Source organism: Amycolatopsis thermalba, assembly GCF_003385215.1.
GTDB lineage: Bacteria > Actinomycetota > Actinomycetes > Mycobacteriales > Pseudonocardiaceae > Amycolatopsis_E > Amycolatopsis_E thermalba.
On the sequence record NZ_PQHW01000042.1, the window covers coordinates 1 to 54,374 of the forward strand.

The following is a 54,374-nucleotide window of genomic DNA, read 5'->3' on the forward strand; positions in this document are numbered from 1 at the left end:
GGCAGTTCCAGCCCTGGAACAGGTACTGCATCGTCACCGTCATCTCACCGTAGGCACCACCGATCAGCTCCTGCAGCTTCCGGGCGTAATACGGGTCCGGACGCTCCGGCTTCGCCTCGAACTGCAGGGCCTTGGTGTGACGGAACACGGGGTCCTCCCTCGCCGGTGATGATGTTGGCGAGGGAGGCTTTCCCGCTCCGAACGCGTTTTAACCGTCAGCCCAGCAGCTCCGGGCGCTGCCAGTCCTTGCCCAGCACGTGCTGGGCGAGGAACGCGAACACCGTGGCGTACCAGAGCTTCGCGTGGTGCGGGGTCAGGATCCAGTGGTTCTCGTCGGGGAAGTACAGGAACTTGTGCGGTGTCGAGCCGTCCTCGGCGGCCGAGCGGGACGCCAGGTCCCACCACAGCCGCAGCCCCTCGCCGATCGGGACGCGGTAGTCCTTGTCGCCGTGGATGACGAGCATCGGCGTGCTGATCTCGTCGGCGAAGCGGTGCGGGGAGTTCGCCTCCGCCATCTCGGGGGTCAGCTCGCGCTGCCAGTAGAAGGTCGCGTCGGTCGTCGGCCCGAACTGGTCGAGCGCCCACAGCGAGGCGTGCGTGACGATCGCCCGGAACCGGTCGGTGTGCCCGGCGACCCAGTTGGCCATGTAGCCGCCGAACGATCCGCCCATCGCGGCCGTGCGGGTTTCGTCGACGGCCGGGTGCCGCTCGGCGGCGTCGGTGGTGGCCATCAGGTCGGTGAACGGCGCCGCGCCCCACGCGCCCCAGCCGCGTTTGATGAACTCGTAGCCGTAGCCGGTGGAGATCGCCGGGTCGGGCAGCAGGACGGCGTAGCCCTGGGCGACGGCGAGCCACGGGTTCCACCGCCACTGCCAGGCGTTCCACGATCCGAGCGGGCCGCCGTGGATCCACAGCAGCAGCGGCGCGGGCGAGTCCGGGCCGGCGTCCCGCGGCAGCGCGAGCCACGCCCGCAGCGGCGTGCCGTCCTCGGCGGTGGCGGTGACCTCGTCGAGCCGGCCGGGAACGTCGGCGTCCAGTCCGAGCGCCTCGGCCGGGCCGGGCAGCGGTTCGATCGCACCGCCGTCGAGGGCGACGCGCACCGGCGCCGGCGGGTGGTCGACGGCGGAGCGCAGCGCGTAGACCCACCGGCCGTCCGGCGAGATCCGCGGATCGGTGTAGGCGCCGTCGTCGGCGGTCAGCCGCGTGACGTCACCGCTGGTGGCGTCGACCCGCCACAGCGGCGAACGGCCCTGGTCGTCCGCCGCGACGACCAGCGCCGAGCCGTCGGGCAGCCACCGCGGCGAGTGCGGCCAGCGGTCCCACTCGCGGGTCAGCGGCCGGATCTCCCCGCCGGTGAGCGGGACGAGGGCGAGCCAGTAGTCGCCCGGGGCGTGCGGGGTCGACCGGCGGTACACGGCGATCGCGACCTGGGTGCCGTCCGGCGAGATCCGGGGCGACTCGTACTCGTGGTCGGCGTCGTCGGCCAGGACGCGCCGCTCGCCGGTGGCCACGTCGATGGCGACGACGGTGGTGCGCTGCGACCCGCGCCCCTCGGGCACCACCCAGGTGGTGACGACGGTGCGGCCGTCGGGCGCGACGTCCCAGGACGCTTCGTCGCCCAGCGCGCGCCCGGCGTGCCCGGTGAGATCCCGCAGCTCGAGGCGGTCCTCCCCCGCCGGCACCCCGTCGGCGACGACCAGCCGGGTGCCGTCGGGGCCCAGGTCGTGGTCCCAGTACCGGATGGGGTACTCCTCGTGCAGGATCGCCGAGACCCCGGCGTCCTTGCGCGCCTTGCGGACCTCGGCGTCGTGGCCGGCGCTCGTGGCCGAGGGCATCATCGGCGCCCCGGCCAGCACGGTGCCGGCCTCGGCGGCCACGGTGACGCCGTGGATGCCGCCGGCGGGCGCGGCGACGACCCGGGCGTCCCCGCCGGACGCGGGCTGCAGCCACAACGCGCTCTTCGGGCCGTCCTCGCCCTCGGCCGCGGCGTCCGGCCGGGCCGAGACGAACAGCAGGTCACCGGAGGGGGTGAAGGCGGCGCCGGACTCGCCCTCGGCGCTGCGGGTCAGCCGCCGCGCCGGGCGCTCGCCCGCGGGATCCACCTCCCACAGCGCCGTGGTGTAGCGGTTCTTCTTCAGGTCGGGCGTCGCCACGCCGACGACGAGTCGGCGGCCGTCCGGGGAGAGCACCAGACCCGACAGCCGCGGCAGGCGGACGTAGGCGTCGAGGTCGGCGAAGGCATCGTCGGTCACTTCGCCTTCTTACCACCAAGCACCGACGGTTTTGCGGGTTTTCGATCAGCCGCCGAGCGCGCGGGCCAGCAGGGTCCGGCGGTTGCGCACGGCGGTCTTGGTGAAGATCGACTTCAGGTGGTCCTGGACGGTGTGCTCGGACAGGAACATCCGCCGCGCGAGGTCCCGCGTGTCGCTGCCGTGGGCGAGGTGCCCGAGGAGTTCCCGCTCGCGGGTGCTGAGCCCGAACGCCCGGCCGAACAACGCGACCCGCTCGGCGGGCGCGGACTCCTCGATGGTGACGGCGATGTCCCGGACGATCCGCGCCGCGCGCAGGGTCACCCACCGCCCGTCCGCGAGGTGCACGCGGGCCGCCGGGCGGTCGCCGTCGACGCCGGCCTCGTTGGCGAGCAGTTGCGCGGCCACGTTGTAAGCGCCGGCCGGGACCGGCGCGCGCCCGTCGTCCGGCGGGACGAGCACGCGCAGGTACTCGGCGGTGTCCGGGGTGTGGCCGAGGACGTCCAGTTCCGGGGAGAGCAGCAGCACGACCGGACCCGGCCGCGGCGAGTGGCCGTCCCGCGCGACGAAGGTCTCCGCCTGGGCCCGGCGCAGTTCGGTGGTGACCGGTTCGAGGATCCGGGTGAGCGTCGCGGTTTCCGGGCCGGTGAAGGGGCGGGACCGCCACAGGTCGAGGAAGGCCCAGACGCCGAACCGGTCGGCGAACACGGCGGACGCGACATCGGCGACGCCGTAGCCGTCCAGCATCTCGCGCCACAGCAGGCTCCGGGCAGGGTTGCCGCCGGTGGCCGCGCGAAGGGTCGTCACGGTGCCGGGGCGCAGCGTGGTCCAGCGGTTGGTCGGGGTGAGGTACTTGAGCCGGATCAGGCGGGGCAGCTCCGGCAGGCACGGAACGTCGGCGAGCGGGGCGGTGCCGACGGCGGTCTCCGGGTCGGTGAGCGGCCAGGCGTAGGCGTCGAAGCCGACCTTGCGCCGGATCTCGCCGAGCACGCGCAGCCGCACCGCCCTCGCGTCCACATGGTCGAGTCTAGAACCCCAGGAACCTGGGATGGGCCCGGCGAGGCGGAATTCCTACCGTCGGCAGCGAGGAGAAGGAGGAGTCATGGCCACCTTGCACATCGAACACTCGATTGTGGATTTCCCGCTGTGGCGGGCGGCGTTCGGCCGGTTCGCCGAGGCGCGCCGCCGGGCGGGCGTGCGGGCGCACCACGTGTCCCGCCCCGCCGGCGATCCGCACTACGTGGTGGTGGACCTGGAGTTCGGATCGGTGCCCGAGGCGGAGGCGTTCCGGACCTTCCTGGCACACGAGGTCTGGTCGACGCGCGAGAAGTCACCCGCGCTGGCCGGCAGCCCGCGAACGCTGATCCTGGAACCGGCGGATGAGGATCACTGATCAAAGAGGACGTCGTCACCCTGCAACTGCGGCGGCTGATAGGCGACGCCGTCGAGGGTCGCACCGCTGAAGCGGATGTCGCCGGTGAAGACGGCCAGGTCGAACGTGGTGTAGCTGCTGAAGGCGACCCGGCTGAACCACGCGTCACCAGCGAAGGTGGCCCGGTCGAAATAGGCGTCGCGGCTGAACTCCACTCCGGGCAGCCACGCGTCCGTGAAGCTCGCCCGCCGGAAGCTGGCGTTCCCGGTGAACGTGGCACCGCTGAAAACCACATTTCCGGACAAGGTCGCGTCGTCGAAACGGGCCTCCCCCAGGAACGTCGTGTCGCGAAACGCCGTCGCTCCGACGAAGGTGGCTTCGTCGAAGCGCGCATCACCGGCGAACTCGGCCCGGTCGAAGCGTGCATTGCCGTTGAAGGTCGCCTCCGCGAACCAGGCGTCCCCGCTGAAGGTGGCGTCGCCTGTCCGGCCAGAACCGGTGGCCGGCACCGCTGAGCGGGTCCAGGTGGTCGGTCAGGATCCGCTGCGCGGTGAGGCGTACTTCCCGTTCCTGCAGCTGTCCCCAGGTTGTCCTGAGCCAGCCTGTCGAGCGCGTGGAGGCCGGCGAGACGAACCGGCGCCTTCTCGGATCCGAGCTGCTCGACCGCCTTGAGGTAGAGGCCGGTGATCCGTCGTCCAACTGACAGGAGCAGCGACATCACTCAGCGCAACGACGTGGCGCGCCGTTCGAGGGAACCGGCCCGGCGGACCCGCCCGCCCGGCTTGTAGATCGACAACAGCACCGCCGCCAGCAGGCACGCCGGTGACACGATCGGCGGGAACACCAGGTCCGGCGGCACCCCGGGAATCCCCGCGAGCAGCGATTGGCCGTACACCGCGGCCTCGCCGACCGCCGGGCGCAACAGGATCAGCCCCAGCACCGTCAGCACCACGTTGAGCACCAGCTTGATCGCCACCCACCAGTACCGGACCACCCCGTACCGGCTGCCCAGCCCCAGCATCACCCCGCTGCCCAGGCACACCAGCCCGGCCACCAGCACCGGCCACACCGCGAACAGCCGCAGCGCCTGGTAGCACACCGCGGCCAGCGACGGATCGTCCGTCAGCATCGCGGTGAACACGAGCACCGCCAGCACCACGTCGATCCCGATCCACGCGCCGGCGGACACGATGTGCACCGCCAGCCACGCCTTCCGTCCCCGGGCTTTGAGTCTCATGCCGCCCACTGTCGCGAACCGCGCGGTCCGGGACATCCGGCGCGGAGCGCGACTTTCGCCTACGCCGCCACGCGTACGCGCCGCGGTTTGACGCGCGTCAGGCCCACCCCGGCCAGCACCACCACCATCCCGGCCACGACCCGCACCGTCACCCCCTCGCCCAGCACCACCGCCCCGAGCGCGACCGACACGACCGGCAGCAGGTACCCGACGACCGCCGCGCCGGTCGGGCCCTCGTCCTCGATGAGCCGGTAGTTGAGGTAGAAGGTGAACCCGGTGCCGAACACGCCGAGCAGCACGACCGCGAGCACGGCGAGGCCGTCGAACCCGGGACGGCCGCCGTCCACCGGCAGCGCCAGCGCCGCCAGCCCGGACGCGGCTCCCAGCTGCGCCGCCGACGTCCCGAGCGGCGCGCCGGTGCCGGCCAGTTTCCGCGCCATGTAGGCGAACGCGATCGCGTAGCTCGCCGCGGCCGCCACCAGCGCCAGCGCGCCCCAGCCGAACAACCCGGACCGCTCCCAGGGCGCGAAGATCAGCAGCACCCCGGCGAACCCGAGCAGCAGCCCGCCGAGCCGCGCCGGATGCGTCCCGCGTTCGGTGCCCAGCACCAGCCCGATGAGCAGTGACCACAGTGGAGTGGTCGCGTTGAGCACACCCGCGATGCCGGAGTCGACCGTCTGCTCACCGATGCTGAACAACGCGAACGGCACCGCGTTGCAGAAGAACGCGGCCACGGCCAGCCGCCCCCACACCACCCGCCCGCGCGGCATCCGCTGCCCGGCGATCCGCGCCAGGACGAACAGCACCGCGGCGCCCAGGACGCTGCGCAGCACCGCGACCTCGATCGGCGTGAACCCGCGCAACGCGAGCTTGATCCACAGGAACGCCGAACCCCACAGCAGGGCGAGCACACCCATCCGCACCCACGTCTTGATCACACCACCAGCGTGCGACCGAGGAAGCGGAAGAACAAGTGAAAGATTTTGACGTTTCGTTTAGCTCAGCTTACGACTGAACAGCAGCTTCCACGGCATCAGCGCGGACTCCAGCTGCACCGCGAGGCTCATCTTCGACACGCCGTCGGCGCGCTCCTCGAACCGGATCGGGATCTCCGCGATGCGCAGCCCCTGCTTCACGGTGCGGTAGTTCATCTCGACCTGGAACGCGTACCCGTTGCTGCGGATCGTGGCGATGTCGATGCGCCGCAACGTCTCCGCGCGCCACGCCTTGAACCCGGCGGTCGCGTCCTTGACCCGCAGCCGCAGGATGGCGTTGACGTAGAAGTTCGCCCACGCCGACAGCGCCTTGCGGTGCCAGCCCCACTCCCCGGCGAGCGAACCGCCTGCCACGTAACGGGATCCGAGCACGACGGCGGCGTCCGACGTGGCCAGCTTCTCGATCATCCGCGGGACCGCCTCGACCGGGTGGGACAGGTCGGCGTCCATCTGGATGACGATGTCCGCGCCCTCCTCCAGCGCCCGGGTGATGCCGGCGACGTAGGCGCGGCCGAGACCGTCCTTTTCGGTCCGGTGCAGCACGCCGATGCGGTCCGGGTCCTCGGCCGCCAGCTTGTCGGCCACGTCGCCGGTGCCGTCCGGCGAGTTGTCGTCCACCACGAGCACGTGCAGGCCGGGCAGCCCGAGGCCGGTGAGCTGGCCGACGAGGTTGGGCAGGTTGTCCCGCTCGTTGTAGGTCGGGACGACGACCGTGACCTTCGGGGAGCTCTCTCCCATGATCAAATCCTTCGTGCGCGGGTGGAGGTTCGGCACCGAACGGTATCGCACCCGGTTTCGCACCTCTTCCGGGTAACGCCGACGCCGTTTTCCGAGGTCGTCAGCGGGTACGACGAACCAGGAGCGTCCTCGCGCGTCTGAACTGGCGGGAGGTCCGGCGAGGGAGGGGGAGCATGCGCAGCGGTCGTGGGGCGCTCCTGGCCCTGTTCCTCGCCGTCGTGGTGGTCGGCGGGATCGTCACGTGGATCGTGCTGGCGGGGCGGCCGGCGCCCCGGCCGGGCTGCACGGCGACCGCGGCGGACGGCTCGTCCGTGGACCTGACCGTCGAGCAGGCACGCAACGCGGCCACGATCGCCGCCGTCGGGAAGCGCCTGGACCTGCCCGACCACGCCGTGACGGTGGCCCTGGCCACGGCGATCCAGGAGTCGCGGCTGCGGAACCTGCCCGCGGGCGACCGCGACTCGGCGGGGCTGTTCCAGCAGCGGCCGAGCCAGGGGTGGGGCAGCTACGCGGAGGTGACCGACCCGGTCTACGCGGCGACGGCGTTCTACGAGCGGCTGCGGGAGGTGCCGGACTGGGCGGACCTGCCGCTGACCCGGGCGGCGCAGCTGGTGCAACGGTCGGCGCTGCCGGAGGCCTACGCGCAGTGGGAGACGGAAGCCGCGACGATGGCGGCGGCGCTGACCGGGGCCCGGCCGACCGCGCTGACCTGCGCGAACATCTCACCGGGTGAGCCGGAGGCGGACATCGTGCCGGTCGCCAGGGCCGAGCTGGGCACCGCGGTGCTCAGCGGCCCGCACCCGGCGGCCGAGGGGTGGGCCTTCGCGAGCTGGCTGGTCGCGAACGCGACGCGGTTCGGTCTGGACGGCGTCACCTTCGACGGCGTGACCTGGACGGCGGACTCGGGCGCCTGGACGGCCACCGGTCCCCGGGACGGCGTGCTCAGCCTGCACCGCGTCCCGTGACCACGATCGCCCGAGGGCCGACGACGCCGCCTACCTGGTCGGCGACCGGCCGAGGTCGTCCTGGAGTCCTCGCCGGCTGGCGGGAGCTTCAGGCGCGCTGGGCGAGCACCCCGAACATCGTCACCGAGAGGTGGAAGTCCCCGCGCGCGGCGCCGTCGGCGACCTCGGCGAGCAGCCGCTCCCCCTGCTCGCGGGTGACCGCGCCGTTGCCGACGGCGTGCTGGACCATCATCGGCAGCAGCGTGTCCCGCACCGATTCGTGGTCGGAGATCAGGGCCTGCGAGCCGCGGTCGAGGATCGTCAGGCCGGCCGCGGTCAGCCAGCCCGCGAGCTTGCGGCCCGCGGCCGGTTCGGCGGTCTGCGAGAGCATCCCGGCCAGCACGCCCCGCGCGGTTTCCGGGTCGCCGGGGTGCAGGATCCCGGTCGCCCAGTCGGTGTCGATCAGCACCACGCGACCGCCCGGCCGCAGGACGCGGACGATCTCGGTGACGGCGGCCGCGGGCTCGGTCAGGTGCTGGAAGACGCGTTCGCACAGGACGACGTCGAAACTCGCGCCGGCGAAGGGCAGGGAGCAGACATCGCCGGGCACGAACCGCGCGGAGGATCCGGCCGCCCGCTCCCGGGCCAGCGCGAGCATGGCCTCGTTGGGGTCGAGGCCGATCGCCTCGCCGCCGGGCCCGGCCGCGGCCGCGAGCACCTGCACCTCGGACCCGGTGCCGCAGCCGATCTCCAGTGCCCGCTCCCCCGGCCGGACGGCCAGCGCTTCGTGCGCCCAGGCCCGCAACCGCCGCACGCCCGGGGTCGCGGCCTGCACGTCGAGGACCTCGGCCTGGCGCGCGACCACGGCCGGGTCGATCCGGTCGGCCCGGAAGGAGATGTCGGTGTCCGCCACGAGCGCGAATGCTAGTCCGGCGCGGAGGTCGTCACGACCAGATTCCGCAGTTCGTAGCTGTCGATCTCGGCTTTCCTGGTGACCCGCGGCGGGGTCGCCATGCGCAGGCCGGGCAGGGCGAACAGGCGGCTGAGGAAGACGTCGGCCTCCAGGATCGCGATGTGCGCGCCCGGGCACTTGTGCGCGCCGTCGCCGAAGGACAGGCCGGGCGGCTCGCACGGCTCGAGGTTGGCCGCGTCGATCCGCAGCTCGACCAGCTCACCGGCGGGGATCGTGTCGCCGTCGAGCCGGAGCGGCTCGGTGGTACGCCGTTTCAGCCCGCCGATGACGGGTTCGGTGCGCAGGATCTCGTGCAGCAGGGCGACCCGCTCGTCCTCGCCCGCGGCTCGGTAGCGCGTGCGCAGGTCGTCGTCGGTGAACAGGTGCCAGGCCGCGACGGAGACGAATTCGCGGGTGGTGACCATGCCGGCGGCGGCGAAGGTCAGGCACTCGCCGAGGATCTCGCCCGCCGAGCAGCCCTCGTCCAGCAGGTGCGAGATGAGGTCGTCCCGGCGGTCCCGGCGCCGGGCGCGGACGGCGGGGCGGACGTCGGCGACGTAGACGGCCAGCCAGTTGCGCATCTGCCGGAAGAACCAGTGGATCCCGGTCAGGCTGGTGAACCCGGGGCGGCCGAACTTCTCCGGGAAGAAGCGGTCCAGCCGCCGCTGGATGCCCGGCCTGCTCTCGGTGAGGCCGATGACCTCGGCGGCGACGCCGATCGCGAGGCCGAAGGCCAGGTCCGGCAGGTCGGCCCGCCCGGTCCGGGTGAGCCGCGCCAGTTGCTCGCCGGCGACGCGGACCATGATGTCGCGGTAGTGCTCGCTGACGCGCCGGGGCGTGAAGAACCGGGCGGTCTGGCGGCGGTGCTCGCGGTGTTCCGGGCCGTCGCGGTAGAGGACCGGGCGGCGGAACCGGGCCGGCAGCTTCTCGACGGTTTCGATGCCGAGCCCGGCCTGCACGGTGCCGCCGCTGCGCAGCACCGTGCGGGCCTGCTCGTAGCCCGTCACCCGCCAGGTCCCGTCCGGGCCGCGCCGCACGGGGCAGCCGTCCCCGGCCGGGCCGCGGTCGATCTTCCGCCCGCCCACGGGATCCAGCCAACACGACCGGACGGGCGGCCGACAGGGCCGCCCGGCGCAGTCAGTGGTGGTACTGGTGGACGACCGCGTGCCCCTTGCCGCGCCCGATCATCCACTTGTTCACCGGCCAGGTCAGCACGAACGCCACGGCCAGCGCGAACGCCAGCGCGCCCCAGAACAGCCAGCTGGCCAGGCCGGCGTCCATCGCGCCCGGCACGGCGACCATGATGCCGTTGTCCACGATCTCCATCACCGTGATGGAGATCGTGTCGGCGGCCAGCGCGACCTTCAGCGCCGCGCGGAAGGGCACACCCGCCTTCAGCACCCCGCGCATGGTGAGCGCGTAGCCGAACACGAACGCCAGCGCGACGGCCAGGGCGATCGTGGCGACGCCGTGCAGCCCGAGCGCGGTGCCGATGACCATGCCGAGCACCTCGCCGATGGCGCAGCCGGTGAGGCAGTGCAGGGTGGCCTGCGCGGCGGCGGCCCAGGTGGTGGGCGGCCGGTGCCCGGTGTGCGCCCCGTGCCCGGCGTGGGCGGCGTGCTCGTGCGTCGAGTGGTCCATCTCGTGCTCCTCCGTTCAATACCCCTAGGGGGTATGACTGGAGTGAAGATAGCCCTCTTGTCCGGATTGCGCAATCACCTTCGCGCGGCACGCACCGACTGGGCGATCACGGCGATCACGGCCAGCCCGGCGACGGCGAACCCGTAGACGATCGCGGTGGACCGCAACCCGGCCGATGTCGCCGCGAAGCCGGCGATCACCGCGGGAACGCTGAACGCGAGGTAGGCGATGACGTAGACCACGGCGAAGAGTTCCCCGCGTTCGCCGGGGGCGGCCAGCCGGGCCAGCGTGCCGAAGCTGGCCAGCGCCGACGCCCCGAACCCGACCCCGGACACGAGCGTCCCGGCCACCGCGAGCGTGACCGTGTCCGTCAGCACGCCGGCCAGGCTGGCGCCCAGCCCGGCCGCCAGCAGCACGGCGCCGGCCTGCAGCACCATGCCGACCGGTGCGGTGCGCAGCGCCAGCGAGGTCAGGGCGCCCGTGCCGCACAGCAGGGTCACGACGAGCCCGCCGACGAGGTGGTTGGTGAGCCCGAACAGCCCGGCCGCCACCGACGGCCCGAGCGAGAGGTAGAGGCCGCCGAGGGCCCAGCTGGAGAGCAGGATCGGGAGCAGCGCGAACAGGTCCGGCCGCAGGCGCGCCGGGACGCCGAGCCGCGGGGTGAGCGAGGCCAGCGCGCCCGGACGGCGGGCCGAGGTCTCCGGCAGGCCGGCGGTCAGCAGCAGCGCGACGACCATTCCGGCGAGCAGGAGCGCGTAGACCAGGTGGGTCGGGGCGGGCGCGAACTGGACGAGGGCGCCGCAGCCCAGTGCGCCGAGGGCGAGCCCGCTGGTTGGGGCGACGCTGCTGATCACGCCCGCGCGGCCGGGGGCGTGCGGCGGGTTCAGGTCGACGAGTGTCGCGCCGAGCACGGACATCGCGGCGCCGGTCGCGACACCCTGCACGACGCGTGCCGCGAACAGCGCGGAGACGTCACCGGCGACCAGGAACAGCACGAGCGAGACGGCTTCGCCCACGATGGCCGCGGCCAGCACCGGCCGCCGTCCGATGTGGTCCGACAGGGCGCCGACGACCAGCAGGGAGACGATCAGCCCCAGGACGTACACCGCGAAGACCGCGGTGAGCGTCATCGACGAGAAGCCCCATTCCTGCTGGTAGACGACGTAGAGCGGGGACGGGACACTGGAGGCCGCCATGAACAGCACGAAGATGACCGCGACCGCCGTGAACGCCACCGGGTGGGACAACCGGGCTCTCGGGCGGACCGCCACGGGGGCGACGGCGGGACAACTCGACATCAGCACTCCTCGGAAAAGCAAAGATCGATGCGTTAGGACGACCATAGCGCAAACGCAACGATCGATGCGATAATTTCTTCATGCCAGCCACCATCAGCACGACGCGCCCCGGCGGCCGGTCCGCGCGGGTGCGTGCCGCCGTGCACCGCGCCGTCGTGGAGTTCCTGGCCGAGAACCCGGCGGAGGCGCTGACCCTGCCACTGATCGCGAGCCGCGCGGGTGTCCACCCGACCACCCTGTACCGGCGGTGGGGGTCGGTCGCGGAGCTGATGGCGGACGTCGCGAGCAGCCGCTTCAGCGGCGACATCGTGGTGCCCGACACCGGTTCGCTGCGCGAGGACCTGCGGCGATGGGCGGCGGACGTGGCGACCGACCTGGCCGACCCGGACGTCCTGGCGCTCATGCGGGCCACGATCGGCTCCGGCCCCGGAGGTGGCTGCGCGTGCACGGCGGACCGGCACGCCCAGCTGACGGCGATCCTCGACCGGGAGCGTTCGCGCGGCGGGACGGCGCCGGAGACGCTGCACGCCGCGGACGTCCTGCTCGGCCCGCTGTACTACCGGGCGATCTTCGTCGGCCAGCCTGCCGATCCCGGCTGGACGGCGGAGCTGGTGGACACGCTGCTCAAGTAATCCGCTTGCGCGTCGTTACTCGCGCGAGTAACTTTTTACTCATGCAGGTAATCAGTGACGTGCAGCCGGACCTGGGCCTGAGCCCGGCTGAGGAGGCGCGCCGGTCGCAGATCATTGCGGCGACGCTCGCGACGATGGCGGAGCTGGGGTATCGCCGGACGTCGTTCGCGCGCATCAAGGAGCGCGCCGGGTTGAGCAGCACGCGGCTGATCGGCTACCACTTCGGCACGAAGGCGGGGCTGATCCAGGCGGTGGTGACGACGGCGCTGAGCATCCGGGACCGGTATCTGGAGGAGCGGGCCGGCGACACGACCGATCGGGCCACGATGCTGCGCGCGGTGATCGAAACGGAGGTCACGTTCGTCCGCGACCACCCCGAGTGCGTCCGCGTGCTGCGCGAGGTGGCCGCGAACGCCGACGACCCGGACGGCTGGCCGGTCGCGGGCCCGCTGCTGAGCGGTTTCCGAACCGCCCGCATCGAGCGGCTGCTGACGCAGGGCCAGAGGGAAGGCGCCTTCGGCGAGTTCTCCCCGGAGGTCGCGGCCCGCACGATCGCGCAGAGCATCGACGGAGCGATCCAGGCCTACACCGAGAACCCGTCCCTGGACCTCGAAGCCTACGGACGCCAGCTCGCGGACTTCTTCGAGCAGGCCGTGGCAGCGAAGGGCTGAGCCTGTTCTCTCCCGGTCCCCCGCTTCGCCAAGCGGGGGACCGGGACCGCCCCGGCGACCACCAACGAGCAGCCGACACGGGTCGGCGACCGCTCACCGACAGCCCATTCCCCACTGACGCCCAGCCCGACCAAACCCCGGCCGAGAAGCGCGACCCCCGAGGAGCACCGCACCACAGCCACCGGCCCGGCCTCCGTCATGGCGACGACGCGACCACACCGCTCCCCGCGCAAACCGGCGCGCCAACCCACGCCCTCGAAGCGACGCTCGCTGACCCACCGACCCCGGCCCGCTCCGCCACCGACCACACGGGCCTACTACCGGCCGCCTAGCGCATCCGCCTTCCACCAGGACTCAGCCGCATCCGGCGCACTACGCGCTCGCCTGCCGCATCCAGCCCACCACCGAGTGACCATCCGCATCCGGCCCCACCACCGAGTCACCAGCCGCACCCGGTCCCACCATCGAGTGACCATCCGCATCCGGCCCACTACCGAGTCACCACCCGCGCCCGGCCTACCACAGAGTCACTACTCGCGTCCGGCGCGCCACCGGGTTCGCCATCGGGTCACCCCTCGCATCCGGCCCGCCACCGAGCTACCAGCCGTGCCCAGCCCGCCACCGAGTCACCGCCCGCGCCCGGCCCACCACCGAGTCACCGCCCGCGTCCAGCCCGCCACCGCGCTACCGCCCGCATCCGGCCCGCCACCGAGTCACCGCCCGCGCCCGGCCCGCCGGCGGCGCGGAAACCTCGGCGCAGTCAGGGCCGCAACCCGGACAGCGCCGTCTCCACCACCCGGTCCGCGAACTCCTCCGTGAGCGGCCCGCGCTGCATCCAGCGCACCGTCACCGGCCCCCAGATCACGTCCACCGCCATGTCCAGGTCCACATCGGACAGCTGTCCCACTTCCACCGCCTTCCGCAGCCGCTCCTTCTTCAGCTCCCGCACAGGCTCGTCGAGCCGTTCCGCGTACATCCGCGCCAGCTCTGGGTCATGCATGATCTCCGAACTCAGCGCACGCATCGGCAGGTCGTAACGCGCGTCGCGCAACTCCTTGACCGTCGCGCGCAACACGGCCTTCAGGTCCGCCTCCAGGTCCCCGGTATCGGGCAGTCCGCCACCGTCCCCTTCGGACAGCATCAGGAACGCGTCCAGGAGCACCGCCCCCTTCGACGGCCACCAGCGGTAGATCGTCTGCTTCCCGACCCCGGCCCGCGCGGCAATCCCCTCGATGCTGAGCTTCGCGTATCCCACCTCCCCCGCCAACTCGAACGCCGCGGTCAAAATCGCGCGACGCGAGTTCTCGTTCCGACGACTCGAATCCGGCACGTCCCGACTCTACCACAAGATGAGACGAGACGGTCCGTCTTGACAGCCTCGAAACGAGACGCTACGGTTCGTCTCACAACGAGAGGAGCACACCATGACCACCGACCCCACGTCCCGCGTCTGGTTCATCACCGGAGCGAGCCGAGGCCTCGGCCGCGCGTTCACCGAAGCCGCCCTCGCCCGTGGCGACCGGGTCGTCGCGGCCGCCCGCACCATCACCACCGAAGAGACCAGCCAGTTGCTGCCCATCCAGCTCGACGTCACCCGGCGCGAGGACGTGTTCAAGGCCGTCGAGCAGGCCGTGGAGCACTTCGGCCGCCTCGACGTGGTGGTCAACAACGCGGGCACGCTGTCGATGGGCATGGTCGAGGAGTTCACCGAGGAGCAGGCCCGCGCCGCGATGGAGACGAACTTCTTCGGCGCCCTGTGGGTGAGCCAGGCCGTCCTGCCGGTGCTGCGGCGGCAGCGGTCCGGCCGCATCCTGCAGATCTCCAGCATCGCCGCGCTCGGCGGGTTCCCGATGACCGGCCTCTACAGCGCGAGCAAGTTCGCCCTGGAGGGCATGAGCGAGGCACTGGCCCGGGAAGCGGCCCCGTTCGGCGTCCAGGTGAGCATCGTCCAGCCGGGTGGCTACTGGACCGACCTCTACACCGCCCCCGCCAGGGCGAGCCCGATCGACGACTACGGGCCCCTGAGACTGGAGCTCGAACGACTGTGGTCCGAAGAGTCGGTCGACAGCGACCCGGCGCTGGCCGCCGAGGCAGTGCTGAAACTCGCCGACAGCGAGGACCCGCCGTTGCGCCTGCTGCTCGGCAGCATGGTCTACGACCTGGCGCACGACCTCACGCGTCAGCGCCTGGACGGCTGGTCGGACTGGGAGGAGGTGAGCCGCGCGGCCGAGCAGGCGATCCCGATGCCGGTCAAACGAGGAACGTGAACAGGGGGCTGTCGGGCGAGACGCGTTCGATGCGGTGCGGGCCGGCCATCATCCGCTTCATCATCGGTTCGAGGTTCTCCGGCGACCCGAGTTCGATGCCGACCAGCGCCGGGCCGGTCTCGCGGTTGTTGCGCTTGACGTACTCGAAGAGCGTGATGTCGTCGTCGGGTCCGAGCACGTCGTCGAGGAACCTGCGCAGCGCGCCGGGTTCCTGCGGGAACTCGACGAGGAAGTAGTGCTTGCGTCCCTCGAAGATCAGCGCCCGCTCGACGATCTCGGCGTAGCGGCTGACGTCGTTGTTGCCGCCGGAGACGATGCACAGCACCGTCGACCCCGGCTCCAGTCCGAGGTCCAGCCCGAGCGCGGCCGGGGAGAGCGCGCCCGCGGGCTCGGCGATGATGCCGTCGGACTGGTAGAGGTCGAGCATCTCGACGCAGATCTTGCCCTCGGGCACGGCGATCATGTCGGGACGGCGGTCGGCGGCGAGGGCGTAGGTGTGCTCACCGACGAGCCGCACCGCGGCGCCGTCGACGAACGGGTCGATGGCCTCCATGGCGACCGGGCCACCGTGCTCGAGGGCGAGCGCCATGCTGGCCGCGCCCTGCGGTTCGGCGCCGATGACGCGCACCTCGGGCTGGGTCTCGCGCAGCCAGGCGAGCGTTCCGGCGAGCAGGCCACCGCCGCCGACCGGCACGACGACGACGTCGGGCGCCTTGCCCAGCTGCTCGATGGCCTCCTTGACCACGGTGCCCTGCCCGGCGATCGTGCGCGGGTCGTCGAAGGCGGGGATCATCGTCGTGCCCGTGCTCGCGGCGTAGGCCTGCGCGGCGGCGGCCGCGTCGTCGTAGGTGTCGCCGTGCACCACGATCTGGACGTGCTCACCACCCAGGCGGGCGACGCGGTCCCGCTTCTGCCGGGGCGTGGTGCGCGGCAGGTAGACGCGGGCGAGGACGCCGAGCGCGGCTGAGGCGAACGCCACACCCTGGCCGTGGTTGCCGGCGCTCGCGCACACGACGCCCCGGGCACGTTCCTCGGGGGAGAGCTGGCTCACCAGGTTGTAGGCGCCACGCCCCTTGTAGGACCGGACGGCGGACAGGTCCTCGCGCTTGAGCCAGACGTCCACGCCGTGCTGCAGCGAAAGCCGTTCGTTGCGGTGCAGTGGCGTCGGCTGGATGACGCCGGCGAACCGGGCGGCCGCCATCGCCACGTCGGCTGCCCGCACCGCGTCGGGCCCGTTACCCACGACTTGGTTCCTCCTGTCGGCGTAGACGTCATTCGTACCAAAGTCGTGCCGGGCGCCCGCACCCGGAGCGGCCCGTGCCAGATAATGCGAGCCGTGGGTGCGGAGCGGGCCAGGGGGCAGTTGGTGGAGGAGTACGGCCCGGCGTGGTCGCCGGGACCGTTCGAACGAGGCACCGACGGTCCCCACATCGTTCTCGCGGGCGTCGACGGCTCCCCCACCGCGCTGCGGGCAGGTGCCTACGCGGCCGGGCTCGCCCGGCGGCAGCGGTCGCGGCTGGTGCTGGTCTACGTGCTGGCGCCGCCGGCGTGGACGGGCATGGCGACCGGCTACCTCACGGCCGCCCAGGAGCAGGCCTACGAGGCGACGATCGACGAGATGCGCAGGCCGATCCGCGACCTGGCCGACGAGGCGAACATGCCGATCACGTTCATCGTCCGCCGGGGCGACGCCTTCACCGAGCTGCGGCGCGCGGCCGTCGAGCTGCATGCCGACCTCGTGGTGGTGGGCGCGTCGGAGAGCCGGGGACACCGCATCGTCGGCTCCGTGGCGAACCGCCTCGTGCGGTCCGGCCTCTGGCCGGTGACGGTCGTGCCCTGACCAGTACCGGCCGCGCAACCTCGCCGGTGCCCGCTCGGCCGAGCTCACCACCGGCGGGCCTGCTCCGGCAGGCCCGATTTCTCAGTGAGAGGCAGGGCATCGAGGGTGGCTGTGGATCGGTTTGTGCGGGCGCGGCGCCAGATCGCGGGACAAGGCCCGTGGCGATTCAGGATGATCGGGGCGCAAGTCCACCGCCGCCGAGGGCAGCCAGCCCCCGGCGCCGGGCACCGCCGCTCAATCCGGCGCAACCGGAGCAGCGCGAGCCCGAGCAGGAGCAGCGCGAGCCCGAGCAGCTCAGCGTCGCCAGCTCCAGCCGGCCGCCGAGACCGCGCGGCCTCTGTCATGCAGCCAGCCGCAACCAGACCCAGCCGAGCAAGCCCGTGCGGGGTAACCGATGCCAGTGCCAGGCATTGCCTCTCCCCCAGCGCAATCACACCCACGCACACCCCAACGGGCCCGGCGGGACCACCTCCAGTCGGCCGCCGCTGCCGCACAGCCCGCAACCAGCACCCACGCCCTGCCCAGCAAGCCCCTGCGGGGCAGTCAATGCCGGTGCCGCCCATCGCCCCACCGCAACCACGCCAACGCGCACCCCGCAGGCCACGCACCACCGCCTTCAGCCGGGCACCGCTACCGCGCGGCCCGGGTCACGCCGCCGACGCCGCGCGGCCCGAGTCACGCGCGGGCGATTCGGTCCAGTGCTTGCTCGAACAGACTGACCGTGGCCGCGTGGAGGCGGTCGCCGGTGGAGCGGGGTGCCTTGCCCGCGCAGGCCCGCGCGTGGGTGCCCTCCAGCACGATGCCCAGTTTGAAGCACGCCAGCACCGCGTACCAGGCGATCGCGGACGTGTCCCGCCCCGAGTGGTCGGCGTAGCGGGCCACGATCTCCTCTTCGGTGGCGAGGTCGCCGGCCGTGGCGAGGCCGGTCCAGCCGAGCATCGGGCGGGTGCCCGGCCAGGTGGCCAGCAACCAGCCGAGGTCGAGGAGCGGGTCGCCGATCGTGCTCATCTCCCAGTCGACGATCGCCGCCACCGCGGCGTCCTCGCGGGAGAACAGCACGTTCGCCAGGTGGTAGTCGCCGTGCAGGATGCCTGGTGTCCACTGCCGCGGCACGTGGGACGCGAGCCACTCCGCCACCGCCGGCACGCCCGGGATGTCCGGTCCCGGGTAGCCCTCGTGGCCAGCGTAGGAGTCCAGCTCCGCGAGCCACCTCGGCACCTGGCGCTCGAGGAACCCGTGCGGCCGCCCGAAATCCGCGAGCCCCACCTCCTCGTGGCCGACCGACCCGAGCGCCGCCAGCGCGTCGGCCATCGCCAGGCCCATCTCGTGCCGCAGCGCGGGCCGGGTCGCGTGCGGCTCCGGCAGTTCGAGGGTCGCGTTGAAACCGTCGACCGGCTCCATGAGGTAGAAGACCGCGCCCGGCAGGACCGTCTCGTCCGGGCAGGCCGCGATCAGCTCCGGATGCGGCACCGCGGTGCCCGACAACGCGGCGAGCACCCGCATCGCGCGGCGCAGCACGTCGTTGCTGCGCGCCCGCCGGTGGCGTGGCCCGCTGCGCAGCACGTAGGCCCGGCCGCCGCGGCGGAAGGAGACCATCAGGTTCTGCGTGCCGCCGGCGATGGGCGCCAGATCCTCGACGGGGCCGCCCGGCAACCCCTGACGGTCCATCCACACGCCGACGGCCCGCAGCTCCCCCGGCGACAGGACGTCGGCCTCCGGCATCGGGCCCCTCCTTCGCTTCGGGTTGCAACATGGCAGACGGACTGGGGACAGCGGAAGCCCAGCGCGCCGACCAGCGCGCCACGGGATGCCACCGGTGCCCGCCACCGCATGCCGCCGGCGCTCGCCACCGCACGCCGCCCGCGCTCGCCACCGCACGCCGCCCGCGCTCGCCACCGCACGCCGCCCGCGCTCGCCACCGCACGCCGCCCGCGCTCGCCACCGCACGCCGCCCGCGCTCGCCACCGCACGCCGCCGGTGCTCGCCATGGCATGCAGCTGGTGCCTTCCAGCGTTGAGGGGCTCCGGTTGCTCGGAGCGGGCACCACACGTCCGGCGGCAACCGCGCCGCCGGTGGACAGCAGCCTGAGAGCAGGGTGGGTGGGCGGACGCCGAATTCGACAGTCCCGGCCTGTCGCCCTTCCGACGCCCGCGGACGGCAAACGTTAGGCCCGCCAACGTTGAACCGGCAAATGATTCGGCGTCCAAACGTTTCCGTTACACTCCGGCCATGGACACGACCGCCTCCGGACGGCTGCGCGCCCTGCCCAGCTGGCTGCTCACCCAGACTGCCCACCACGCGCACCGGCTCGTCACCGAGGGCCTGTCCGAGGCCGGCGCCCGCGGCTACCACTACCGCCTGCTGGCCGCTCTGGAGGAGTCCGGCCCGGCGAGCCAGGCCACGCTCGGCCGGCGCAGCGCCATCCACCTCTCCGACCTGGTGGCGACCATCAACGAACTGGCCGACCGCGGCCTGGTGAGCCGCGAGCCGGACCCGGCCGACCGGCGCCGCAACGTCATCACGATCACCGCGGACGGCCGCCGCCACCTCAAGCGCCTCGACAAGCAGATCGCCCGCATCCAGGACGACCTCCTCGCCCCGCTGAGCGACCAGGAGCGGGAACAGCTGACCGGCCTGCTGTCCAGACTGCTGCGCCACCACACGCCGGACGCCTGAGCACTGCGGCCACGGCAACAGGCGTTGGTGATGAAGCTGGGTGTGTTCGTGGTGCTACAACCGACGGGCTGAGCACTGCGACCACGGTCACACGACGCCCGGTTTCGGCAAGGCCCGGCTGGGTAGTCTCACCCGACCGTTGAGCAGCCAGCGGAGGGAGCCCGCGTGACCGACTTCTGGATCGACAACGCCCTGCAACGGGTACTGAGCCACCCCACCGACGTGCGCACCCTGCGGGAATCGGCCGCCGCCTTCCTCGACGGCTGCACGGTCGAGTCGGTCACGGACGCGCTGCTCGTCATCGACACCCTGGCCAGCGCCGCCTACGACCAGGGCCGCCTGCCCGCCACACTCCGCCTCGTGCGCGAGGGCACCCAGTCCGACTGGCTGCGGATCTCGCTGGCCGCGCCCGGCATCGAGCTGCCCTCCGCGGACAGCGGCTTCGGCACCGGCCTGCACGTCCTGACGACCTGCGCGGCCCTGTGGGGGCGCAGCGGCGAGGGGGACCATGCCGCTCTCTGGGCGCATCTGCCACTCGTGGCTGCCGTACCGGCCGCACTTCACGTAGCGTTTACACATGGAGTCGCCCCTGATCACCGACCGGCTGCTCATCCGTGACTGGACGGTCGACGACGCCGAAGCCGCACTCGCGATCTACGGCTCGGAAGAGGTCACGCACTGGCTGACCCCGGCGATGGACCGGGTCGGCGATGTCGCCGCGATGCGCGCGGTGCTGCACGCCTGGCGTGAGGCCCAGCCCAACCTGCCGCCGCCCCGCGGCCGGTGGGCGATGGAGCGCCGGGAGGACGGGCAGGTGATCGGCGGCCTGGGCATCCGCCTGCTGCCGCCCTACGACGAGGACCTCGAGCTCAGCTGGCAGCTGCATCCCGAGGCCTGGGGCCAGGGCTACGCCACCGAGGGCAGCCAGGCCCTGATCAGGTGGGCGTTCACGCAGGACACCGACGAGCTGTTCGCCGTCGCGCGTCCGAACAACATTCGGGCGATCGCCACCGCGAAGCGGCTCGGCATGCAGTGGGTCGGCGAGACCACCAAGTACTACGACCTGCGCCTGCAGGTCTACCGCATCCGGCCGGGCGACCTGGACGACGCGCCGGGGACTTGACCACCACACCGGCCGCGCGGTTCACTGACTGACGGGTCGACGTCGCCGCAAAACCGAACGGGATTCTGCCGGGTTCGGCAACCGACCCTGACGAGTACCGGGCGTCCAGGGCAATTCGGGCGCCGCGGAGGAGAACGACGTTCGGAAGGTGGGCAGGCCATGAGCTTCAACCTGGCGATCATGCTGCGGGAGTCGGCGACGGCCACGCCGGGCAAGGACTTCCTGCGGTTCCCGTCGGGTGCGATGACCTACGCCGAGGTCGACGAACGCTCCGGCCGGGTCGCCGTCGCCCTGCGGGAGCAGGGCCTGCGCCCCGGCGACAAGGTCGCCGTGCAGCTCGCCAACGTGCCCGAGTTCGTGATCGCCTACTTCGGGATCCTCAAGGCGGGCCTGACGATGGTGCCGCTCAACCCGTTGCTCAAGGCCGCCGAGATCGCCTACCACCTGGACGACTCCGACTCCCGGATGATCATCGCCCACGCCGCGGGCGCCGCCGAGGTGTCCACGGCGCTCAAGGAGGTGGCCGAGGTCCGCGCGGTGGTCGTCGGCGACCTCGACGCGGGTGCCTGGTCGGAGGGGACGCTGTCGTTCGCGACGCTGCTGGACCCCGCGGACGACGGCGACATCTTCCCCGGCGCGGCCGACGACACCGCGGTGCTGCTCTACACCAGCGGCACCACCGGCCGCCCCAAGGGCGCCGAGCTGTCCCACTTCCAGCTCTACATGACCTGCACGCTGGGCAGCGAGCGCTTCGGCGCCGAACCCGAGGACGTCGCGCTGGCGGTGCTGCCGTTCTTCCACGTCTACGGGCTGTCCAGCATCCTCAACGCCTCCGCGCGGCACGGCCGGACCATCTCCGTCGTGCCGCGCTTCGAGGTGCCCGCGGTGCTGGAGGCGATCCAGCGCGACCGGGTCACGATCATGGCCGGCGTCCCGACGATGTACCACGCGCTGGCGTACGCCGACACCACCGGCTACGACACCAGCAGCCTGCGGATCGGCAGCTCCGGCGGCGCCGCGATCCCGGAGGAGGTGCTGCGCCGCTTCGAGGAGAAGTACGGCATCCCGGTGCTGGAGGGCTACGGGCTGTCCGAGTCGGCGTCGACCACGACGGTCAACCCGGGCGCGGACAACCGGAAGATCCTCTCGATCGGCAAGCCGATCTGGGGCGTGCAGCTGCGCATCGTCGACGAGGCGGACCGACCACTGCCGGCCGGGCAGGTGGGCGAGATCGTGCTGCGCGGCCACAACATCACCAAGGGGTACTACAAGCGGCCGCAGGAGACCGCGGAGGCGTTCCGCGGGGGCTGGTTCCACACCGGCGACCTCGGCTACGTCGACGCCGACGGGTTCGTGTTCATCGTGGACCGCAAGAAGGACCTGATCATCCGCGGCGGGTTCAACGTCTACCCGCGCGAGGTGGAGGAGCTGCTGTACCGGCACCCGGCGATCGGTGAGGCGGCGGTGATCGGCGAGCCGGACGAGCGGCTCGGCGAGGAGGTCGTCGCGGTGGTCTCGCTCAAGCCGGGCGCGACCGCGGAGCCGGACGAGATCGTGGCGTGGGCCAGGGAACGCATCGCGGCGTACAAGTACCCGCGGCGCGTGCGGATCGTCGACGAGCTGCCGAAGGGCGCCACGGGCAAGATCGCGAAGCTGGAGCTGCGGGCGCGTCTGCGAGGATGACGTCATGCGGTACGACGTCAACACCTCGATCCTGTTCACCGAGCTGGCGCCGGAGCGACGCCCGGCCGCGGCGGCGGAGGCCGGGTTCGCGGGTGTGGAGTCGTGGTGGCCGTTCGCCGGTGTGCCCGGTGACCGCGAGGTCGAGCGGTTCGTGACGTCGATCGCCGACGCCGGGGTGGAACTGGTGTCGCTCAACGTGCCGCACGGCGACCTGGCGGCGGGCGAACGGGGGCTGGCCGCGTTCGCCGCGCGGACGGCCGAGTTCCGGGACGGCGTGGACATCGCGGCCGCGATCGGGCGGCGGCTCGGGTGCCGGTTGTTCAACGTGCTGCCGGGCAACCGGACCGGCGGTTCGCGCGAGGTGCTGCTGGACAACCTCGCCTACGCCGCCGAGCGGTTGCCGGGCACGGTGCTGCTGGAACCGCTGTCCGGCGCGCCGGACTACCCGCTGCTGCGCGCCGCCGACGCGCTGGCGCTGGCGGACAAGGCCGGCGCGGACAACATCGCGCTGCTGGCGGACGTCTACCACCTCGGCAGCAACGGCGACGACCTGGACGCGCTGCTCACACCGCCGCTGCTGGCGCGGACCGGGCACGTGCAGGTGGCCGACGCACCGGGCAGGCACGAGCCGGGCACCGGGACCCTCGGCGTGACGGCGTGGCTGGAGCGCCTGGCCGCGACCGGCTACGCGGGCTGGGTGGGGCTGGAGTACCTGCCGACCGGGTCCACTGTGGACAGCTTCGGCTGGCTCGCTGGTTAGGACACCTCGAACCGCGGCACGACCAGCAACTGCCCCGGCCACCCGCGGTCTTCGTCCGGCACGCCCCGTCAGTCCCCGGCCTTCCGGGCGGCCGCGTCGTCGGCCACGACCACGCGTCGCATCAGGTCGACGAGCGTCCGGCGTTCCGCTGTGGACAGCACGCCGAGCGACTCCTCCTGTGAGGCGTGCGCCACCTCCTGCAGGCGCCGCACCAGCCTCCGCCCCGAATCGGTCAGCGCGGCGCGCTGGCGGCGGCGGTCCTCCGGATCGCGTTCGCGCCGGACGAAACCGCGTCGCTCCAGCACGTCCAGGTACCCGACCAGGTGGCTGCGGTTGAGCCCGAGCCGGTCGGCCAGCGCGTGCTGCGCCAGCGGCCCGAAATCCGACAACCCCGTCAGCACGGCGAAGTGCGGCAGCCGCAGGTCGTGCTCGGCCAGTGCCGCGACCAGCCCGCGATGCCCGATCCGCGCCACGTGGCCGGCCAGGTACGAGGGCAGGGCGAGCAGGGTCGGCGGGCGCGTCTCGCGGTCGTCCATGACGGCGATCCTACCCCCTGGACGTAATAATGTCGTCGTGTAATCATTACGTCATGACACGAACTTCCGCTCCGTTCGCCGCGCTGCTGATCGCGGTGCTGTCCTTCTCGTTGCTGCAGACCATGCCGGTGCCCGCGCTGCCGGCCCTGCAGGCCGAGTTCGGCACGTCGACCACCACCGTGTCCTGGGTGCTCAGCGCGTTCCTGCTCACCGCGTCGGTGGCCACCGGGCTGCTCGGCCGCCTCGGCGACATGTTCGGCAAGCGCCGCGTGCTGCTGGCGTGCCTCGCGGTGTCCGCGGCGGGCACGCTGCTCGCCGCGGTGGCCCCGTCCATCGGCGTGCTGATCGCCGCCCGCGCGATCCAGGGAGCCGGGGCCGCGACGTTCCCGCTCGCGTTCGGCATCGTGCGCGACGAGTTCCCGCGTGAGCGGGTCCCGGTCGCGATCGGCTGGATCAGCTCGACCTTCGGCATCGGGTTCGGCGCCGGGCTCGTCATCCCCGGGGTGATCGTCGACGCGCTGGGCTGGGAGTGGATCTTCTGGCTGATGCTCGCGGTGATCGTCGCCGGCATCGCCGCGGTGACCGCGTTCGTGCGCGAGTCGCCGGTGCGCTCGCCGGGCCGGGTGGACTGGGCGGGCGCCCTGCTGCTCACCGGTGGCCTGGTCGCGCTGCTGCTGGCGATCAGCGAGGGCCGCGTGTGGGGCTGGGGCTCGGCGGCGATCGTCGGGCTGTTCGCGGCCGCCGCGGTCCTGCTGGCCGTGTTCGCGCTGGTGGAGAAGCGCCTGGCGCGGCCGCTGATCGACATCGGGCTGCTCGGCCGTCCCGCGGTGCTGACCTCCAACATCACCGCGCTGATCATCGGGTTCGGCATGTACGGCGCGTTCACGCTGGTGCCGCTGCTGGTCGAGACGCCGTCGCAGGCCGGGTACGGCTTCGGCGCGTCGGTCACCGAGGCCGGGCTGTTCATCATCCCGATGGCGGTGACCATGCTGTTCGCCAGCCCGCTCGCCGGGCGCATCGGCGCGAAGGCCGGGTTCAAGCTGCCGCTGGTGCTGGCGTGCGTGGTCGGCGCGGCCGGGTTCGTGGTGTTCGCCGTCGCGCACGGCACGCAGTGGCCGATCTACCTGGGCAACGGGATCCTCGGCATCGGCGTCGGGTTCGCCTTCGCGTCGCTGGCCAACCTCGTCGTGGGCGCGGTCGACCCGCGTCAGACCGGGGAGGCCACCGGCGTCAACACGATCATGCGCACCATCGGCGGCACCTTCGGCGCGCAGATCGCGTCGACCATCGTCACCGGCGAGGTCATCCCCGGCACGCGGTTCCCGGTGGAATCCGGCTACACCACGGCGTTCGTGCTGTCCGCGATCGCGATGGGCGTGGCGGCGCTGGTCGCGCTCGCCGGCCCGGGACGGCTCGTGCCCGCCGCCCGCCCCGCGGTGGCGAGCCGATGACGGACTACGGCCACGACCTGCTCTTCGGCGCCGTCCTGGTGCCGGTGACGGCGCGGCCGGGCGAGGCGCTGGAACTCGCGCGGGTCGCGGACCGCGCCGGACTGGACCTGGTGAGCGTGCCGGACCACCCGTACCGGCCGGAGTTCGCCGAGGCGTGGACGACGCTGTCGGTGATCGCCGCGCGGACCGAGCGGGTGCGGGTGTTCCCGAACGTCGCCAACCTGCCGCTGCGTCCCCCCGCGATGCTGGCCCGCGCCGTGGCGAGCCTGGACGCGCTCAGCGGCGGCCGGGCCGGCCCGGCGCTGGGCGCCGGGGCGTACTGGGACGTGATCGCGGCCGAAGGCGGGCCGTGGCACCCGCCCGCGGAAGCGGTTTCCGCCCTCGGCGAGGCGATCGCGGTGATCCGTGCACTGTGGACACCCGGCGGGCCGGTCCACCTGCCGGGCGAGCACTACGCGCTCGACGGCGCCGAACCCGGTCCCCCGCCGCGCGATCCGGGCATCTGGGTGGGCGCGCTCGGGCCGCGGATGCTGCGTCTGACCGGCACGCTGGCCGACGGGTGGCTGCCGAGCATGACCCGGATCCCGCCGGAGGATCTGCCGTCGGCCGGCGCGATCATCGACGCCGCCGCGGCGGACGCGGGCCGGGACCCCGCCGCGATCCGCCGTCTCTACAACCTGTCCCCGCCGGCGCTCGGTTCCCCTCGCGACTGGCCGCGACGACTCGCCGACCTGGCGCTCACCCACGGCGTCAGCGGGTTCCTGCTCCCGGCCGGCACGCCGGACCTGCTGCGGCTCTTCGCCACCGAGATCGCCCCGGCGGTCCGGGAACTCGTCGCCGCGGCCCGGGGCGGGCCGGGCACCGAGCGGGAAGCGGCCGCCGGGCGGCGGCTCGTCGAGGCACACGACCATCTGCGCGCGGAACTCGGCCGGTTGCGCGACCTGGTCGCCGAGGTCGCCGCCGGCACCCTCGACGCCGGCGCCGCGCGGTCCCACCTGCGCACCCTCGCGCTGCGTCAGAACAACTGGACGCTCGGCGCGTACTGCGCGTCCTTCTGCCGCGTGGTCAGCGTCCACCACCACCGCGAGGACGCCGGCATCTTCCCCGCCCTGCGGCGGTTCGAGCCCGGGCTCGCCCCCGTGCTGGACCGCCTCGAGGACGAGCACCGCGCCATCCAGGCCCTCGTCGAACGGGTCGACGCGGCGCTGGTCGCGTTCGCCGGCGGCGCCGGGGACATCACCGGCCTGCGGGAGGCGCTCGACTCGCTCACCGACGCGCTCCTGTCCCAACCTGTCGGACGAGGAACGTGAGCTGACCGGCCCGCTCGGCCGGCTGTGGGGTGGTGGCGCCGGGTAGCGACGCGACGACGACTTCCGCGCGAACGGGTGACGACATCCGCGCTGCGTATCTCCCTCGCGGGGAGGAAAGCGCTTTCGGGGGCCGGCACCTCGCCGCCACCGGGGACAACGGGGTTTGCGCACAGTAACCGGGGGGTCGCGGCTCAGGGGTGAACGCCGTACGACATGATTTCAGTCCGACCAGAGCATCTATCGAGTGATCGGTGACTGTGACGCAGAGTGAGAATGACCCCCGAGCCGCCGGGAAGGCGCTCGCCGGCAGCCCTGGCTTGACAGGGGTGGTTGCATACGACTCTGTCGTGACGTCGCCGTCTTCGTCCCGGTCCCCAGGATTTCGTGGAGCGTCGTGAAAAACACAGATGACAAGTCAGGCGAAGGCCACCACAAGTCGATTCGCAAACGCCTGACCGGAACCGTCCTGATCCCCAGTATCGCGCTGCTGGTGATGTGGATCGCGGGTTCCGGCTACTTCCTGGTGGACGCGATCTACGTGCGCACGGTGGCCTCCTCCGTGCAGGACGTGTCGATCCCCGCCGTCACCGCGCTCGGCGCCGTCCAGCAGGAACGCCAGCTGTCCCTGGTCTACCTGGAACGCCCCCAGGTCGGCCTGCGCGACCTGCAGGCGCAGCAGCAGTCCATCGACAAGTCGCTGACCAGCCTCCGGTCCGCGCTGGCCGAGGTGAAGAGCCTCGTGCCGGACGAGATCGGGCAGCGGATGAACCAGATGGAGTCCAGCCTCGACCAGCTCCCGGTCATCCGCGCGGAGATCAACCTGCGCACGATCTCCAAGGAGCAGGTCAACGACTTCTACAACCGCCTGCTGGACACCGCGACCGACCTGTTCGACTCGCAGGCCCGCCTGGTGCCCGACGCCGAGTCGACCCAGGGCGGTATGACGTCGGTGGACATCTTCCGCGCCTCCGACCAGATGTCGCGCGCCGCGTCGCTGGCCTCCAGCGCGTTCGCCGCCGGGCAGTTCGCCCCCGCCGACCACCTGCAGTTCGCCCAGCTCGTCGGCAGCTACCGCGCGCAGCTGACGAAGATCGCGAGCTACATGGCCCCCGAGGCCGGCCAGCGCTACCGCGAGCTGACCTCGAGCGACCAGTGGCAGCGCCTCACCGCCGCCGAGAACTCGATCATCACGCACGGACCGGGCCCGTTCCGCGAGAACGTCGGCGGCCTGACCCTGCGGGAGAACGACTGGCGCGACCTCACCACGCAGGTGTCGGGCCAGCTGATCGCCCTGACCGTCGAGCAGTCGGAGCTGGCCTCCGGCGCCGCGCTCGACAAGGGCAACGTCAACCTGTGGACCGTGATCATCGGCAGCATCGCCGCCCTGCTCGCGGCGGTCGCGTCGATCTGGGTCGCCATCCGGGTGTCCCGCACCCTGGTCGACCGGACCCTGATGACGCGCCTCGAGCGCCTGCGCAACGACTCGCTGGAGCTGGCCCGCACCCGCCTGCCGAGCATCGTGAACCGGCTCAAGGAGGGCGAGCCGGTCGACGTCAGCGCCGAGCTGCCCCGGCTGGACCACGGCAAGGACGAGATCGGGCAGGTGGCCGAGGCGTTCAACATCGCCCAGCTGACCGCCGTCCAGGCCGCGGCCAGCGAGGCCAAGGCCCGCAGCGGTGTCAACAACGTGTTCCTCGGCATCGCCCACCGCAACCAGGGCCTGGTGCACCGCCAGCTGCAGATCCTGGACCGGATGGAAAGCCGCGAGGAGAACCCGGAGCAGCTCAAGGGCCTGTTCCAGCTCGACCACCTGGCCACCCGCGCCCGGCGCACCACCGAGAACCTGATCATCCTCGGCGGCAAGCAGCCGGGCCGCCGCTGGCGCAAGCCGGTGTGGCTGATGGACGTGCTGCGCGCCGCGGTGTCGGAGACCGAGCACTACTCGCGGGTCGAGGTGGAGAACGTCCCGCAGGTCGCGATCATCGGCTCCGCGGTCGCCGACACCATCCACCTGGTCGCCGAGCTGGTCGACAACGCCACCACGTTCTCCCCGCCCGGATCGCAGGTCCACATGACCTCCACCCTGGTCGCGCGCGGCGTCGTGGTGGACGTGGCCGACCAGGGCCTGGGCATGAAGGACGACGTCCGGGAATGGGCCAACCGGATGATGTCGGAGCCGCCCGAGTTCGACGCAATGGCCCTGAAAGCCGACTCCAGCCTGGGCCTCTTCGTGGTCGCCCGGCTGGCGGCCCGGCTCGGCCTCAAGGTCATGTTCGATTCCTCGCGCTACGGTGGCACCCGCGCCACGATCCTGATCCCGTCGGCCCTGCTCGCCAACACCGACCAGGTCGCCGAGAACGCCGATCCGGAGTTCCGCGGCGCCCCGGCGACCGCCGGGCCCGACTCGTACGAGCAGGAGGAGACCGGCGTGCCGGCCGGAGCGAACGGTATGGGACGACACGAGAACAACGGCGCCCCCGAGCCCGCTCGGCGGGTCCCGGTGGAGCTCCCCGCGGGACGGCACGCCGAGCCGGAACCGGAACGGGCGAGCGAGACCACCGGTGTGCGGACGATCTCGGTGTTCGAGCCGGACCCCGCACCGTCGCCGACGCCCTCGCCGCGCCCCAAGCGGTCCCGGGCCCCGCTGCCGCAGCGCGAACCGCAGCAGAACCTCGTCGCCCAGCTCCGTGACGACCCGGACGCGGACGCCACCGATTACCACGAGTTCTCCGGTCGGACCCGCAACACGCTCTCGGCGTTCCACAAGGGGACCCGCCGCGGGCGCGACGCAGACGCACCGGAAGACCCCCGGGCCACCATTGACTGAGAGGGAAGTCGAACCTCATCGATGAACGAGAACGAGAACTCCAAGGTCGACCTGAACTGGCTGCTCGACGACATGGTCGACCGCGTCGTCGGGGCGCAGCACGCCGTGGTCCTCTCGGCCGACGGGCTGCTCATGGGCAAGTCCGCGAACCTGTCCAAGGACGACTCCGACCAGCTGTCGGCGATCGCGTCCAGCCTGCAGAGCCTCGCCAAGGGCGCCAGCAAGCACTTCCAGCGCGGCCCGGTGCTGCAGACCCTCATCGAGATGGCCGAGGGCTACCTGTTCGTGTGCGCGGCCGGTCAGGGCGCGTGCCTGGCGATCCTCGCCGAGGAGACGGTCGACGTCGAGATGATCGCCTACGAGATGAGCCGCCTCGTCAAGCGCGTCGGTGACTACATGACGTCGGCTCCCCGGGATGCCGCGAGGTTCGTAGCGGAGCACAACTGATGGCGGACGATCAGTGGTACGACGAAGCGGCCGGGCCGCTGATCCGGCCGTACGCCATCACCCGGGGCCGGATCCCGTCCGTCGACATCAAGCTCGACGTGGCGACTCAGGTGATGGCCATCCGGGGCAACCACGACCCGATCGGGTTGACCCCGGAACACCTGACGATCCTCGAGTTGTGCCAGCGGCCGTTGTCCGTCGCTGAAATTGCCGTGTACGTCAAGGTCCCCCTCGCCGTGGTCAAGGTGTTGTGCAGCGATCTGATCGAACGGGGCGCCGTGATCGTCCGTTCGCCGTCGCAGCCGGCCAAGGCCCCCGATCGCGAACTACTCCAGGCGGTGCTCGATGGCCTCAACAAGCTCTGAAGAAGGCGGCGTCATCCCGACGCCGGTCAAGATCGTCATCGCGGGCGGTTTCGGCGCCGGCAAGACCACCATGGTCGCGTCGGTGAGCGAGATCGTCCCGCTGTCCACCGAGGAGGTGATGACGGAGGCCAGCACGGGCGTCGACGACCTGACCGGTGTCGAACGCAAGACCACGACCACGGTCGCGCTGGACTTCGGCCGCATCACCATCTCCCCGCAGACGGTGCTGTACCTGTTCGGCACGCCCGGGCAGGACCGGTTCTGGTTCATGTGGGACGAGCTCGCGCTGGGCGCCATCGGCACCGTGGTGCTGGTCGACACGCGTCGGCTGGACTCCAGCTTCGCGGCGATCGACTTCTTCGAACGGCGCAAGATCCCGTTCATCGTCGCGGTCAACTGCTTCGAGGACGCGGACGACTACGAAGAGGACGAGATCCGCAAGGCGCTCGCCATCGCCCCCGGCGTGCCGGTGATGTTCTTCGACGCGCGTTCACGGGAGTCGAGCAAGCTGGCGCTGATCCGGCTGGTGCGGTACGCGATGAGCCGGCTGCCCGCGGAGTCGGAGCTGGCGCGGACCTGAGGTTCTCCAGCCCGGGACTGGGAAAGGCCACCCCGTTCTTCGTGACGGGGTGGCCTTCGCGCATGGTGTGTCAGACGTACCGGGGCACCTGTCGTAGCTTCAGGTTGAAGTGCCGCAGCAGCTGCGGCGCGTGGGTGACCCGGTACTCCGGTACCCGTTCGGGGTTCTTCGCGATCGTCGCCAGCACGTCGGCCACGTACTCCAGGTGCGCGAGCGTGTAGGTCCGCCGCGGGATGGCCAGGCGGACCAGCTCGAACGGCGCCGGGGCGATCAGGTTGTGCTCGTCGTCGAAAGTGCCCAGGTACAGCGAACCCAGCTCGGCGCAGCGGATGCCGCCCGCCAGGTACAGCTCGCACGCCAGCGCGTGCCCGGGGAAACCGTGCGGGGGCATGTGCTGCAGCAACCGCCCGGCGTTGAGGTACAGGCCGTGCACCCCGGCCGGCTGCACGATGTCCACCCCGGCCTCGTTGATCAGCCGGGCGAAGTGCGCGGTCTCCTCGGCGCGGTTGCGCAGGTAGTTCGGGTCCACGACCTCCCGCAGGCCCTGCGCGACCCGCTCCAGATCGTGCCCGCCCAGGCCACCGTACGTCCGGAAACCCTCGGTCGCGATGAGGATCGCCTCGCACTGCTTGGCCAGCTCCGCGTCCCGCACGCCGATCGCCGCGCCCATCGGGGCGATCGCGTCCTTCTTCAGGCTGGCGACGAAACCGTCGGCGAGGGCGAACGTCTCCTGCGCGACCTCCTTCGGGGTCTTGCCCGCGTAACCCTCCTCGCGCTGGGTGATCAGCCACGAGTTCTCCGCGAACCGCGCCGCGTCCAGGAAGAACGGCACCCCGAACCGGTCGCACAGCGCGCGCACGGCCTTCAGGTTCGCCATCGACACCGGCTGCCCGCCGCCACCGTTGTTGGTGATCGTGATGAGCACCTGGCCCACGCGGGAACCGTCCGGCCCGGACAGGGTTTCCTCGAGCGCGCCGAGGTCGATGTTGCCCTTGAACGGATCCCGGCTGTCCAGGTCCGCCGCCTCCGGGCACGGCAGGTCCCGCGCCTGCGCCCCGGCCAGCTCCACGTTCGCGCGCGTGGTGTCGAAGTGCGTGTTGGACAGCGAGATCTGCCCCGGCTTCAACGCGGTGGAGAACAGGATCCGCTCCGCCGCCCGGCCCTGGTGGACCGGGAACAGGTGCGGGAACGAGGTCAGGTCCGCCAGCGCGGACCGGAACCGGAACCACGAGTCCGAACCGGCGTAGGACCGGTCGGCCGCCGCAGCACCGGCCTCCTGCGCGGCCGACACCGCGCCGGTGCCGGAGTCGGTCAGCAGGTCGATCGTGACCATGTTCGCCGGCAGGTCGAACATGTTGTAACCGGCGCGGGAAAGCGCCTCCTCCCGCTCCTGCCGGGTCGTGATCGGGATCTCCTTGACAACCTGGACCCGGTACGGCGGGAACGACTTCATGCTGACTTCTTCCTCCCGGTTCACAACGAAGCCGCGGCGCCGACCCGCGTGCGGGGTGCGGCCACGGCGTAGGCCTCCGACGAAAGATATACCGTCGTTCCGGTGCCGAACCGGCCGAGACGCAGGGAGACGTGCGCGATCAGGCCCACCCCCGCCGCCATCGGGCGGTCGGTGACCGCGGCGATCGCCCGGTCCAGCTCCGCGGCGGGCAGCCCGGCCCGCGCGAAGTGGGCCAGCACCCGCTCCCGCGCGGCCGCGTCGTCCGGGACGTAGTCGCGGATCGGGAGGTAGAGGCTGTAGTTGCCGGGACGGCCCGCATCGGCCTCCACGAAGGAGTAGCTGGAGATCAGCGGCCGCCCGGCGTACGGCCCGGTGCCGCCGCCCGCGGCGGTCAGGAACTCCCGCACCAGCAACGGGTTCACGCCCGCGACGGCCCCGGCCGCCCGCTCCACCGTGCCCGATTCCGCCGAATCGTGCGAAACGTACAGCTTGACCCGGGACAGCGGGCCGTCGTCGAGGTCGAGCGCGAAGAACGAGAACCGATCGGCGGCACCACGCAACAGCGCGTGCTCGGTGACGGTTTCGTAGGCGTCGCTCAACCCCAGGCGCCGCAGTCCTTCCGCGACGAGCCCGGGGGCGGCGTGCTCGCCGCGCACCTGCGGGTTGAAGTAGACCTTGAGCGCCGGGGCGCGGCCGGGGCGCAGGATCACCGAGAACCAGAGGGCGAACTTCCCCTGCGGCCGTTCGGTGAGGAACAGGTCCTCGACCGCCTGGAACCGGTCGAGCCGGAGATCGAACCGCTGCGCCATGTGGGTGAGAAAGCGCTTCGCGGCATGAATGTTCGCCGCGTGGCCCGGGTTTTGCGGGATCGTTTCACCGAGGATCCGCACGGCACGGTCGCCGCTCTCGTCGAACGCGACCGAAAACTCCACGGGGGTCGCGTCGTCCGCGACGTCGGAAGGCCACAGCGGGGGCTCGGTCAGCGGGCGCGCGCCCGCGGCCCCGAGGAGTTCCCGCAGGACGTCGACGGGATCACCGTCGTCGGCCGGAAAGCCTGCCACCCTGCAGAGTTCTCCGAGCTGTCTACTGGCATGGTCGAATAGGGTCACAGGGGCGACGTTCACACTCACTCCGACGGTCTGGCGAGCAACTGCTCGACTAGGCGGGGGACAGACCGTCGACCAACATAACGTCATCTTTCCAGCGAGACGTACCGCTGGAGGAGTGATCTTGGCCGCACGGTCAGTCACTGCCGGACGCTGTCCTCCTGGTTCGCTGCCACGGCACGGTTTTCGCTGTCCACGCACCGGGAAGCACTGTCGCGGCAAGCGGTTGACGTCGGCGCTAGCTGCGAAAACGCTTTCCGGTGCGATCTGCGCCACTTTTTACCATACCGTCCACAAAGGACACGGCGGAGCAGCGTTCCTGCCGCCGTTCGGCCGGGGGCCAGAAGCATCCGGCCGTCTAGAACAGCGTTCACCTGATCAGCGGAGTGTCACGGCCGGGCCGTACCCTGCCGCGCCGGGGCGCGCGAGGGCGCGATCACCCGAACCGGCGGCGGACCTCGGCCTTGCGGATCTTGCCGGAACCGGTCGTGGGCAGCGCGTCGGTGAACTCGACCGATTTGGGCACTTTGTACCCGGCCAGGCGGGTGCGCAGCCAGGCCAGCAGCTCGTCCGCTTCGATCCTGCTCCCGGGCGCGGGCACGACGACCGCCTTGCCCACCTCGCCCCAGCGCGGGTCCGGCACCCCGATCACCGCGCACGCCTCCACCCCGGGGAAGCCGTACAGCTCGTTCTCCACCTCGGCCGGGTAGATGTTCTCCCCGCCCGAGATGATCATGTCCTTGAGCCGGTCGACCACGTGGAAGTAGCCGTCATCGTCCACTGTGGCCACGTCGCCGGAGTGGAACCACCCGTCGCGGAGCACCTCCGCCGTCGCCTCCGGCCGGCCCCAGTAGCCCTTCATCACGTTCGGCCCGCTGACCACGATCTCGCCCTTCTCCCCCGGCGGCACCGGCTCCCCGGACGGGCCGGCCAGCCGCACGTCGGTGAAGAACGACGGCACCCCGGCGGAGCCGATCTTCTCCGCGGCGTGCTCGCGATCCAGGACCAGTGCGCCCGGGGCGGCCTCGGTCATCCCGTAGCCCTGCACGAAGGCCAGCCCGCGGTCGAGGTACCGGCGGATCAGATCGGACGGCACCGGCGCGCCGCCGCACAGCAGGGTCCGCACGCTGGACAGGTCGGTCGCGTCCCACCGCGGGTGCGCGGCCATCGCCTGGTACATCGTGGGCACGCCGAACATCAGCGTGACCCGGTCCTGTTCCACTGTGGACAGCACTGCGCCGGGGTCGAACGACGAGTGCAGGATGACCGTGCCGCCCTTGAGCAGGGCGGGCAGGCACACCATGCCCAGGGCGGCGGCGTGGAACAGGGGCGCGGCGACCAGGGCCCGCTCGTCGCTCGCGAGGTCGGTCTCCACCAGGACGTTGACGCTGTTCCAGGTGAGGTTGCCGTGGGTGAGCATCGCGGCCTTGGGCCGTCCCGTGCTGCCCGAGGTGTACATCAGCAGGCACACGTCGTCCAGGCCGACGGGCAGGTCGAGCGGCTCGTCACCGGTCGCGTCCAGCTCGCCGGCGGGCACGCGCAGCAGCCGGTCCCCCGCCAGCGCCGCGACCGTCTCCGCGTACTCCGGGGTGTGGATCAGGACCGCAGCCCCGGAGTCGGCCAGCGCGTGGTCCAGTTCCCCGGCGGTCAGCCGGAAGTTCAGCGGCACGAACACCGCGCCGGCCTGCCCGCACGCGAACAGGGTCTCCAGGTAGGCCGGGTGGTTGGGCCCGAGGTAGGCCACCCGGTCGCCCGGGCGGACCCCGGCGGCCCGCAGGCCCCGGGCCAGCCGCGCGACGCGGCGGGACAGCACACCGTAGGTCAGCTCCGTCCCGCCGTGCCGGACGGCGATCGCGTGCGGGCTCATCCTGGCGCGGCGCACCGGCCACGAGCCCAGACCCTGGTTGCGCACTACTTCTCCGGGTCGAAGGCGCTCAGGCCGGGGCGGTAGGACTTCTGGTCGAGGAACTGGGTCAGCCCCTTGGCGCGGGCGCCGGCCTTGTCCGCGAACTGCGACTGGTCGAGCTTGGCGTAGAGGTAGTCCTCGGCCTGCTCCCACGGCATCTCCTGGGCGATCTTGTACCCGGTCTTGGCCGCGTGCAGGACCACCTGGTTCATCGACGCCAGCTTCAGCGCGACCTCGCGCGTGCGCTCCCGCAGCCGGCCGGCGGGCAGCGCCTCGTTGACCAGCCGCATCTGCGCGGCGCGACGGCCGTCGAACGGCTCGCCGGTCATGATGTGGTACAGCGCGTCGCGCTGCGGCACGGTCGCGGCGAGGGCCCGGGAGACCACGCCGCCCGGCGGGATGCCCCAGTTGACCTCGGACAGCCCGAACTGGGCGTCCTCGTCGGCGAAGGCCAGGTCACACGCCACCAGCGGGGTGAACGCGCCGCCGAAGCACCAGCCGTTGACCATCGCGATCGTCGGCTTGCTCCAGTTCGCCAGCCGCTTCCACTGCCACTCGGCGCTGGCCCGGCGGACCCGGATCTGCACCGCGGTGCTGCCGGTCGCGTCGACCTCGCGGAAGTACTCCTTGAGGTCCATGCCCGCGGAGAACGACTCGCCGGCGCCGGTGAGGACCAGGACCCGGCAGCGGTCGTCGCCCTCCAGGTGGTCCAGCACCCGGACCATCTCGTCGTTCAGCGCGGGGTTCATGGCGTTGCGCTTGTCCGGCCGGTTGAGCGTGACCCAGGCGATGCCCTCGTCGAACTCCACCAGAACCGTGTCGCCCCAGGGCTCCGTCCGGACCCGCCCGTTGCCGACCGCTGTGCTCATCAAGGCTCCTCTATATCAGTAGTTCTGATATAGGAATAGCAAGGGCGGGCCGACGGCGTCAAGGTCAGACCGATCGCAAGGCCTCCGTCGGCGCCATCCGGGCGGCGCGGATCGCCGGGAGCAGGCCGGCCAGCGCGCCGATCAGGACGGCGGCGACCAGCCCGCCCGCCCAGGCGAGCGGCGGGATCACCGTGGCCCAGCCCTTGACGTGTGCGTAGACGAACGTCGCGGCCGAGCCGATCGCCACCCCGGCGGCTCCGCCGAGCGCGGCGAGCAGCACCGCCTCGGACAGGAACTGCAGGCGGATGTGCCCCCGGGTGGCACCGAGCGCGCGCCGCAGCCCGATCTCGGAGCGCCGTTCCAGCACCGAAATGACCATCGTGTTGGCCACCCCGATCCCGCCGACCAGCAACGCCACCGCGCCGAGCCCGAGGAACAGGCCGTTGAGCGCCGACTGCGCCGCCGCCCGTGCCTCCAGCGCGGCCGAGGGCTGGCTGACCGAGACCTCGTCGGCGTGCTCGGGGTTCGCGGTGGCCGCGAGCACGGCCTGCACGTCGGCGACCCGGTCGGTCTGCGCCCGGACGTAGACGGTCGTCGGGTGCCCGTCGAAGTCCAGGTAACGCTGGGCGGCCGGGTACCCCACCAGCACCATCGAGTCGACCTCCGGCGCCAGTGCGGCGGGCGCGAGGATGCCGGCGACGTAGAACCACTGCCCGCCCACCTGGATGCGCAGCCCGTCGTACAACTCCGAGATGCCGAGCCGGCGCGCGGCGTCCGCGCCGAGCACCGCGACCGGCTGCTCGGCGGTGGCCGCGTTGAGGTAGGCGCCCTTCGCGACCGGCGCGCGCAGCACCTCGGGCAGTCCCAGGCTGGCGGCCCCGACGCTGATCGCGTTCGTGTTGAAGCGCGGGATGTGGGGCGATCGGTACACCTCGGTGTCGACGCTGCCGGTGCTCTCCGTCATCTCCACCGGGCCGATGCGCGCGATCATCCCCGGCGCCTCGTAGGGCAGTTCGGCGTCGCCGCCGCTGATCGTCTGGCCAGGAGTGACGGTGAGCAGGTTGGTGCCCAGCGCGTCGATCTCGGCCAGCAGACCGGCCTGCGATGACGCCGAGAGGCCGAGCACCGCGACCATCGCGGCCACCCCGATCGCGATGCCGAGCGCGGACAGCGCGGCCCGCATGCGCCGGGTGCGCAGGCCACCGGACGCGGTGCGCGCGAGGTCGGCCGGCAACAGGCGGCCGGGGACGGTGGTGCTCATGCCGCCCGGCCTTCCGCCGTCGTGTCGGCGACGATCCGGCCGTCCAGCACCTCGATGCGCCGGGGCAGCCGCGCCGCCAGCTCCCGGTCGTGCGTGATCATCACGATCGTCGTGCCCTGCCGGTTGAGGTCGGTCAGCAGCTCGAAGATCGCACTGCCCGAGACGCTGTCGAGGTTCCCGGTCGGCTCGTCGGCGAGCACGATCGCCGGATCGCCCGCCAGCGCCCGCGCGATCGCCACCCGCTGTCTCTCCCCGCCGGACAGCTCGGGCGGGCGGTGCCCCATCCGGTGGCCGAGCCCGACCCGCGCGAGCGCCTCCGCCGCAGCCTCCCGCCGGACCCGCTGCCGGACACCGGAGTACAGCATCCCGACGGCGACGTTCTCCAGTGCGGTCTCCTGGGGCGTCAGGAAGAACTGCTGGAACACGAACCCGATGCGGCTCGCGCGCAGCGCCGCGAGGTCGCGGTCGGACATGCTCGCCACGTCCTCGCCGACGACGCGCACGGTGCCCGACGTCGGCCGGTCGAGGGTGCCCATCACTTGCAGCAGCGTCGACTTCCCCGAGCCCGAGGGGCCGACGATCGCCACCAGCTCCCCCGGCTCGACGGTGAACGTGGCACCGTCCAGCGCGACCACCGGCGACACACCCGGGTAGACCTTGGTGACCTCGTCGAGGTCCAGAACCGGTGCGCTCATGCCGGCACCACCACGTTCTGCCCCTCCGCCAGGCCGTCGCCGCGCACCTCGACGCGCCCTGCGCTGTCGTCGAACAGGCCGGTTTCGACCGGGACCAGCCGGCGCGCGCCGGAGACGTCGACGACCTCGACCGCGTACCCACCGCCGGCGAGCGCGAGCAGGGCGTTGACCGGAACGGTGAGGACGTCCTGGACGGTCTCGGACACGATGGACACCTGCACCGGCGCCTGGTCGAGCTGACCGGTGGCGGCCGGATCCGACGGTGTGATGTGAACGTCCACCGTGGTGCTGTCGTCGTCCTTGGTGGCCACCTTGCCGACCCAGGCGACCACGCCGTCGGTGCGGGTGCCGTTGGGCAATGTGATGGTCACCGGGTCGCCCGCCTTGACCTCGGACTGCTTGTTCGCGTTCAGCGCGACCGTGACCTCGCGCTGGGTCGAGGACGCGGTCAGCAGGACCCCACCGGGCGCCGCGGCAGCGCCCAGCGCGGCATTGACCTGGGTCACCCGGATCTCGGCGGCGGGCAGGAACACGATCTGGCCGAGCGTGAGCTGCCCGGTTTCCTCGATCCCGGTGTGCTCCTGCAGTTCCCGCACCGCGTAGTAGGTCTGGCGGCCGAAGTAGTCCGACTCCGGGTCCAGCTCGCCGGTCGTGGCGTACCCGAGCGCCACCAGCGCGGCGTTGAGCTGCTGGACGTCGGCGCCCTCCATGCCCCAGTACAGGTTGCGGTAGGCCGGGTAACCGCCCTGCAGCAACAGGACCGCCACGCCCTCCACCCAGTACAGCGCGTCGCCCTGCTTGACGATGTCGCCGACCGCGGGCAGCCGGGTGACCTTGCCGTTGGCGTTGTTGATCGCCGGGTAGCTGCCGGCGTAGCCGAGCGTGCCGTTCTGCTGGCTGCGCGCCGACAGCGTGCCCTTGGTCACCTGGCCGAGCCCGGTGGCCGATCCGTTGTCGATCGACGTTTCGGTGGCCGGCGCCCCGAACGGGTCGGCGACGACGAAACCCGTGCCCGCCGCGGCGAGGATCGCCACGACGGCGACCACCCGCCCGGCCCGGCGTCGCGCGGTCACGAGCGGGGCCTGTTCTTCTGCGGCATGTTCTGCGGCACGTACTGCTGGCACGCCTTTTCGGCCGCCTCGAACTGCGGCGACTCCGGGTCGACCGGGCCGCCCTGCAGCAGCGCCGGGAAGCCGCCGTCGGCATCGGGGTCCGGGAACGCCGGAACCCCGTTCTCCCGCATGCACTGCGCGTACTTCAGCTTGTCCTCGGCCGGCCACTGGTCCCCCATCGCCGACTTGCCCTTGTCACCGGGCATGAGCTGCTTGCACTTCGAGTCCGCGTCCTTGAACTGCTGGGACTGCGGGTCGATCCCGCTGCCTTCGTCGAACGTCATGCCGCCGTCGGCTTGTGGGTCGGGGAAGTTCGGGACTCCGTTGGCGCGCATGCACTGCGCGTAGGCGACCGGGTCGGCACTGGCGGCCGCGGCCTGCGTCGTGGACGACGACGAACCGCCCACGCTCGCGACCGAGTTGCCCGGGTCGTCGCTGCCGCACGCGGCGGTCGTGGCGAGGGCGCCCAGCAGGAGCGCCGTCGCGAGGATCCGTTTCATGGTTGTCCTCCGTTTCGGGATGTGCGGCAAGTTCTACGGAGAGCCCGGTTTCGGGGTGGTTTCACCGGTTCCGATACGCCGGCGAAACCGCCGCGGGGGCATCCTGATGTCGTGCGGGTACTGGTGGTGGAGGACGACGAGGAGATGGCGCGGACGGTCGCGACCGGGCTGCGCCGGGCCCGGATGGCGGTCGACGTGGCGTTCGACGGGCCGGGCGGTCTGGACCGGGCGCTGGGCAACGACTACGACGTGATCGTGCTGGACCGCGACCTGCCGGGCGCGCACGGCGACGACGTGTGCGCGGAGCTGGTGGCGGCCGGGTGCCGCAGCCGCGTGCTGATGCTGACGGCGGCGGCGAGCACCGAGGACCTGGTCGAGGGACTGGGCCTCGGCGCCGACGACTACCTGGCCAAGCCGTTCGACTTCCCGGCGCTGGTGGCGCGGATCGGGGCGCTCGCGCGCCGCGCCCACCGGGCGGTGCCGCCGGCGCTGCGGCACGGCGACCTGGTGGTCGACACCGCCCGGCGCACCGCGAGCCGAGGCGGGCGGGCGCTGGAGCTGGCACCGAAGGAGTTCGGAGTGCTGGAACTGCTGCTCGCTGCGCAGGGCCGGGCCGTGCCGGCGGAGGAACTGCTGGAGAGGGTGTGGGACGAGGCCGCGGATCCGTTCACGCACGCGGTGAAGATCACGATCAGCCGGCTGCGCGCGAAACTGGGCGACCCGCCGGTGATCGAGACAGTGGCCAAGCGCGGCTACCGGGTGGCTCCGTGCTGAGGCGCCTCGCGCGGCGGTGGCTGCCCCGGCGGACCGTGCGGCTGCGGCTGACCCTGCTCTACGGCGGGGTGTTCCTGGTCTCGGGCGCGGCCCTGCTGGTGGTCACCTACCTGCTCGTCGCCCACGCGGTCCGCGGCCCGTTCCAGGCGTTCCAGCCGGCGCCCGGGAACGCCCCGGCTCCCGCCGGCGCCGGCCTGCTGACCGGCGCCGCCGAGATGCTGCCGCGGCAGATGCAGGAGGCCGTCGAGAAGCAGCAGGACGCCATGCTGCACCAGCTGCTCGTCCAGTCCGGCATCGCGCTCGGACTGATGGCGGCGGCGTCGGTCGCGCTCGGCTGGCTCGTGGCCGGGCGGATTCTGCGGCGCCTGCGGACGATCACCACCACCGCGCGGGACATCTCCGCCACCAACCTGCACCGCAGGCTGGCGTTGGACGGGCCGGTCGACGAGCTGAAGGAGCTCGGGGACACGATCGACAACCTGCTCGCCCGCCTGGAGGGGTCCTTCGAGGCGCAGCGGCGGTTCGTCGCCAACGCCTCGCACGAACTGCTCACCCCACTGGCCCGTCAGCGCGCGCTGGGGCAGGTCGCGCTGTCGGATCCGGACGCTCCGGCGGCCGAGCTGCGCCGGGCGCACGAACGGATCCTGGCCGCGGGCGAGCAGCAGGAGCGGCTCATCGACGCGCTGCTCACGCTCGCGCGCGGGCAGACCGGGATCGCTGTCCGGCGGCCGTTCGACCTCGGTGAGCTGGCTCGCGAGGTGACCGACGCCCGGCCCGACGCCGGCGTGACGATCCGGACGTCGGCCGGTCCCGCCGTCGCGTCCGGGCACCGCCCGCTGGCCGAACGGCTCGTGTCGAACCTGGTGGGCAACGCGGTGCGGCACAACGTGCCCGGCGGCTGGGTGGAGGTGCTCACGCGGACCTTCGACGGGCGCGCGGTGCTCGTCGTGTCGAACACCGGGCCGGAGGTTCCCGCGGACGCGATCGGCGACATCTTCCAGCCCTTCCACCGGCTCGGCGCCACCCGCACGGGCGAAGGGCTGGGTCTGGGTCTGTCGATCGTGGAGGCGGTGGCGCGGGCCCACGACGCGACGGTGACCGCGGTGCCGCGAGCGGGCGGCGGCCTCACGGTGACGGTCGCCTTCCCGGCGGCCGCGGCTGGTGCGGACAATCGGGGGCATGAGGTGTCCCTGCGGGTTGGGTGAGACGTACGAGAACTGCTGCGCGCCGCTGCACCGCGGCGAGTCGGCGGCGCCGACCGCCGAGCGGCTGATGCGGGCGCGGTTCAGCGCGTTCGCCGTCGGCGAGGTGGACTACCTGCTCGCCAGCTGGCACCCGGACACCCGCCCGACTGCGATCCGGCTCGACCCGGCCCAGCGGTGGACGCGGCTGGAGGTTCTCGCGACCACCGGCGGCAGCCCGTTCCACACGCACGGCACCGTCGAGTTCCGCGCCCACTACCGGGACGCCGCGGGGCCGGGCTCGCTGCACGAGGACAGCGAGTTCACCCGCCTGGACGGCCGCTGGGTGTACACCGGGCCGCGCCGGGTAGCCCGCCGGACATGACCGAGTTCGAACGCGAACGCGCCATGCCGGCCCCGGCGGAGCGGGTGTTCACCGTGGCCGCCGACGTGAACCGGCTCGACGAATGGCTGCCCGGCGTGATCACCGTGCACCCGGCCGAACCGGAGGGCGTGGACGTCGACGTGCACGACCCCGCCGGCGAGTACGAGGCGCCCGGGGTGCTGGGCGCGCGCCGCGAGCAGCTGCGGCTGGAGTGGGGCCGCCGCGGCAGCCCGGACTACAGCGGGTGGCTGCAGGTGTCTTCGGCCGAGGGCGGGTCCAGCTACGCCACCCTGCACCTGTCCTTCCACGGCGACCAGCCGGCCAACCACGGCGGCCGCGCGGCGGAAGACGTCGAGCGGCGACTGGACGAGTCGCTGGACAAGCTGGCGAACCTGGTGTCGACGGGGTGAACGTCGTGGCCGCCGGCGATCACCCCGCGCTCGTGAGGTGCCGGGTATAGGTCGTTATACGGCCGGCGTGCGGGGATCCCGCGCGGCCGCGATCGCCTCCCGGACCATGTCCGGTGCCACTTCCGCGGCGCGCTCCCGGAAACCGCTCGCGTACAGGCCGTCGATGATCAGCCAGATCCGGTCCGCCAGCCCCTCCGGGTCGGGCACGCCGGTCGCCCCCGCCAGGCGTCCGACCAGCTCGCGCGTCTGGGCCAGGTACTCGCGCGCCATCCGCTCCGGCAGCTCGTCCCCGGCCGGGAACTCGGTCAGCAGGTTGCGGAACGGGCACCCGCGGAAGTCCGGCCGCCGCAGCCGTCCGGCGATCTCCGCCACCAGCGCCACCAGCCGCTCACCCGGGTCGTCGCCCGCTTCGCGCAGCGCTTGCGCCTCGGCGCGGTCCCGTCGCTCGCGGAACCGGCCGAGGTAGGCCGCGACCAGGTCGGTCTTGCTCGGGAAGTGCGCGTAGAGCAGGTTCTTCCCGCAGCCGACCTCGCCGATGATCCGGCTCATCCCGACGGCGCGGACCCCTTCGGTGTAGAAGAGCGCGCCCGCGACGTCGAGGATCCGCTCCCGCGTTCCCGGTGCTGCCGTGCGTGCCATGTGTCGAGGATAACGGACCGATCGGTCCGCGCGCCGTTGACAGCCGTGTGATCAGCGGCGCATGCTCGGACCGATCGGTCCGGGACCGATCGGTCCGCCAGAAGGGAGCACGCCAATGAGGGACGCCGTCATCGTCGAGGCCGTCCGCACCCCCGTCGCGAAGGGCAAGCCGACCGGCGCCTACGCCGCGGTTGCACCCCGTCGAGCTGCACGCGCACGTCCTGCGCAGCGCCGTGGAACGCGTGCCGGGCCTCGACCCGGCCGAGATCGACGACGTCATCGGCGGCGCCGTCGGCCAGGTCGGCGAGCAGAGCGGCAACACCACCCGGTTCGCGGCGCTGGCCGCGGGCTTCCCCGAGTCGGTCGCCGGCGTCACCGTCGACCGGCAGTGCGGCAGCAGCCAGCAGGCGATCAGTTTCGCCGCCCAGGGGATCGTCGCCGGCGCCTACGACATCGTCCTCGCCTCCGGCGTCGAGTCGATGAGCCACCTGCCGATCGGCAGCTCGGCCAACGTCGACGGCGTCCGCGCCGACGTGTGGGGCCCGTCGGTCGACCGCCGCTACCCCGGCGGGCTCATCCCGCAGGGGGTCAGCGCCGAGCTGATCGCCCGCAAGTGGAACCTGTCCCGCACCCAGCTCGACGAGTTCGCCGTCACCAGCCACCAGCGGGCGGCCGCCGCGTGGCGCGACGGGCACTTCGCCGGCCAGGTCGCGCCGCTGAAGGTGACCGCCGCCGACGGCACGGTCACCCAGCTCGACGCCGACGAGACGATCCGGCCCGGCACCACCCTCGAGGTGCTGGCCGGGCTGCGTCCCGCGTTCGCGCACGACCACTGGACCGGGCGGTTCGGCGAGATCGACTGGAAGGTGACCGCGGGCAACTCCAGCCCGGTCAACGACGGCGCGGCCGCGCTCGTGCTCACCACCAGCGAGATCGCGCGGCAGCGCGGCTGGCGGCCGCGGGCGCGGATCCACACCGCGACGGTCACCGGCGACGATCCGGTCTACATGCTGACCGGGATCATCCCGGCCACCGCCAAGGTTCTCGCCCGCGCCGGACTGTCCATTTCAGACATCGACGCGTTCGAGGTGAACGAGGCGTTCTCCTCGGTCGTGCTCGCCTGGCTCGCCGAGACCGGCGCCGACCCGGCGAAGGTCAACGTCGACGGCGGCGCGATCGCCATCGGTCACCCGCTGGGCGCGAGCGGCGCGCGGCTGGCCACCACCCTGCTCGGCGTGCTGGAGCGCACCGGGGGCCGGTTCGGGCTGCAGACCATGTGCGAGGCGGGCGGCACGGCCAACGCCACCATCATCGAAAGGCTCTGACATGGACATCGCCGGTTCCATCGCGCTCGTGACGGGCGCCAACCGCGGTCTCGGCCGCGTGCTCGCCACCGCACTGCTCGACCGCGGCGCGAAAACCGTCTACGCCGCGGCCCGCGATCCGCGGAGCATCACCGATCCGCGCCTGACACCGGTCCACCTCGACGTCACCGATCCGGCGTCGGTCGCCGCGGCGGCGGAGCTGGCTTCCGACGCCACGCTGGTGGTCAACAACGCGGGCATCGGCAGCAACGGTTCGCTGCTCACCGCGCCGGACCTGGACGCGGCCCGGGCGGTGCTGGAGACCAACTTCTTCGGCCCGGTCCACGTGTCCCGCGCGTTCGCACCGGTCCTCGGCCGCAACGGCGGGGGCGCGCTGGTCAACGTGCTGTCGGTGCTGTCCTGGCTCGCGCCCCCGATCACCGCCGACTACAGCGCGGCGAAGGCGGCCGCATGGTCGTTCACCAACTCGGCCCGGTGGGAGCTGCGCGGCCAGGGCACGCTGGTGGTCGGGGTGCATGTGGGGTACATGGACACGGACATGGCCGCGCACGTGAACGGCCCGAAGGTGGCGCCGGAAGACCTCGCACGGCAGATCCTGGACGCGGTGGAGAGCGGGCAGGAGGAGGTGCTGGGCGACGAGCTGAGCCGCGGCGTGAAGGCAGGGCTCGCCGGACCGGTCGCCGCGTTCGAGCGGTAACCTGCCCCGCATGGGGGGATTCCGGTTCGTGCTGCCCGTTCTGTTGTGCGTCGCGGCCTGTTCGGCGCCAGCGCCACAGCCTCCGCCGCCGCCCGCGGATTGCGCCCACTACGACGCGGGCCTGGTCGACGCGGCGCTGGGGCACCGCGGGTTCGTGCTCACGCTGACCAACTGCGGGACCGCCGCCCGCGCGGTGTCCGGCTACCCGGACGTCCAGGTGCTCGGCCCGGAGGGCCGGGTGCTGGACGTCCGGGTGGAGCGGGGCACGTCCTACATGGCGATCGACCCCGGGTCGGGGACTTTCGCGCTGGCGCCGGGGAAGTCCCTGGTCTCGGTGGTGTCCTGGGCGAACACGGTGACCGACGGTGAGGTGCTGACCGGCTCGGCGCTCGGTGTCGCCTCCAGGCCCGGGGAGGCGCCGCAGCGCCTCCCGGTGGAAACCGACCTCGGCACGACGGGTGAGATCACGGTGACCGCCTGGGCCGAGGAGCTGGCGCGCTGACCCGGACCACGGCGGCCACCCTCCGGCGGGGGATACATGGCGTGCAGCACCCACGTGCTCGCCGGCCAGCCCTGCGCGTCGAAGCCCGTCGCGCGCTCCATCTCGGGCCGGCCGGCGAGCCAATCCAGCTCGCGCTCCGGGTCCGGCGCCGGCCGCATCGGTGTCTCCCGCCCGGCGCAACGGAATTCCGCTAGACCCGCACCTCCTCGCGGGCCACCGTCCACGCGCGGGCCTGCTCGCTGATCGTCACGCCCAGGCCGGGGCGCCCGGACAGGTGCATGCGGCCGCCCGCGATCTCCAGGTGCTCGTCGAACAGCGGGTCCAGCCATTCGAAGTGCTCGACCCACGGCTCGCGCGGGTAGGCGGCCGCCAGGTGGATGTGGATCTCCATCGCGAAGTGCGGCGCCAGCCCCAGGTGCGCGTGGTCGGCCAGGGCCATCACCTTCAGGAACTGCGTGATGCCCCCGACCCGCGGCGCGTCCGGCTGCACGACGTCCGCGCCACGAGCCCGGATCAGCTCGGCGTGCTCCCCCGCGCTCGCGAGCATCTCGCCCGTCGCGATCGGGGTGTCGAACGCCGCCGACAGCCGCGCGTGCCCCTCGAAGTCGTAGGCGTCCAGCGGCTCCTCGATCCACACCAGGTCCAGCGGCTCCAGCGCGCGGCACATCCGGCGCGCCGCCGCGCGGTCCCACTGCTGGTTCGCGTCGACCATCAGCGGGACGTCGCCGATCTTGTCCCGCACCGCCGTCACCCGGGCCAGGTCGGTCTCGTGCGAGGGGTGGCCCACCTTGATCTTGATGCCGCCGATGCCCCGCTCGACGGCCGCGGCCGCGCGGTCGACCACCTCCTCGATCGGCGAGTGCAGGAACCCGCCGGAGGTGTTGTAGCAGCGCACCGAATCCCGGTGCGCGCCGAGCAGTTTCGCCAGCGGCAGCCCGGCCCGCTTGGCTTTCAGGTCCCACAACGCCACGTCGAACGCCGCGATCGCCTGCACGGACAAGCCGCTGCGCCCGACGGACGCGCCCGCCCACACCAGTTTGTCCCAGATCTTGCCGATGTCGCTGGGATCCTCGCCGAGCAGCACCGGTGCGATCTCGCGGGCGTGCGCGAACTGGCCCGGCCCGTCGGCGCGCTTCGAGTAGCTGAACCCGACGCCCTCCAGCCCGGCCTCGGTGGTGATCTCGGCGAACAGCATCGCCACCTCGGTCATCGGTTTCTGCCGTCCGGTGAGGACTTTCGCGTCGCTGATCGGGGTCGCCAGCGGCAGCGTCACCGACGAGATCCGTACCCGGGTGATGCGGTCGAGGGTGGCGTTCATGCGGTCTGCTCCCTGGTGTCGAACTCGATGCGGCGGATCTTGCCCATCACGGCGAGCCCGGCGAGGGCCAGCACGCCGTGCGCGGCGACGAACCACAGCGCGGTGTCGAACGAACCCGTGGCCTGCACGGTGTAGCCGATGACGATGGGCGTGACGATCCCGGCCGCGTTGCCGAACGCGTTCATCGTCGAGCTGACGAAACTCATCGCCTGCGGCGGCGCGATGTCGGTGGTGATCGCCCAGCCCAGCGAGCCGACGCCCTTGCCGAAGAACGCCAGCGTCATGATCGCCACGATCAGCGCGCTGCTGTCGGTCAGGCTGCACAACGCGATGCTGGTCGCCAGCACCATGCCGATCACCGACGGGATCTTGCGCGCCGCCGTCAGCGACTTCCCCCGGCGCAGCAACGCGTCCGAGGAGAACCCGCCGGCCAGCCCGCCGGCGAACCCGCACAGCGCGGGCAGCGCGGCCACGAACCCGACCTCCAGCAACGACAACCCGCGCCCCTTGACCAGGTAGACCGGGAACCACGTGATGAAGAAGTAGGTCAGCGCGTTGACCGCGTACTGCGACAGGTACACACCCCACAGCGGGCGGGTGGAGAAGATCCGCGCGATCGTGCGGCGGTCCAGCGGGGCGCGCTGCTCGGCGCGGGTGCGCGCGTCGTCCAGGTCGACCAGGGCGCCACCGGTGGTCATGGTCTCCAGCTCGGCCCCGGTGACGCGGCGGTGCCGGCGCGGCGAGTCCATCCACCGCGACCACAGCAGCGCCAGCGCGAGCCCGAGCACGCCGAGCATGACGAACACCCAGCGCCAGCCGAACTGGTGCGTGATCCACCCCATCACCGGCGCGAACAGCGCGGTCGCGAAGTACTGCGCGGAGTTGAACACCGCGGTGGCGCGGCCGCGTTCGGCGGTGGGGAACCAGGTGGCCGCCACCCGCGCGTTGGCCGGGAACGCCGGTGACTCGAACACGCCGAGCAGCAGCCGGAGCGCGAACACGATCGTCACGGCCACCAGTACCGGCGTGGTGATCAGCCCGACCAGGCTGATCGCGGCGGTGACCACGGTCCACAGCGCGAGGCTCAGCGCGTAGATGCGGCGTGCGCCGAAGCGGTCCAGCAGCATCCCGCCGGGCAGCTGCCCGGCCACGTAGGCCCAGCTGAACGCGGAGAAGATGTAGCCGAGCTGGACGGTGCTGAAGCCGAGGTCGGCCTGCAGGCTGCTGCCGGTGATCGACAGGCTGCTGCGGTCGGCGTAGTTGATCGCGGTGATGACGAAGATCAGGGCGAGAACGAGGTACCGGGTGGGGATGCGGCGGCGGCCGGTCGCGGGGCGCGCCACGGCCTGCGCCGTCTCGGTGTCCGGCATCGGTGTCCTCCTGCGTTGGAGTGTGTCAGGAGGTTAGGGCGGTGCGTTGATTCCCGTCCAAGACTGTTTGAACATCGAGTGATACCCGCACGGCATCGCTCAGGTCAGCTCGGCCGTGAGCGGTTCCAGCGCGGTGAGCACAGTGGACAGTGCCGGGTTCGCCGACTCGCGCGCCCACAGCAGGTGCAGTTCGACCGGCCGGTCCGGCAGCCCGCCGAGCTCGGCCCAGGCCACGCCGTCGATCCGCATCCGCGTCGCCGACTCGGGCACGAACGCCACGCCCCGCCCGGCGGCGACCAGCCAGATCATCGTCTGGATCTGGCTCACCGCGTGGACCACGTTGCGGTGCGCGATCGGCACCAGCCCGACCACGAGGTCGTAGAAGTAGCGCGCCTTGACCGCCGAGTGCATGATCAGCGGCTCGTTCGCCAGGTCGTCCGGGGCGACCGGCCCGGCGCCCGCGAGCCGGTGCCCCGCCGGCACGCACAGCACGAGCCGTTCCCGGTGCACCGGGCGGGAGGCGAAGGTCTCGGTGTCGAACGGCGGGCGCGCCAGTCCGAGATCGATCTCGCCGTTGGCCAGCGCGGCGACCTGTTCGCCGGTGACCATTTCGGACAGTTCCACGCGCAGGTCCGGCAGCCGGCCGCCGATCGTGTTGAGCACGCGGCCGAGCACCCCGAAGGCCGAGGCGCCGGTGAACCCGATGCGGATCGAGCCGGCCTCGCCAGCCGCGATGCGCCGCGCGAGGTCGGGGGCGCGCCCGGCGAGCGCGAGCAACCGCCGGGCGTCGACCAGGAACGCCTCCCCGGCCGCGGTGAGCCGCACGCCGCGGCTGTCGCGGTCCAGCAGCTGTGCGCCGACCGACCGCTCCAGTTTCTGGATCTGCCTGCTCAGCGGCGGCTGCGTCATGGAAAGGCGCTCGGCGGCGCGGCCGAAATGACGTTCCTCGGCGACGGCGACGAAGCCCTCGAGCTGGCCGAACGAGAACTCCATGCCGGAAAGGTATCATCGGATGCAACAACGGTGTTGGACTGGTATCGCCGGTGGCACCTACCGTCAGGAAACCGAACATCCCCAGTCCATCGAGAGGTCACCGATGTCCTCCCTCCCCACCGCCGGGCCGCTCGACGCCGCGGTCGGCAAGGTCTTCCGCCGCGTCGTCCCGCTGTTCGTCGTGATGCTGATCTGCAACCAGCTCAACCGCTCCAACATCGGGTACGCCCAGGAGCACCTGGAAGCCGACGTCGGCATCGGCGCGGCCGCCTACGGCCTGGGCGCCGGCCTGTTCTTCATCGCCTACGCGATCTTCGAACTGCCCAGCAACATGCTGATGGAGCGCTACGGGCCGAAGATCTGGCTGACCCGGATCATGGTCAGCTGGGGCCTGGTGTCCGCCGCGATGGCGTTCGTGCAGGGGCCCACGTCGTTCTACGTGCTGCGGTTCCTGCTCGGCGCCGCCGAGGCCGGGTTCTTCCCGGCGATCATCTACTTCTTCTCCCGCTGGCTGCCCAGCTCGCACCGCGGCCGGGCGACCGCGCTGTTCGTCGCGGGCTCGTCGATCGCCGCCGCGGTGTCCGGCCCGCTGTCCGGGCCGCTGCTGTCGCTGCACGGCTTCCTCGGCGCGGCCGGCTGGCAGTGGCTGTTCGGGCTGGAGGGGCTGCTGTCGGCGGTGGTCGGCCTGATCGCCTACACGCGGCTGGACAGCCGGATCACCGACGCGAAGTGGCTGAGCCGACCGGAGCAGGACGCGCTGGCGGCGGCCATCGAGCAGGAGGACGAGGCCCGCCGGTCCACCGCGGCGAGCGGCTCGGTGTCGCGCTGGCGCCTGCTGGTGCAGCCGCAGATCCTGGTCTTCTGCGTGATCTACTTCGCGATCCAGCTGTCCATCTACGCGAACACGTTCTGGCTGCCGAACATCATCCGCCGCATCGAGGGCACGAACGACATCACCGTCGGCCTGCTGTCGTCGCTGCCGTGGATCTGCGCGGTCGTCGCGATGTACTTCACCGGGCGCGCGTCGGACAAGCTGGGCCGCAGCAAGCCGCTGCTGATCGGCGCGCTCACCGTCGCCGCGGCCGGCACCTACCTCGCGGCGATCGTCTCGCCGGTGCTCGCGCTGGTGTTCCTGTGCGTCGCGGCGATGGGCTTCAAGAGCGCCAGCCCGCTGTTCTGGACGATCCCGCAGGGCAGCGTGCACCCGCTGGCCCTGGCCTCGGCGGTGGCGATCATCAACTCGCTGGGCAACCTCGGCGGGTTCGTCTCGCCCTACGGCTTCGGCCTGATCAAGGAGGCGACCGGTGAGGTGACCTGGGGCCTGTACGCCCTGGCCGCCGCGTGCCTGGTCGCCGCCGTCCTCGTGCTGTTCCTGCGCCGCGACCGGGTCGTGGCGCCCCCGGTAACCCTCCGAGAGACCGTTGGAGAGAAGTCATGACGTTCACCCCGACCGAGCTCGCCCGGCGGCTGGGCTCCGGCCTGCTGTCGTTCCCGGTCACGCACTTCGACCGCGAGCTGAACTTCGACGAGCCCGCCTACCGCGACAACATCGCCCGGCTGGGCAAGTACGAGGTGGCCGGGTTGTTCGCCGCGGGCGGGACCGGGGAGTTCTTCTCGCTCACCCCGTCCGAAGTGGACCGAGTGGTGCGCGCCGCGGTGGAGAGCGCCCCGGAGGGCACGCCGATCGTCGCCCCCGCGGGGCAGAGCACGGCGGCCGCGATCGAGTTCGCCCGCGCGGCCGAGCGGGCGGGCGCGGACGGCGTCCTGCTGTTCCCGCCCTACCTCACCGAGGCGCCCCAGGACGGCCTGGCCGAGCACGTGCGCGCGGTGTGCGCGGCCACCTCGCTCGGCGTGATCGTCTACAGCCGCGCCAACGCCAAGTACAGCGCCGAGACCGTGGACGCGCTGGCCGCCGACTGCCCGAACCTCGTCGGGTACAAGGACGGCGTCGGCGACGTCGAGGCCATCACGAAGATCCACGCCCGGCTCGGCGACCGCCTCACCTACATCGGCGGGCTGCCCACGGCCGAGACGTTCGCGCTGCCCTACCTCGAACTGGGTGTCACCACCTACTCGTCGGCGATCTTCAACTTCGTGCCGGAGTTCGCGCTGGCCTTCTACGCCGCGGTGCGGGCGGAGCGGCGGGACGAGGTGCGGCGCATGCTGAAGGAGTTCGTGCTGCCGTACGTGGAAATCCGCAACCGGAAGGCCGGGTACGCGGTGAGCATCGTGAAGGCCGGCATGACCGCGACCGGCCATCCCGCCGGGCCGGTCCGCCCGCCGCTGAGCGACCTGACGCCGGACGAGCTGGCGGCGCTGACCACGCTGATCGAGGGGGTGGCCTGATGCTGACCGGGGAGATGTTCGTCGGAGCGGCGCGGGTGCGCGGCTCCGGCAAGGAGGTCCGCTCGCGCGACCCGCGCACCGGCGAGGAACTGGCGCCCGGCTACCGCTACGGCGGGGCGGCCGAGGTGGCGCGGGCCGCTGCCCTGGCGGAGGAGGCGTTCGACGTCTACCGCGCCACGGACCCGGCGACGCGGGCGGCGTTCCTGGAGCGGATCGCGGAGGAGATCAGCGCGCTGGCCGGGCCGATCGTCGAGCGGGCGGTGCTGGAGACGGGTCTGCCGGAGGCGCGGCTGACCGGTGAGGTCGGCCGCACGACCGGGCAGCTGCGGCTGTTCGCCGCGACGCTGCGCGAGGGCAGCTGGCACGGGGCACGCATCGACCCGGCACAACCGGACCGCACTCCCCTGCCGCGCGCGGACATCCGGCAGCGGCGGGTGCCGCTGGGGCCGGTCGCGGTGTTCGGCGCGAGCAACTTCCCGCTGGCGTTCTCCGTCGCGGGCGGGGACACCGCGTCCGCGCTGGCCGCGGGCTGCCCGGTCGTGGTGAAGGCGCACGACGCGCACCTGGGCACGTCCGAGCTGGTGGCGTCGGCGGTGCGGGCCGCGGTGGTGGCGTGCGGGTTGCCCGAGGGCGTGTTCTCGCTGCTCGTCGGGGACGGGCCGGAGCTGGGCACGCAGCTGGTGACCGATCCGCGGATCCAGGCGGTGGGGTTCACCGGGTCGCGTCGCGCGGGGCTGGCGCTGGTCGCCGCGGCGGCCTCCCGGCCCCAGCCGATCCCGGTGTACGCGGAGATGAGCAGCGTGAACCCGGTGGTGCTGCTGCCGGGTGCGCTGGCCGCGCGCGGTGCGGAGCTGGGCACGGCGTTCGTCGGCTCGCTGACGCTGGGTGCTGGCCAGTTCTGCACGAACCCGGGCCTGGTGCTGGCCGTCGAGGGGCCCGGGCTGGACGAGTTCGTGTCCGCGGCGGCGGAGGCGGTGCGCGGCGACGCGGGCGGGACGATGCTGACGCTGGGCATCGCCGGCGCGTATGCGAGCGGCCGGGACCGGCTGGCCGGGCGGCCGGGGGTGACCGAGCTGGCGCGGGGCGAAGCCGGGTCGTCGGTGGCCTGTGGTGGCGCGGCGCTGCTGAGCGTCGACGGGTCGCGGTTCACGGCTGACCCCGAGCTGCAGGAGGAGGTGTTCGGCGCGACCTCGCTGGTGGTGCGCTGCGCCGACCAGGCCGAGCTGCTCGCCGTGGTGCGTGCGCTGGAGGGACAGCTGACGGCGACCGTGCACGCCGACGAGAGCGACGAGCCGCTGGCCGCCGCGCTGCTGCCGGTGCTGGAGCGCAAGGCGGGGCGGATCCTGTTCAACGGCTGGCCCACCGGGGTCGAGGTCGGGCACGCGATGGTGCACGGCGGCCCGTTCCCGGCCACTTCCGACTCCCGCACGACGTCGGTCGGCTCGCTCGCGATCGAGCGGTTCCTGCGGCCGGTGGCCTACCAGGACGTGCCGGCCGCGCTGCTGCCCCCGGTGCTGCGCGACGGCAACCCGGAAGGCGTGTGGCGCAGGATCGACGGCGAGCTCTCCCGCGACTAGAAAGGCGTTCGACATGACCGTTCCCGTGGTGACCGAGATGCGGGTGGTGCCCGTCGCGGGTCAGGACAGCATGCTGCTCAACCTCAGCGGTGCGCACGCGCCGTTCTTCACCCGGAACCTGGTGGTGCTCACCGATTCCGAGGGCCGCACCGGGGTGGGCGAGGTGCCCGGCGGCGAGCCGATCCGGTCCACTTTGGAGGATTCCCGCTCGCTGGTGGTGGGGCGGCCGGTGAGCCGGCACCACGCGGTGCTGGCCGAGGTGCGGCGCCGGTTCGCCGACCGGGACGCGGGTGGCCGCGGCGCGCAGACGTTCGACCTGCGGGTGACGATCCACGCGGTGACCGCGCTGGAGGCCGCGCTGCTCGACCTGCTCGGGCAGCACCTCGAGGTGCCGGTGGCGGAGCTGCTCGGCGAGGGGCGGCAGCGCGACCGGGTGCCGGTGCTGGGGTACCTGTTCTACGTGGGTGACCGGCGGCGCACCGACCTGCCGTACCGCGGTGGCTCGGGTGACGGGTGGTTCCGGGTGCGCGACGAGGAGGCGCTGACGCCGGAGGCCGTGGTGCGGCTGGCGGAGGCGGCGCAGGCGCGGTACGGGTTCCAGGACTTCAAGCTGAAGGGCGGGGTGCTGCCGGCCGAGGAGGAGGCCGAGGCGGTGCGGGCGCTGGCCGCGCGGTTCCCGTCGGCGCGGATCACGCTGGACCCGAACGGCGGGTGGCTGCTGGACGAGGCGATCCGGGTGGGCCGGTCGTTGCGGGACGTGTTGTCGTACGCGGAGGATCCGTGTGGCGCGGAGGGCGGGTACTCGGGCCGGGAGACGATGGCCGAGTTCCGGCGGGCGACCGGCCTGCGCACGGCGACGAACATGATCGCGACCGACTGGCGGCAGCTCGGGCACGCGGTGCGGATGGACGCGGTGGACATCCCGCTGGCGGACCCGCACTTCTGGACGATGGCGGGCTCGGTGCGGGTCGCGCAGCTGTGCGACGCGTGGGGGCTGACGTGGGGTTCGCACTCGAACAACCACTTCGACGTGTCGCTGGCGATGTTCACGCACGTCGCGGCGGCCGCCCCGGGCGACATCACGGCGATCGACACGCACTGGATCTGGCAGGACGGCCAGCGCCTGACGGTCGAGCCGCTGCGGATCGAGGACGGGGAGATCGAGGTGCCGCGGCGGCCGGGCCTCGGGGTGGAGCTGGACTGGGACCAGGTGGCGCAGGCGCACGAGCTGTACCAGCGCGAAGGACTGGGCACCCGCGACGACGCGGCGGCGATGCAGTACCTGATCAAGGACTGGACCTTCGACCCGAAGCGCCCGTGCCTGGACCGGTGAGGCGGGCGGGGTTCGGCGGGGGCTGGCG

General features: G+C 72.3%; 54 protein-coding genes and 1 pseudogene. 28 read left to right on the plus strand and 27 right to left on the minus strand.

Annotation, left to right across the window (positions count from 1 at the left end):
• From D0D15_RS18115 to D0D15_RS18125, 3 genes are all read right to left on the minus strand, one after another.
• Window positions 1–148, minus strand: a 148-nt coding sequence (locus D0D15_RS18115; RefSeq protein WP_205414059.1) for a manganese catalase family protein, incomplete at its 3' end; no start/stop codon positions are given.
• Between the two features lie 67 nt (window positions 149–215).
• Window positions 216–2,252 carry a S9 family peptidase gene (locus D0D15_RS18120; protein ID WP_094008581.1) on the minus strand — a complete coding sequence of 679 codons (2,037 nt, stop codon included), beginning with the start codon at window positions 2,250–2,252 and terminating at the stop codon, window positions 216–218.
• A gap of 45 nt (window positions 2,253–2,297) precedes the next feature.
• Window positions 2,298–3,266 (minus strand): helix-turn-helix transcriptional regulator, encoded by a 969-nt coding sequence (locus tag D0D15_RS18125; RefSeq protein ID WP_244214969.1) that lies wholly within the window; start codon window positions 3,264–3,266, stop codon window positions 2,298–2,300.
• An 85-nt stretch (window positions 3,267–3,351) separates the two neighbouring features.
• On the opposite strand from D0D15_RS18125, the gene D0D15_RS18130 reads away from it, so the two are divergent.
• Window positions 3,352–3,642 (plus strand): hypothetical protein, encoded by a 291-nt coding sequence (locus D0D15_RS18130; RefSeq protein ID WP_094008580.1) that lies wholly within the window; start codon window positions 3,352–3,354, stop codon window positions 3,640–3,642.
• On the opposite strand, the gene D0D15_RS18135 is transcribed toward D0D15_RS18130, so the two are convergent.
• The 4 genes from D0D15_RS18135 to D0D15_RS18150 all read right to left on the minus strand — a co-directional run bounded on the left by D0D15_RS18135 (window position 3,636) and on the right by D0D15_RS18150 (window position 6,591).
• Entirely contained in the window at window positions 3,636–4,130 is a 495-nt protein-coding gene (locus tag D0D15_RS18135) for a pentapeptide repeat-containing protein (protein ID WP_198958377.1), read from the minus strand. The genes D0D15_RS18130 and D0D15_RS18135 overlap by 7 nt on opposite strands.
• Before the next feature lie 212 nt (window positions 4,131–4,342).
• On the minus strand, window positions 4,343–4,858 hold the full coding sequence (locus tag D0D15_RS18140) for a hypothetical protein (RefSeq protein ID WP_094008579.1): 516 nt from the start codon (window positions 4,856–4,858) through the stop codon (window positions 4,343–4,345).
• Between the two features lie 59 nt (window positions 4,859–4,917).
• Window positions 4,918–5,775: a DMT family transporter gene (locus D0D15_RS18145; protein WP_115944606.1), complete on the minus strand. Its 858-nt coding sequence runs from the start codon at window positions 5,773–5,775 to the stop codon at window positions 4,918–4,920.
• Between the two features lie 78 nt (window positions 5,776–5,853).
• A complete protein-coding gene (locus D0D15_RS18150; RefSeq protein ID WP_094008578.1) occupies window positions 5,854–6,591 on the minus strand; it encodes a polyprenol monophosphomannose synthase in 738 nt (245 codons plus the stop codon).
• Window positions 6,592–6,764: 173 nt separating this feature from the next.
• On the opposite strand from D0D15_RS18150, the gene D0D15_RS18155 reads away from it, so the two are divergent.
• The gene (locus tag D0D15_RS18155) at window positions 6,765–7,556 is read left to right on the plus strand and encodes a hypothetical protein (protein ID WP_094008577.1); all 792 of its coding nucleotides are present in this window, start codon (window positions 6,765–6,767) and stop codon (window positions 7,554–7,556) included.
• 88 nt (window positions 7,557–7,644) lie between these two features.
• Here D0D15_RS18155 and D0D15_RS18160 read toward each other — a convergent pair whose 3' ends face one another.
• The 4 genes from D0D15_RS18160 to D0D15_RS18175 all read right to left on the minus strand — a co-directional run bounded on the left by D0D15_RS18160 (window position 7,645) and on the right by D0D15_RS18175 (window position 11,426).
• Window positions 7,645–8,448 carry a methyltransferase domain-containing protein gene (locus D0D15_RS18160; RefSeq protein ID WP_094008576.1) on the minus strand — a complete coding sequence of 268 codons (804 nt, stop codon included), beginning with the start codon at window positions 8,446–8,448 and terminating at the stop codon, window positions 7,645–7,647.
• A gap of 11 nt (window positions 8,449–8,459) precedes the next feature.
• The gene (locus D0D15_RS18165) at window positions 8,460–9,572 is read right to left on the minus strand and encodes a cytochrome P450 (protein ID WP_094008575.1); all 1,113 of its coding nucleotides are present in this window, start codon (window positions 9,570–9,572) and stop codon (window positions 8,460–8,462) included.
• A 52-nt stretch (window positions 9,573–9,624) separates the two neighbouring features.
• Window positions 9,625–10,128, minus strand: coding sequence for a DUF4396 domain-containing protein (locus tag D0D15_RS18170; RefSeq protein WP_094008574.1), 504 nt, complete (start codon window positions 10,126–10,128; stop codon window positions 9,625–9,627).
• 74 nt (window positions 10,129–10,202) lie between these two features.
• Entirely contained in the window at window positions 10,203–11,426 is a 1,224-nt protein-coding gene (locus tag D0D15_RS18175; protein WP_094008573.1) for an MFS transporter, read from the minus strand.
• An 80-nt stretch (window positions 11,427–11,506) separates the two neighbouring features.
• On the opposite strand from D0D15_RS18175, the gene D0D15_RS18180 reads away from it, so the two are divergent.
• Both D0D15_RS18180 and D0D15_RS18185 read left to right on the plus strand, forming a co-directional pair.
• Entirely contained in the window at window positions 11,507–12,058 is a 552-nt protein-coding gene (locus D0D15_RS18180) for a TetR/AcrR family transcriptional regulator (RefSeq protein ID WP_094008572.1), read from the plus strand.
• Between the two features lie 41 nt (window positions 12,059–12,099).
• Window positions 12,100–12,729, plus strand: coding sequence for a TetR/AcrR family transcriptional regulator (locus D0D15_RS18185; RefSeq protein ID WP_094008571.1), 630 nt, complete (start codon window positions 12,100–12,102; stop codon window positions 12,727–12,729).
• 760 nt (window positions 12,730–13,489) lie between these two features.
• On the opposite strand, the gene D0D15_RS18190 is transcribed toward D0D15_RS18185, so the two are convergent.
• The gene (locus tag D0D15_RS18190) at window positions 13,490–14,014 is read right to left on the minus strand and encodes a TetR/AcrR family transcriptional regulator (protein ID WP_094008570.1); all 525 of its coding nucleotides are present in this window, start codon (window positions 14,012–14,014) and stop codon (window positions 13,490–13,492) included.
• 139 nt (window positions 14,015–14,153) lie between these two features.
• Between D0D15_RS18190 and D0D15_RS18195 the strand changes: the two genes are divergently transcribed.
• Window positions 14,154–14,996 (plus strand): SDR family oxidoreductase, encoded by an 843-nt coding sequence (locus D0D15_RS18195; RefSeq protein WP_094008569.1) that lies wholly within the window; start codon window positions 14,154–14,156, stop codon window positions 14,994–14,996.
• Here D0D15_RS18195 and ilvA read toward each other — a convergent pair.
• On the minus strand, window positions 14,980–16,197 hold the full coding sequence (gene ilvA, locus D0D15_RS18200; protein WP_233157513.1) for a threonine ammonia-lyase IlvA: 1,218 nt from the start codon (window positions 16,195–16,197) through the stop codon (window positions 14,980–14,982). The two genes, D0D15_RS18195 and ilvA, sit on opposite strands and share 17 nt — an antisense overlap.
• A gap of 165 nt (window positions 16,198–16,362) precedes the next feature.
• On the opposite strand from ilvA, the gene D0D15_RS18205 reads away from it, so the two are divergent.
• The gene (locus tag D0D15_RS18205) at window positions 16,363–16,836 is read left to right on the plus strand and encodes a universal stress protein (protein WP_094008568.1); all 474 of its coding nucleotides are present in this window, start codon (window positions 16,363–16,365) and stop codon (window positions 16,834–16,836) included.
• A gap of 675 nt (window positions 16,837–17,511) precedes the next feature.
• Here the strand turns inward: D0D15_RS18205 and D0D15_RS18210 are convergent.
• On the minus strand, window positions 17,512–18,558 hold the full coding sequence (locus D0D15_RS18210) for a phosphotransferase family protein (protein ID WP_094008567.1): 1,047 nt from the start codon (window positions 18,556–18,558) through the stop codon (window positions 17,512–17,514).
• A 507-nt stretch (window positions 18,559–19,065) separates the two neighbouring features.
• Between D0D15_RS18210 and D0D15_RS18215 the strand changes: the two genes are divergently transcribed.
• From D0D15_RS18215 to D0D15_RS18230, 5 genes are all read left to right on the plus strand, one after another.
• Window positions 19,066–19,512 carry a MarR family winged helix-turn-helix transcriptional regulator gene (locus D0D15_RS18215; RefSeq protein WP_094008566.1) on the plus strand — a complete coding sequence of 149 codons (447 nt, stop codon included), beginning with the start codon at window positions 19,066–19,068 and terminating at the stop codon, window positions 19,510–19,512.
• Window positions 19,513–19,677: 165 nt separating this feature from the next.
• Entirely contained in the window at window positions 19,678–20,130 is a 453-nt protein-coding gene (locus D0D15_RS35970) for a hypothetical protein (RefSeq protein WP_094008565.1), read from the plus strand.
• Window positions 20,090–20,635: a GNAT family N-acetyltransferase gene (locus tag D0D15_RS18220; protein ID WP_094008564.1), complete on the plus strand. Its 546-nt coding sequence runs from the start codon at window positions 20,090–20,092 to the stop codon at window positions 20,633–20,635. Before D0D15_RS35970 ends, D0D15_RS18220 begins: the two co-directional genes overlap by 41 nt.
• Before the next feature lie 159 nt (window positions 20,636–20,794).
• A complete protein-coding gene (locus D0D15_RS18225; RefSeq protein ID WP_094008563.1) occupies window positions 20,795–22,318 on the plus strand; it encodes a long-chain-fatty-acid--CoA ligase in 1,524 nt (507 codons plus the stop codon).
• Between the two features lie 4 nt (window positions 22,319–22,322).
• The gene (locus D0D15_RS18230) at window positions 22,323–23,078 is read left to right on the plus strand and encodes a hydroxypyruvate isomerase family protein (protein WP_094008562.1); all 756 of its coding nucleotides are present in this window, start codon (window positions 22,323–22,325) and stop codon (window positions 23,076–23,078) included.
• A gap of 68 nt (window positions 23,079–23,146) precedes the next feature.
• On the opposite strand, the gene D0D15_RS18235 is transcribed toward D0D15_RS18230, so the two are convergent.
• Window positions 23,147–23,614 (minus strand): MarR family winged helix-turn-helix transcriptional regulator, encoded by a 468-nt coding sequence (locus D0D15_RS18235; protein ID WP_094008561.1) that lies wholly within the window; start codon window positions 23,612–23,614, stop codon window positions 23,147–23,149.
• A gap of 53 nt (window positions 23,615–23,667) precedes the next feature.
• On the opposite strand from D0D15_RS18235, the gene D0D15_RS18240 reads away from it, so the two are divergent.
• From D0D15_RS18240 to D0D15_RS18265, 6 genes are all read left to right on the plus strand, one after another.
• Entirely contained in the window at window positions 23,668–25,065 is a 1,398-nt protein-coding gene (locus D0D15_RS18240; protein ID WP_094008560.1) for an MFS transporter, read from the plus strand.
• Entirely contained in the window at window positions 25,062–26,375 is a 1,314-nt protein-coding gene (locus tag D0D15_RS18245; protein WP_208646182.1) for an LLM class flavin-dependent oxidoreductase, read from the plus strand. The genes D0D15_RS18240 and D0D15_RS18245 overlap by 4 nt, the downstream gene beginning before the upstream one ends.
• A gap of 394 nt (window positions 26,376–26,769) precedes the next feature.
• A complete protein-coding gene (locus D0D15_RS18250; protein ID WP_094008559.1) occupies window positions 26,770–29,202 on the plus strand; it encodes a nitrate- and nitrite sensing domain-containing protein in 2,433 nt (810 codons plus the stop codon).
• Between the two features lie 21 nt (window positions 29,203–29,223).
• Window positions 29,224–29,649 carry a roadblock/LC7 domain-containing protein gene (locus D0D15_RS18255; protein ID WP_094008558.1) on the plus strand — a complete coding sequence of 142 codons (426 nt, stop codon included), beginning with the start codon at window positions 29,224–29,226 and terminating at the stop codon, window positions 29,647–29,649.
• Window positions 29,649–30,014 (plus strand): DUF742 domain-containing protein, encoded by a 366-nt coding sequence (locus tag D0D15_RS18260; protein WP_017983332.1) that lies wholly within the window; start codon window positions 29,649–29,651, stop codon window positions 30,012–30,014. The genes D0D15_RS18255 and D0D15_RS18260 overlap by 1 nt, the downstream gene beginning before the upstream one ends.
• The gene (locus D0D15_RS18265) at window positions 29,995–30,594 is read left to right on the plus strand and encodes a GTP-binding protein (protein ID WP_094008557.1); all 600 of its coding nucleotides are present in this window, start codon (window positions 29,995–29,997) and stop codon (window positions 30,592–30,594) included. The genes D0D15_RS18260 and D0D15_RS18265 overlap by 20 nt, the downstream gene beginning before the upstream one ends.
• Window positions 30,595–30,664: 70 nt before the next feature.
• Here D0D15_RS18265 and D0D15_RS18270 read toward each other — a convergent pair whose 3' ends face one another.
• The 8 genes from D0D15_RS18270 to D0D15_RS18305 form a co-directional block, all read right to left on the minus strand.
• Window positions 30,665–32,047 carry a tryptophanase gene (locus D0D15_RS18270; protein WP_094008556.1) on the minus strand — a complete coding sequence of 461 codons (1,383 nt, stop codon included), beginning with the start codon at window positions 32,045–32,047 and terminating at the stop codon, window positions 30,665–30,667.
• Window positions 32,048–32,067: 20 nt separating this feature from the next.
• A complete protein-coding gene (locus D0D15_RS18275) occupies window positions 32,068–33,108 on the minus strand; it encodes a tryptophan dimethylallyltransferase family protein (RefSeq protein ID WP_094008555.1) in 1,041 nt (346 codons plus the stop codon).
• Window positions 33,109–33,589: 481 nt separating this feature from the next.
• Complete coding sequence (locus tag D0D15_RS18280; protein ID WP_094008554.1) at window positions 33,590–35,065, minus strand: acyl-CoA synthetase; 1,476 nt, start codon at window positions 35,063–35,065, stop codon at window positions 33,590–33,592.
• Window positions 35,065–35,928: a p-hydroxycinnamoyl CoA hydratase/lyase gene (locus D0D15_RS18285; RefSeq protein ID WP_094008553.1), complete on the minus strand. Its 864-nt coding sequence runs from the start codon at window positions 35,926–35,928 to the stop codon at window positions 35,065–35,067. The genes D0D15_RS18280 and D0D15_RS18285 overlap by 1 nt, the downstream gene beginning before the upstream one ends.
• A 64-nt stretch (window positions 35,929–35,992) precedes the next feature.
• Complete coding sequence (locus tag D0D15_RS18290; RefSeq protein WP_094008552.1) at window positions 35,993–37,189, minus strand: ABC transporter permease; 1,197 nt, start codon at window positions 37,187–37,189, stop codon at window positions 35,993–35,995.
• Window positions 37,186–37,884, minus strand: a complete 699-nt coding sequence (locus D0D15_RS18295) for an ABC transporter ATP-binding protein (protein WP_094008551.1) — start codon at window positions 37,882–37,884, stop codon at window positions 37,186–37,188. Before D0D15_RS18295 ends, D0D15_RS18290 begins: the two co-directional genes overlap by 4 nt.
• Window positions 37,881–38,957, minus strand: a complete 1,077-nt coding sequence (locus D0D15_RS18300) for a peptidoglycan-binding domain-containing protein (RefSeq protein WP_094008550.1) — start codon at window positions 38,955–38,957, stop codon at window positions 37,881–37,883. The genes D0D15_RS18295 and D0D15_RS18300 overlap by 4 nt, the downstream gene beginning before the upstream one ends.
• Window positions 38,954–39,496, minus strand: coding sequence for a hypothetical protein (locus D0D15_RS18305; protein WP_094008549.1), 543 nt, complete (start codon window positions 39,494–39,496; stop codon window positions 38,954–38,956). The genes D0D15_RS18300 and D0D15_RS18305 overlap by 4 nt, the downstream gene beginning before the upstream one ends.
• Window positions 39,497–39,607: 111 nt before the next feature.
• Between D0D15_RS18305 and D0D15_RS18310 the strand changes: the two genes are divergently transcribed.
• The 4 genes from D0D15_RS18310 to D0D15_RS18325 are packed head-to-tail and all read left to right on the plus strand — an operon-like array spanning window position 39,608 to window position 42,246.
• The gene (locus tag D0D15_RS18310) at window positions 39,608–40,270 is read left to right on the plus strand and encodes a response regulator transcription factor (protein WP_115944602.1); all 663 of its coding nucleotides are present in this window, start codon (window positions 39,608–39,610) and stop codon (window positions 40,268–40,270) included.
• Complete coding sequence (locus tag D0D15_RS18315; protein ID WP_233157509.1) at window positions 40,264–41,475, plus strand: sensor histidine kinase; 1,212 nt, start codon at window positions 40,264–40,266, stop codon at window positions 41,473–41,475. The genes D0D15_RS18310 and D0D15_RS18315 overlap by 7 nt, the downstream gene beginning before the upstream one ends.
• On the plus strand, window positions 41,450–41,836 hold the full coding sequence (locus D0D15_RS18320) for a YchJ family protein (protein ID WP_094008547.1): 387 nt from the start codon (window positions 41,450–41,452) through the stop codon (window positions 41,834–41,836). The genes D0D15_RS18315 and D0D15_RS18320 overlap by 26 nt, the downstream gene beginning before the upstream one ends.
• Window positions 41,833–42,246: an SRPBCC family protein gene (locus D0D15_RS18325; RefSeq protein ID WP_094008546.1), complete on the plus strand. Its 414-nt coding sequence runs from the start codon at window positions 41,833–41,835 to the stop codon at window positions 42,244–42,246. The genes D0D15_RS18320 and D0D15_RS18325 overlap by 4 nt, the downstream gene beginning before the upstream one ends.
• Before the next feature lie 54 nt (window positions 42,247–42,300).
• On the opposite strand, the gene D0D15_RS18330 is transcribed toward D0D15_RS18325, so the two are convergent.
• Window positions 42,301–42,885: a TetR/AcrR family transcriptional regulator gene (locus D0D15_RS18330; protein ID WP_094008545.1), complete on the minus strand. Its 585-nt coding sequence runs from the start codon at window positions 42,883–42,885 to the stop codon at window positions 42,301–42,303.
• Window positions 42,886–43,000: 115 nt separating this feature from the next.
• Between D0D15_RS18330 and D0D15_RS18335 the strand changes: the two are divergent.
• The 3 genes and pseudogenes from D0D15_RS18335 (at window position 43,001) to D0D15_RS18345 (ending at window position 45,409) form a co-directional block, all read left to right on the plus strand.
• Window positions 43,001–44,210: pseudogene (locus tag D0D15_RS18335) on the plus strand (thiolase family protein).
• A 1-nt stretch (window position 44,211) separates the two neighbouring features.
• Window positions 44,212–44,907: an SDR family oxidoreductase gene (locus D0D15_RS18340; RefSeq protein WP_094008544.1), complete on the plus strand. Its 696-nt coding sequence runs from the start codon at window positions 44,212–44,214 to the stop codon at window positions 44,905–44,907.
• Window positions 44,908–44,917: 10 nt separating this feature from the next.
• Window positions 44,918–45,409 (plus strand): DUF4232 domain-containing protein, encoded by a 492-nt coding sequence (locus D0D15_RS18345; RefSeq protein ID WP_094008543.1) that lies wholly within the window; start codon window positions 44,918–44,920, stop codon window positions 45,407–45,409.
• Between the two features lie 190 nt (window positions 45,410–45,599).
• On the opposite strand, the gene D0D15_RS18350 is transcribed toward D0D15_RS18345, so the two are convergent.
• The 3 genes from D0D15_RS18350 to D0D15_RS18360 all read right to left on the minus strand — a co-directional run bounded on the left by D0D15_RS18350 (window position 45,600) and on the right by D0D15_RS18360 (window position 49,090).
• Entirely contained in the window at window positions 45,600–46,727 is a 1,128-nt protein-coding gene (locus D0D15_RS18350) for an L-talarate/galactarate dehydratase (protein ID WP_094008542.1), read from the minus strand.
• On the minus strand, window positions 46,724–48,097 hold the full coding sequence (locus D0D15_RS18355) for an MFS transporter (protein WP_115944603.1): 1,374 nt from the start codon (window positions 48,095–48,097) through the stop codon (window positions 46,724–46,726). Before D0D15_RS18355 ends, D0D15_RS18350 begins: the two co-directional genes overlap by 4 nt.
• Window positions 48,098–48,196: 99 nt before the next feature.
• The gene (locus tag D0D15_RS18360) at window positions 48,197–49,090 is read right to left on the minus strand and encodes a LysR family transcriptional regulator (protein ID WP_094008540.1); all 894 of its coding nucleotides are present in this window, start codon (window positions 49,088–49,090) and stop codon (window positions 48,197–48,199) included.
• A 103-nt stretch (window positions 49,091–49,193) separates the two neighbouring features.
• On the opposite strand from D0D15_RS18360, the gene D0D15_RS18365 reads away from it, so the two are divergent.
• The 4 genes from D0D15_RS18365 to gudD are packed head-to-tail and all read left to right on the plus strand — an operon-like array spanning window position 49,194 to window position 54,346.
• The gene (locus D0D15_RS18365) at window positions 49,194–50,528 is read left to right on the plus strand and encodes an MFS transporter (RefSeq protein WP_115944604.1); all 1,335 of its coding nucleotides are present in this window, start codon (window positions 49,194–49,196) and stop codon (window positions 50,526–50,528) included.
• Window positions 50,525–51,436: a 5-dehydro-4-deoxyglucarate dehydratase gene (kdgD, locus tag D0D15_RS18370; protein WP_094008538.1), complete on the plus strand. Its 912-nt coding sequence runs from the start codon at window positions 50,525–50,527 to the stop codon at window positions 51,434–51,436. Before D0D15_RS18365 ends, kdgD begins: the two co-directional genes overlap by 4 nt.
• Complete coding sequence (locus D0D15_RS18375; RefSeq protein WP_094008537.1) at window positions 51,436–53,013, plus strand: aldehyde dehydrogenase (NADP(+)); 1,578 nt, start codon at window positions 51,436–51,438, stop codon at window positions 53,011–53,013. The genes kdgD and D0D15_RS18375 overlap by 1 nt, the downstream gene beginning before the upstream one ends.
• Before the next feature lie 13 nt (window positions 53,014–53,026).
• Complete coding sequence (gene gudD / locus D0D15_RS18380) at window positions 53,027–54,346, plus strand: glucarate dehydratase (protein WP_094008536.1); 1,320 nt, start codon at window positions 53,027–53,029, stop codon at window positions 54,344–54,346.
• The last annotated feature ends 28 nt before the right edge of the window (window positions 54,347–54,374 follow it).

Excerpts from the sequence above, each read along its gene's own strand:
- D0D15_RS18130 (WP_094008580.1), top strand. The coding sequence starts at position 3,352 with ATGGCCACCTTGCACATCGAACACTCGATTGTGGATTTCCCGCTGTGG.
- D0D15_RS18140 (WP_094008579.1), bottom strand. The coding sequence starts at position 4,858 with ATGAGACTCAAAGCCCGGGGACGGAAGGCGTGGCTGGCGGTGCACATC.
- D0D15_RS18145 (WP_115944606.1), bottom strand. The coding sequence starts at position 5,775 with ATGGGTGTGCTCGCCCTGCTGTGGGGTTCGGCGTTCCTGTGGATCAAG.
- D0D15_RS18150 (WP_094008578.1), bottom strand. The coding sequence starts at position 6,591 with ATGGGAGAGAGCTCCCCGAAGGTCACGGTCGTCGTCCCGACCTACAAC.
- D0D15_RS18155 (WP_094008577.1), top strand. The coding sequence starts at position 6,765 with ATGCGCAGCGGTCGTGGGGCGCTCCTGGCCCTGTTCCTCGCCGTCGTG.
- D0D15_RS18170 (WP_094008574.1), bottom strand. The coding sequence starts at position 10,128 with ATGGACCACTCGACGCACGAGCACGCCGCCCACGCCGGGCACGGGGCG.
- D0D15_RS18175 (WP_094008573.1), bottom strand. The coding sequence starts at position 11,426 with ATGTCGAGTTGTCCCGCCGTCGCCCCCGTGGCGGTCCGCCCGAGAGCC.
- D0D15_RS18180 (WP_094008572.1), top strand. The coding sequence starts at position 11,507 with ATGCCAGCCACCATCAGCACGACGCGCCCCGGCGGCCGGTCCGCGCGG.
- D0D15_RS18185 (WP_094008571.1), top strand. The coding sequence starts at position 12,100 with ATGCAGGTAATCAGTGACGTGCAGCCGGACCTGGGCCTGAGCCCGGCT.
- D0D15_RS18195 (WP_094008569.1), top strand. The coding sequence starts at position 14,154 with ATGACCACCGACCCCACGTCCCGCGTCTGGTTCATCACCGGAGCGAGC.
- ilvA (WP_233157513.1), bottom strand. The coding sequence starts at position 16,197 with ATGGCGGCCGCCCGGTTCGCCGGCGTCATCCAGCCGACGCCACTGCAC.
- D0D15_RS18210 (WP_094008567.1), bottom strand. The coding sequence starts at position 18,558 with ATGCCGGAGGCCGACGTCCTGTCGCCGGGGGAGCTGCGGGCCGTCGGC.
- D0D15_RS18215 (WP_094008566.1), top strand. The coding sequence starts at position 19,066 with ATGGACACGACCGCCTCCGGACGGCTGCGCGCCCTGCCCAGCTGGCTG.
- D0D15_RS18220 (WP_094008564.1), top strand. The coding sequence starts at position 20,090 with ATGGAGTCGCCCCTGATCACCGACCGGCTGCTCATCCGTGACTGGACG.
- D0D15_RS18225 (WP_094008563.1), top strand. The coding sequence starts at position 20,795 with ATGAGCTTCAACCTGGCGATCATGCTGCGGGAGTCGGCGACGGCCACG.
- D0D15_RS18230 (WP_094008562.1), top strand. The coding sequence starts at position 22,323 with ATGCGGTACGACGTCAACACCTCGATCCTGTTCACCGAGCTGGCGCCG.
- D0D15_RS18235 (WP_094008561.1), bottom strand. The coding sequence starts at position 23,614 with ATGGACGACCGCGAGACGCGCCCGCCGACCCTGCTCGCCCTGCCCTCG.
- D0D15_RS18240 (WP_094008560.1), top strand. The coding sequence starts at position 23,668 with ATGACACGAACTTCCGCTCCGTTCGCCGCGCTGCTGATCGCGGTGCTG.
- D0D15_RS18245 (WP_208646182.1), top strand. The coding sequence starts at position 25,062 with ATGACGGACTACGGCCACGACCTGCTCTTCGGCGCCGTCCTGGTGCCG.
- D0D15_RS18255 (WP_094008558.1), top strand. The coding sequence starts at position 29,224 with ATGAACGAGAACGAGAACTCCAAGGTCGACCTGAACTGGCTGCTCGAC.
- D0D15_RS18260 (WP_017983332.1), top strand. The coding sequence starts at position 29,649 with ATGGCGGACGATCAGTGGTACGACGAAGCGGCCGGGCCGCTGATCCGG.
- D0D15_RS18265 (WP_094008557.1), top strand. The coding sequence starts at position 29,995 with ATGGCCTCAACAAGCTCTGAAGAAGGCGGCGTCATCCCGACGCCGGTC.
- D0D15_RS18270 (WP_094008556.1), bottom strand. The coding sequence starts at position 32,047 with ATGAAGTCGTTCCCGCCGTACCGGGTCCAGGTTGTCAAGGAGATCCCG.
- D0D15_RS18285 (WP_094008553.1), bottom strand. The coding sequence starts at position 35,928 with ATGAGCACAGCGGTCGGCAACGGGCGGGTCCGGACGGAGCCCTGGGGC.
- D0D15_RS18290 (WP_094008552.1), bottom strand. The coding sequence starts at position 37,189 with ATGAGCACCACCGTCCCCGGCCGCCTGTTGCCGGCCGACCTCGCGCGC.
- D0D15_RS18295 (WP_094008551.1), bottom strand. The coding sequence starts at position 37,884 with ATGAGCGCACCGGTTCTGGACCTCGACGAGGTCACCAAGGTCTACCCG.
- D0D15_RS18305 (WP_094008549.1), bottom strand. The coding sequence starts at position 39,496 with ATGAAACGGATCCTCGCGACGGCGCTCCTGCTGGGCGCCCTCGCCACG.
- D0D15_RS18320 (WP_094008547.1), top strand. The coding sequence starts at position 41,450 with ATGAGGTGTCCCTGCGGGTTGGGTGAGACGTACGAGAACTGCTGCGCG.
- D0D15_RS18325 (WP_094008546.1), top strand. The coding sequence starts at position 41,833 with ATGACCGAGTTCGAACGCGAACGCGCCATGCCGGCCCCGGCGGAGCGG.
- D0D15_RS18330 (WP_094008545.1), bottom strand. The coding sequence starts at position 42,885 with ATGGCACGCACGGCAGCACCGGGAACGCGGGAGCGGATCCTCGACGTC.
- D0D15_RS18340 (WP_094008544.1), top strand. The coding sequence starts at position 44,212 with ATGGACATCGCCGGTTCCATCGCGCTCGTGACGGGCGCCAACCGCGGT.
- D0D15_RS18345 (WP_094008543.1), top strand. The coding sequence starts at position 44,918 with ATGGGGGGATTCCGGTTCGTGCTGCCCGTTCTGTTGTGCGTCGCGGCC.
- D0D15_RS18350 (WP_094008542.1), bottom strand. The coding sequence starts at position 46,727 with ATGAACGCCACCCTCGACCGCATCACCCGGGTACGGATCTCGTCGGTG.
- D0D15_RS18355 (WP_115944603.1), bottom strand. The coding sequence starts at position 48,097 with ATGCCGGACACCGAGACGGCGCAGGCCGTGGCGCGCCCCGCGACCGGC.
- D0D15_RS18360 (WP_094008540.1), bottom strand. The coding sequence starts at position 49,090 with ATGGAGTTCTCGTTCGGCCAGCTCGAGGGCTTCGTCGCCGTCGCCGAG.
- D0D15_RS18365 (WP_115944604.1), top strand. The coding sequence starts at position 49,194 with ATGTCCTCCCTCCCCACCGCCGGGCCGCTCGACGCCGCGGTCGGCAAG.
- kdgD (WP_094008538.1), top strand. The coding sequence starts at position 50,525 with ATGACGTTCACCCCGACCGAGCTCGCCCGGCGGCTGGGCTCCGGCCTG.
- D0D15_RS18375 (WP_094008537.1), top strand. The coding sequence starts at position 51,436 with ATGCTGACCGGGGAGATGTTCGTCGGAGCGGCGCGGGTGCGCGGCTCC.
- gudD (WP_094008536.1), top strand. The coding sequence starts at position 53,027 with ATGACCGTTCCCGTGGTGACCGAGATGCGGGTGGTGCCCGTCGCGGGT.